This is a genomic window from Stenotrophomonas sp. Ker107b, from assembly GCF_053847245.1.
In genome coordinates this window covers 563,045-618,916 of sequence record NZ_JBSPHX010000001.1, presented here as the reverse complement: position 1 = coordinate 618,916, position 55,872 = coordinate 563,045, and the positions used below count along the sequence as shown (strand labels likewise).

General features: G+C 66.6%; 53 protein-coding genes (2 of these 53 only partly in view). 25 read left to right on the top strand and 28 right to left on the bottom strand.

Annotation, left to right across the window (positions count from 1 at the left end):
- The 6 genes from pilV to grxD form a co-directional block, all read right to left on the bottom strand.
- Positions 1-101 carry the beginning of a type IV pilus modification protein PilV gene (gene pilV / locus ACWV8V_RS02965; RefSeq protein WP_259260235.1) on the bottom strand. 364 nt of this gene lie to the left of the window's left edge, so only the first 101 of its 465 coding nucleotides appear in the window; the start codon lies at positions 99-101; its stop codon lies off the left edge, out of view.
- The gene (locus ACWV8V_RS02960) at positions 98-670 is read right to left on the bottom strand and encodes a GspH/FimT family pseudopilin (protein WP_455898915.1); all 573 of its coding nucleotides are present in this window, start codon (positions 668-670) and stop codon (positions 98-100) included. The genes pilV and ACWV8V_RS02960 overlap by 4 nt, the downstream gene beginning before the upstream one ends.
- A 105-nt stretch (positions 671-775) precedes the next feature.
- The gene (gene ppnN, locus ACWV8V_RS02955; RefSeq protein WP_088433096.1) at positions 776-2,164 is read right to left on the bottom strand and encodes a nucleotide 5'-monophosphate nucleosidase PpnN; all 1,389 of its coding nucleotides are present in this window, start codon (positions 2,162-2,164) and stop codon (positions 776-778) included.
- 285 nt (positions 2,165-2,449) lie between these two features.
- Positions 2,450-5,644 carry a TonB-dependent receptor gene (locus tag ACWV8V_RS02950; RefSeq protein ID WP_455898914.1) on the bottom strand — a complete coding sequence of 1,065 codons (3,195 nt, stop codon included), beginning with the start codon at positions 5,642-5,644 and terminating at the stop codon, positions 2,450-2,452.
- Positions 5,645-6,082: 438 nt separating this feature from the next.
- Positions 6,083-6,823, bottom strand: coding sequence for an SDR family NAD(P)-dependent oxidoreductase (locus tag ACWV8V_RS02945; protein WP_455898913.1), 741 nt, complete (start codon positions 6,821-6,823; stop codon positions 6,083-6,085).
- Positions 6,820-7,140 carry a Grx4 family monothiol glutaredoxin gene (gene grxD / locus ACWV8V_RS02940; protein ID WP_019186185.1) on the bottom strand — a complete coding sequence of 107 codons (321 nt, stop codon included), beginning with the start codon at positions 7,138-7,140 and terminating at the stop codon, positions 6,820-6,822. The genes ACWV8V_RS02945 and grxD overlap by 4 nt, the downstream gene beginning before the upstream one ends.
- Positions 7,141-7,302: 162 nt before the next feature.
- Between grxD and ACWV8V_RS02935 the strand changes: the two genes are divergently transcribed.
- Positions 7,303-7,884: a superoxide dismutase gene (locus tag ACWV8V_RS02935; protein WP_455898912.1), complete on the top strand. Its 582-nt coding sequence runs from the start codon at positions 7,303-7,305 to the stop codon at positions 7,882-7,884.
- Between the two features lie 69 nt (positions 7,885-7,953).
- Here ACWV8V_RS02935 and ACWV8V_RS02930 read toward each other — a convergent pair whose 3' ends face one another.
- Positions 7,954-9,099: a 5-(carboxyamino)imidazole ribonucleotide synthase gene (locus tag ACWV8V_RS02930; protein WP_455898911.1), complete on the bottom strand. Its 1,146-nt coding sequence runs from the start codon at positions 9,097-9,099 to the stop codon at positions 7,954-7,956.
- Positions 9,096-9,599, bottom strand: coding sequence for a 5-(carboxyamino)imidazole ribonucleotide mutase (purE, locus tag ACWV8V_RS02925; protein ID WP_346465464.1), 504 nt, complete (start codon positions 9,597-9,599; stop codon positions 9,096-9,098). Before purE ends, ACWV8V_RS02930 begins: the two co-directional genes overlap by 4 nt.
- A 59-nt stretch (positions 9,600-9,658) precedes the next feature.
- On the opposite strand from purE, the gene ACWV8V_RS02920 reads away from it, so the two are divergent.
- The 4 genes from ACWV8V_RS02920 (at position 9,659) to ACWV8V_RS02905 (ending at position 12,274) form a co-directional block, all read left to right on the top strand.
- Positions 9,659-9,928, top strand: a complete 270-nt coding sequence (locus ACWV8V_RS02920; RefSeq protein WP_455898910.1) for a Trm112 family protein — start codon at positions 9,659-9,661, stop codon at positions 9,926-9,928.
- Entirely contained in the window at positions 9,925-10,785 is an 861-nt protein-coding gene (gene nadC / locus ACWV8V_RS02915) for a carboxylating nicotinate-nucleotide diphosphorylase (RefSeq protein ID WP_455898909.1), read from the top strand. The genes ACWV8V_RS02920 and nadC overlap by 4 nt, the downstream gene beginning before the upstream one ends.
- A gap of 67 nt (positions 10,786-10,852) precedes the next feature.
- The gene (locus ACWV8V_RS02910) at positions 10,853-11,833 is read left to right on the top strand and encodes a DUF2272 domain-containing protein (protein WP_455898908.1); all 981 of its coding nucleotides are present in this window, start codon (positions 10,853-10,855) and stop codon (positions 11,831-11,833) included.
- Positions 11,834-11,917: 84 nt separating this feature from the next.
- Complete coding sequence (locus ACWV8V_RS02905; RefSeq protein WP_019186192.1) at positions 11,918-12,274, top strand: DUF3301 domain-containing protein; 357 nt, start codon at positions 11,918-11,920, stop codon at positions 12,272-12,274.
- A gap of 32 nt (positions 12,275-12,306) precedes the next feature.
- Here ACWV8V_RS02905 and ACWV8V_RS02900 read toward each other — a convergent pair whose 3' ends face one another.
- From ACWV8V_RS02900 to ACWV8V_RS02875, 6 genes are all read right to left on the bottom strand, one after another.
- Positions 12,307-12,750 carry a ClpXP protease specificity-enhancing factor gene (locus ACWV8V_RS02900; protein ID WP_121041657.1) on the bottom strand — a complete coding sequence of 148 codons (444 nt, stop codon included), beginning with the start codon at positions 12,748-12,750 and terminating at the stop codon, positions 12,307-12,309.
- 151 nt (positions 12,751-12,901) lie between these two features.
- Positions 12,902-13,537, bottom strand: a complete 636-nt coding sequence (locus ACWV8V_RS02895) for a glutathione S-transferase N-terminal domain-containing protein (protein ID WP_019186262.1) — start codon at positions 13,535-13,537, stop codon at positions 12,902-12,904.
- 160 nt (positions 13,538-13,697) lie between these two features.
- Positions 13,698-14,399 carry a cytochrome c1 gene (locus ACWV8V_RS02890; protein WP_346470678.1) on the bottom strand — a complete coding sequence of 234 codons (702 nt, stop codon included), beginning with the start codon at positions 14,397-14,399 and terminating at the stop codon, positions 13,698-13,700.
- Positions 14,400-14,436: 37 nt separating this feature from the next.
- Positions 14,437-15,696, bottom strand: a complete 1,260-nt coding sequence (locus ACWV8V_RS02885) for a cytochrome b (protein ID WP_123728838.1) — start codon at positions 15,694-15,696, stop codon at positions 14,437-14,439.
- Between the two features lie 2 nt (positions 15,697-15,698).
- A complete protein-coding gene (gene petA / locus ACWV8V_RS02880; protein WP_070426998.1) occupies positions 15,699-16,319 on the bottom strand; it encodes a ubiquinol-cytochrome c reductase iron-sulfur subunit in 621 nt (206 codons plus the stop codon).
- 171 nt (positions 16,320-16,490) lie between these two features.
- Positions 16,491-17,456, bottom strand: coding sequence for a lytic transglycosylase domain-containing protein (locus ACWV8V_RS02875; protein WP_455898907.1), 966 nt, complete (start codon positions 17,454-17,456; stop codon positions 16,491-16,493).
- Positions 17,457-17,575: 119 nt separating this feature from the next.
- On the opposite strand from ACWV8V_RS02875, the gene miaB reads away from it, so the two are divergent.
- The 8 genes from miaB to ACWV8V_RS02835 all read left to right on the top strand — a co-directional run bounded on the left by miaB (position 17,576) and on the right by ACWV8V_RS02835 (position 25,407).
- Complete coding sequence (gene miaB, locus ACWV8V_RS02870) at positions 17,576-19,039, top strand: tRNA (N6-isopentenyl adenosine(37)-C2)-methylthiotransferase MiaB (protein ID WP_455898906.1); 1,464 nt, start codon at positions 17,576-17,578, stop codon at positions 19,037-19,039.
- 237 nt (positions 19,040-19,276) lie between these two features.
- Positions 19,277-20,263: a PhoH family protein gene (locus ACWV8V_RS02865; protein WP_455898905.1), complete on the top strand. Its 987-nt coding sequence runs from the start codon at positions 19,277-19,279 to the stop codon at positions 20,261-20,263.
- Entirely contained in the window at positions 20,260-20,745 is a 486-nt protein-coding gene (gene ybeY, locus ACWV8V_RS02860; protein ID WP_121041647.1) for an rRNA maturation RNase YbeY, read from the top strand. Before ACWV8V_RS02865 ends, ybeY begins: the two co-directional genes overlap by 4 nt.
- A gap of 55 nt (positions 20,746-20,800) precedes the next feature.
- On the top strand, positions 20,801-21,487 hold the full coding sequence (locus ACWV8V_RS02855; protein ID WP_455898904.1) for a hypothetical protein: 687 nt from the start codon (positions 20,801-20,803) through the stop codon (positions 21,485-21,487).
- An 82-nt stretch (positions 21,488-21,569) separates the two neighbouring features.
- Positions 21,570-22,178, top strand: coding sequence for a hypothetical protein (locus ACWV8V_RS02850; protein WP_455898903.1), 609 nt, complete (start codon positions 21,570-21,572; stop codon positions 22,176-22,178).
- Positions 22,179-22,243: 65 nt separating this feature from the next.
- Positions 22,244-23,125, top strand: coding sequence for an HlyC/CorC family transporter (locus ACWV8V_RS02845; RefSeq protein ID WP_455898902.1), 882 nt, complete (start codon positions 22,244-22,246; stop codon positions 23,123-23,125).
- Positions 23,126-23,133: 8 nt separating this feature from the next.
- Positions 23,134-24,393 carry a lipoprotein N-acyltransferase Lnb domain-containing protein gene (locus ACWV8V_RS02840; protein WP_455898901.1) on the top strand — a complete coding sequence of 420 codons (1,260 nt, stop codon included), beginning with the start codon at positions 23,134-23,136 and terminating at the stop codon, positions 24,391-24,393.
- Positions 24,394-24,408: 15 nt separating this feature from the next.
- Positions 24,409-25,407 (top strand): magnesium and cobalt transport protein CorA, encoded by a 999-nt coding sequence (locus tag ACWV8V_RS02835; RefSeq protein ID WP_455898900.1) that lies wholly within the window; start codon positions 24,409-24,411, stop codon positions 25,405-25,407.
- 168 nt (positions 25,408-25,575) lie between these two features.
- Here ACWV8V_RS02835 and ACWV8V_RS02830 read toward each other — a convergent pair whose 3' ends face one another.
- The 7 genes from ACWV8V_RS02830 to ACWV8V_RS02800 form a co-directional block, all read right to left on the bottom strand.
- Positions 25,576-26,940 carry an NAD-dependent succinate-semialdehyde dehydrogenase gene (locus ACWV8V_RS02830; RefSeq protein ID WP_455898899.1) on the bottom strand — a complete coding sequence of 455 codons (1,365 nt, stop codon included), beginning with the start codon at positions 26,938-26,940 and terminating at the stop codon, positions 25,576-25,578.
- Between the two features lie 75 nt (positions 26,941-27,015).
- On the bottom strand, positions 27,016-27,861 hold the full coding sequence (locus ACWV8V_RS02825; protein ID WP_121041633.1) for an ABC transporter permease subunit: 846 nt from the start codon (positions 27,859-27,861) through the stop codon (positions 27,016-27,018).
- Positions 27,858-28,769, bottom strand: a complete 912-nt coding sequence (locus ACWV8V_RS02820) for an ABC transporter permease subunit (RefSeq protein WP_259260210.1) — start codon at positions 28,767-28,769, stop codon at positions 27,858-27,860. The genes ACWV8V_RS02825 and ACWV8V_RS02820 overlap by 4 nt, the downstream gene beginning before the upstream one ends.
- Positions 28,766-29,899, bottom strand: coding sequence for an ABC transporter ATP-binding protein (locus tag ACWV8V_RS02815; protein WP_070426989.1), 1,134 nt, complete (start codon positions 29,897-29,899; stop codon positions 28,766-28,768). Before ACWV8V_RS02815 ends, ACWV8V_RS02820 begins: the two co-directional genes overlap by 4 nt.
- Before the next feature lie 122 nt (positions 29,900-30,021).
- Entirely contained in the window at positions 30,022-31,128 is a 1,107-nt protein-coding gene (locus ACWV8V_RS02810; protein WP_455898898.1) for a polyamine ABC transporter substrate-binding protein, read from the bottom strand.
- A 130-nt stretch (positions 31,129-31,258) separates the two neighbouring features.
- Positions 31,259-32,656 (bottom strand): glutamine synthetase family protein, encoded by a 1,398-nt coding sequence (locus ACWV8V_RS02805; protein ID WP_121041625.1) that lies wholly within the window; start codon positions 32,654-32,656, stop codon positions 31,259-31,261.
- Complete coding sequence (locus ACWV8V_RS02800) at positions 32,653-33,033, bottom strand: gamma-glutamyl-gamma-aminobutyrate hydrolase family protein (RefSeq protein WP_455898897.1); 381 nt, start codon at positions 33,031-33,033, stop codon at positions 32,653-32,655. Before ACWV8V_RS02800 ends, ACWV8V_RS02805 begins: the two co-directional genes overlap by 4 nt.
- 195 nt (positions 33,034-33,228) lie before the next feature.
- Here ACWV8V_RS02800 and ACWV8V_RS02795 point away from each other — a divergent pair, with 195 nt between their 5' ends.
- Positions 33,229-34,515 (top strand): NAD(P)/FAD-dependent oxidoreductase, encoded by a 1,287-nt coding sequence (locus ACWV8V_RS02795; RefSeq protein ID WP_455898896.1) that lies wholly within the window; start codon positions 33,229-33,231, stop codon positions 34,513-34,515.
- 274 nt (positions 34,516-34,789) lie between these two features.
- The gene (locus ACWV8V_RS02790; RefSeq protein WP_455898895.1) at positions 34,790-36,343 is read left to right on the top strand and encodes an MASE1 domain-containing protein; all 1,554 of its coding nucleotides are present in this window, start codon (positions 34,790-34,792) and stop codon (positions 36,341-36,343) included.
- 125 nt (positions 36,344-36,468) lie between these two features.
- Here the strand turns inward: ACWV8V_RS02790 and ACWV8V_RS02785 are convergent, their stop codons facing one another.
- Positions 36,469-36,915, bottom strand: coding sequence for a hypothetical protein (locus tag ACWV8V_RS02785; protein ID WP_455898894.1), 447 nt, complete (start codon positions 36,913-36,915; stop codon positions 36,469-36,471).
- Between the two features lie 298 nt (positions 36,916-37,213).
- Here ACWV8V_RS02785 and ACWV8V_RS02780 point away from each other — a divergent pair, with 298 nt between their 5' ends.
- A complete protein-coding gene (locus tag ACWV8V_RS02780; RefSeq protein ID WP_455898893.1) occupies positions 37,214-38,560 on the top strand; it encodes a diguanylate cyclase in 1,347 nt (448 codons plus the stop codon).
- A gap of 70 nt (positions 38,561-38,630) precedes the next feature.
- Positions 38,631-39,092 carry a bacteriohemerythrin gene (locus ACWV8V_RS02775; protein ID WP_259260204.1) on the top strand — a complete coding sequence of 154 codons (462 nt, stop codon included), beginning with the start codon at positions 38,631-38,633 and terminating at the stop codon, positions 39,090-39,092.
- Here the strand turns inward: ACWV8V_RS02775 and ACWV8V_RS02770 are convergent, their stop codons facing one another.
- Entirely contained in the window at positions 39,093-40,370 is a 1,278-nt protein-coding gene (locus tag ACWV8V_RS02770) for an MFS transporter (RefSeq protein ID WP_259260203.1), read from the bottom strand.
- Positions 40,371-40,543: 173 nt separating this feature from the next.
- On the opposite strand from ACWV8V_RS02770, the gene ACWV8V_RS02765 reads away from it, so the two are divergent.
- Positions 40,544-41,176 carry a hypothetical protein gene (locus ACWV8V_RS02765; protein ID WP_455898892.1) on the top strand — a complete coding sequence of 211 codons (633 nt, stop codon included), beginning with the start codon at positions 40,544-40,546 and terminating at the stop codon, positions 41,174-41,176.
- Between the two features lie 6 nt (positions 41,177-41,182).
- On the opposite strand, the gene ACWV8V_RS02760 is transcribed toward ACWV8V_RS02765, so the two are convergent.
- Positions 41,183-42,685, bottom strand: coding sequence for an aldehyde dehydrogenase (locus ACWV8V_RS02760; protein ID WP_455898891.1), 1,503 nt, complete (start codon positions 42,683-42,685; stop codon positions 41,183-41,185).
- Positions 42,686-42,798: 113 nt separating this feature from the next.
- Here ACWV8V_RS02760 and ACWV8V_RS02755 point away from each other — a divergent pair, with 113 nt between their 5' ends.
- From ACWV8V_RS02755 to ACWV8V_RS02745, 3 genes are all read left to right on the top strand, one after another.
- The gene (locus ACWV8V_RS02755) at positions 42,799-44,151 is read left to right on the top strand and encodes an aminotransferase class III-fold pyridoxal phosphate-dependent enzyme (RefSeq protein WP_455898890.1); all 1,353 of its coding nucleotides are present in this window, start codon (positions 42,799-42,801) and stop codon (positions 44,149-44,151) included.
- A gap of 79 nt (positions 44,152-44,230) precedes the next feature.
- Positions 44,231-45,121: a plasmid replication/partition related protein gene (locus ACWV8V_RS02750; RefSeq protein ID WP_455898889.1), complete on the top strand. Its 891-nt coding sequence runs from the start codon at positions 44,231-44,233 to the stop codon at positions 45,119-45,121.
- Positions 45,122-45,188: 67 nt separating this feature from the next.
- Positions 45,189-46,481 carry a DUF445 domain-containing protein gene (locus ACWV8V_RS02745; RefSeq protein WP_070426981.1) on the top strand — a complete coding sequence of 431 codons (1,293 nt, stop codon included), beginning with the start codon at positions 45,189-45,191 and terminating at the stop codon, positions 46,479-46,481.
- Between the two features lie 63 nt (positions 46,482-46,544).
- Here ACWV8V_RS02745 and ACWV8V_RS02740 read toward each other — a convergent pair whose 3' ends face one another.
- On the bottom strand, positions 46,545-47,840 hold the full coding sequence (locus ACWV8V_RS02740) for an aminotransferase class V-fold PLP-dependent enzyme (RefSeq protein ID WP_455898888.1): 1,296 nt from the start codon (positions 47,838-47,840) through the stop codon (positions 46,545-46,547).
- The gene (locus ACWV8V_RS02735) at positions 47,840-50,200 is read right to left on the bottom strand and encodes a TonB-dependent receptor plug domain-containing protein (RefSeq protein WP_455898887.1); all 2,361 of its coding nucleotides are present in this window, start codon (positions 50,198-50,200) and stop codon (positions 47,840-47,842) included. The genes ACWV8V_RS02740 and ACWV8V_RS02735 overlap by 1 nt, the downstream gene beginning before the upstream one ends.
- A 393-nt stretch (positions 50,201-50,593) precedes the next feature.
- Between ACWV8V_RS02735 and ACWV8V_RS02730 the strand changes: the two genes are divergently transcribed.
- From ACWV8V_RS02730 to ACWV8V_RS02715, 4 genes are all read left to right on the top strand, one after another.
- Complete coding sequence (locus ACWV8V_RS02730; RefSeq protein WP_455898886.1) at positions 50,594-52,825, top strand: TonB-dependent siderophore receptor; 2,232 nt, start codon at positions 50,594-50,596, stop codon at positions 52,823-52,825.
- 83 nt (positions 52,826-52,908) lie between these two features.
- A complete protein-coding gene (locus ACWV8V_RS02725) occupies positions 52,909-53,268 on the top strand; it encodes a DUF3649 domain-containing protein (RefSeq protein ID WP_259260190.1) in 360 nt (119 codons plus the stop codon).
- Positions 53,265-54,881, top strand: a complete 1,617-nt coding sequence (locus ACWV8V_RS02720; RefSeq protein WP_455898885.1) for a PepSY-associated TM helix domain-containing protein — start codon at positions 53,265-53,267, stop codon at positions 54,879-54,881. The genes ACWV8V_RS02725 and ACWV8V_RS02720 overlap by 4 nt, the downstream gene beginning before the upstream one ends.
- Positions 54,878-55,213 carry a DUF3325 domain-containing protein gene (locus ACWV8V_RS02715; protein ID WP_455898884.1) on the top strand — a complete coding sequence of 112 codons (336 nt, stop codon included), beginning with the start codon at positions 54,878-54,880 and terminating at the stop codon, positions 55,211-55,213. Before ACWV8V_RS02720 ends, ACWV8V_RS02715 begins: the two co-directional genes overlap by 4 nt.
- 36 nt (positions 55,214-55,249) lie before the next feature.
- On the opposite strand, the gene ACWV8V_RS02710 is transcribed toward ACWV8V_RS02715, so the two are convergent.
- Both ACWV8V_RS02710 and rlmKL read right to left on the bottom strand, forming a co-directional pair.
- A complete protein-coding gene (locus ACWV8V_RS02710) occupies positions 55,250-55,786 on the bottom strand; it encodes a GNAT family N-acetyltransferase (RefSeq protein WP_455898883.1) in 537 nt (178 codons plus the stop codon).
- Between the two features lie 16 nt (positions 55,787-55,802).
- Positions 55,803-55,872, bottom strand: partial view of a bifunctional 23S rRNA (guanine(2069)-N(7))-methyltransferase RlmK/23S rRNA (guanine(2445)-N(2))-methyltransferase RlmL gene (rlmKL, locus tag ACWV8V_RS02705; protein WP_455898882.1) — the end only. 2,075 nt of this gene lie beyond the right edge of the window; 70 of the gene's 2,145 nt are visible here — the last part of the coding sequence; the start codon falls outside the window, past its right edge; its stop codon occupies positions 55,803-55,805.

The window sequence follows — 55,872 nt, the reverse complement described above, 5'->3', positions numbered from 1 at the left end:
CCGAGCAGGCCGATGCTCATCACCACGATCGCGATCAACACCTCGATCATGGTGAAACCGCCCTGCCCCGCGCGCGGTGCCCGAAGAAGTCTTCCCGTCACTTGCAACTCTCCCGCTCTACGCGAACCTGCCCGATGGCCGACAGCCGCAGCGTGCGCTGCAGGGGCTGGTCGCCGCATTCGTCGGGCTTGAGGGTGATGTCCAGCGCCGTCGCGGCGCGGTTGCGACCGCGGCCATCGAAGGCCACCGTCAGGTTGTCCTCGCTGCCCAGCATCTTGGGCGAACCGGCTGAATAGCGCAGGACCGGCTCCTCGGCGTCGAAGGTGCCGCTGCCATCGGCATCGGACCAGACCATCCAGCCGGCGCCCCAACTGTCGCCATTGCATGCACTGCCGTCGGAGGAGGCGCATACCCCGGCGCCGCGGGTGTTTTTCAACGCCTCGCTACGCGCCAGCGCCAGCGAAGCCATCAGTTCATTGGTCGTGGTGGCGGCGCGGTTTGAGCGCAGCACCCCCTGGAAGCTCGGCATGCCAAGCGTGATCAGGATGGCAAGCACCGCGATGGTGACCATCAACTCGATCAGTGTGAAGCCGTTGGACCGGCGCAAAGACATGAAACGCTCCCCAGCGTTGATGACACAGACGATGAACGCCCTGCCGCCGGTCAGCAAGCAGCGGCAGGACGAACGGTCGCCCGGAGGCGACAGGCGTCAATCCGTTGACACAGAACACGGCCGGCGGCAGGCCCCCTGCCCGCCGCCAGCCCGGTCAGGGCCTCAGGCCATGACCTTGTAGCAGGGCTGGTACTCGCCCGAGATCTTCATGCGGCGCTGCTCCACGAAGGCGCGCAGCAGCTCATCCAGGGCCTGCATCATGTCCGCATCGCCATGGATCTCGAACGGGCCGAACTGCTCGATGCGGCGCATGCCGTCTTCCTTCACGTTGCCGGCCACGATGCCGGAGAACGCGCGCCGCAGGTCCGCGGCCAGGGCATGCGGCGGACGGCCGTGGTGCAGATCCAACGCGGCCATCGCCTCGTGGGTCGGCACGAACGGCTGCTGGTACTCCCACGGAATCTCGATGGACCAGTTGAAGAAGAACGAGTCCTTCTGCGCCAGGCGGTGCTCGCGCACGCGCTTGATCCCCTGGGCCATCTTGCGGGCGACGTTGACCGGGTCGCCGATGATGATCTCGTAGCGGCTGGCCGCCTCTTCACCCAGCGTGAGCCGGATGAAACGGTCGATCTGCTCGAAGTACGGCGCCGCCACGGTCGGGCCGGTCAGGATCAGCGGGAACGGCAGATCCTTGTTCTCCTCGCGCAGCAGGATGCCCAGCAGATACAGGATCTCCTCGGCGGTGCCGACGCCACCGGCGAACACGATGATGCCGTGGCCGATGCGCACGAACGCTTCGAGACGCTTCTCGATGTCCGGCATGATCACCAGGTGGTTCACGATCGGGTTCGGCGACTCGGCGGCGATGATGCCCGGCTCGGTCAGGCCGATGTAGCGCGTGGTCGTCTTGCGCTGCTTGGCATGGGCGATGGTGGCGCCCTTCATCGGGCCCTTCATCGCGCCCGGGCCGCAGCCGGTGCAGATGTCCAGCCCGCGCAGGCCCAGCTCGTAGCCGACCTGCTTGGTGTACAGATACTCATCGCGGCCGATCGAGTGGCCGCCCCAGCAGACGACCAGGTTCGGGTCGCCCGGGTTGAGGATGCGCGCGTTGCGCAGCAGCCCGAACACCGCGTTGGTGATGCCCTCGGACGACTCCAGCTCCGCCGCGTACGCAGGGCCCATCTCGATGGCCATGTAGGCCAGGTCGCGGACCACCGCGAACAGCAGCTCGGCCACGCCGCGGATGATCTCGCCATCCACGAAGGCCATCGCCGGGGCGTTGACCAGGTCGATGCGGACACCGCGGTCCTGCTGGGCCACCTGGATATCGAAATCCGGATACAGATCGCGCGCCGCGCGCGGATCGTCCGAGGCGCTGCCACTGGTCAGCACGGCCAGCGCGCACCGGCGCAGCAGCTCGTGCATGCCACCACCGGAGGCATCGCGCAGGCGCGCCACTTCCGCGCGCGACAACACATCCAGCCCACCGCGCGGGTAGATCCGCGCGTCCTGCACCGGCAGCGTCCGCGCCGGCTTTTCGTTGATCGTCATGTCCATCTTGTTCGCTTTCCTCAAGGTTACCGACTGTACCGCTGCCCCCTTAAAAAGCAAAACGGCCGGGAAACCCGACCGTTTGGATATGTGGTGCCCCCGGCGCCACATCGGGGCTGCCGCAGTTGCATGTTTTTCGCGCAACCGGCTGATGATAGGCGTATTGCCTGGGTCGAGCAAGCACCCCGTCACAGGTCCCGCCCTGGCGCCGCCGTCTCGCGGACAGCAGAACGGCCAGGTTGCCCTGGCCGTTCCGGGTGTAACGCGGGTCGTTACCTCAGTTCATCAGAACTGGTAACGGAAGCCCAGCTGCAGCGACCACTGCGACACACCGACGTCGAAGCCGTCGGCGTCCGCGTTGGCAACGGTCGGGGCATCGGCGTTGCGGTAGTTGTACACGTACTTGCCCTGGTACATGCCCTGCAGGGTGGCCACACGAGCGTCGGCGAAGAAGCCGTAGTCGTAGATGTTGCCCCACTTCTTGTTCAGCATGTTGCCGACGTTCTGCACGTCCAGCCAGATTTCCGACTTGTGCCCCTTCATGAAGCCCGGCAGCTGCTGGCTGATACGGATGTCGAAGGTGTTGATCCAGCCAGTGCGGAATTCATTGGCACCCGGGGTGCTGCCAGCGTACTTGGCCAGTTCCGGGTTGGCAGCCAGCCAATCGAAGAAGCTCTTCTCCATGGCCGCATCGGCAGTGAACCCACCGGTGGCGGAGAGCGTGCCGAACAGCACATCGCCAGGGCCCTTCGGCACGTAGAACAGGTCGTTGGCGCTGCGGTTGTCGCCGTTGGCGTCGTTGACGTAGACATAGCTGTACGGACGGCCGCTGCGGCCTTCGTACACCAGACCGAGCTTGGTTTCGTAGTCACCGAAGAACTTGTGCTTCCAGTTCAGCGAGCCCGACACGCGGTCGCGGATCTGGTAGCGCGAGGTGTTCTCGACCGGGGTGTTGGCGTCGAAGGCGTACTGGTAACCCCAACCCGAGCTGGCGGTGGAGCTGGTCAGCGAACCGACTTCGGTGGCATCGGTATAGGTGTAGCCGATGTTCCAGGACCAGTCGCTGGCATCGCTCCACGGCTTGGACAGCGACGCGGTGAACTGCGAGGTGCGGCCCTTGTCGGTGTTGTCGATCAGGTAGACGTTGTTGTAAGCCTGGTTGCGCGCGACACGGCTGTCGTTGTCGGTCCAGGCGCCAACCTTGGAGGCGCTGTAGAAAATATCGCGACCATCCGGACCCTGGTACTGGATCGGACCCAGGTTGAGGTTCTGGTAGTACAGGCCATCCTTGACCTTGGTGACCAGCAGCTCGGCCGAAGCCACGATGCCGTACCACGGGGTTTCATGGTCCAGGGCCAGATTGGCCTTGTAGATCGACGGCAGCTTGAAGTCGTTGCCGACGAAGTTGACGTTCTGGACCGCCGAGCCCGGCGCGGTCGGGATCGGCTGGGTGTCCTTGTTCGGGTTGAACTTCAGCGCATCGGTGTAACGAGCGCTGTTGAGGCTGTAGACGTTGGTGTTGAAACCGGTCGCCGAGTAGCTGTTGCTCAGCCACACCTGCGGCGAGTCACCCTGGAACAGGCCCACGCCACCACGCAGCTGGGTCGGGCGGTCGGTGTCGAAGGTGTAGTTGAAGCCGAAGCGCGGCTGGATCAGGAACTTGCTGTCGATCACCTTGCTGTTGTTATAGCCGAAGACGTTCGAGGCAGGTGCGTTGTAAGCCGGCGCCGGGGTGGTGTCCGGACGGTCCGCACGCAGGCCCAGCGTCAGGGTCAGGTTGTTGTTCACATACCAGGTGTCCTGCACGAACAGGGCCAGGTTGCTGTACTTGTAATCAGCGGGGATCGAGCCAGGCGTACGCTCCGGGGCGTAGTTGTAGCTGCTCCAGCGGCCGGCGGCAAAATTTTCCAGGCCGTAGAAGGTGTAGGTGCCAAACGAGTTGGCGCCGAAGTAGTTGTAGATATCGTTGGTATCGTACGACGCACCGAACTTGACGTCGTGGTCACCCAGGGTCCAGGTGCCGGCGGCGTAGTAGTTCCACGCCTTGGTCTGCAGGACGTTGTTCTGCGAGTTGGCTTCGGTACCCAGGTACAGCGAGTCGCCGGACGGCGCGCCCACGTTGCCACCGAAGTAGATGCGCACGCTCGGGGCATTGGTGCTCACGTTACGGATGGCCGAGTACTCGCGGTACGACGCCTTCAGTTCGGTGGAGAAGTTGTCCGACCAGTCGCTGAACAGCTGGGCGACGTAGCTCTCGTTGGTCTTGTCGTGCTGGTACCAGTACGAGCTCAGCGATGCAGCGCTGGTGGTCATGCCGTTGATGCGCAGCTTGCTCTGGTCGATCTTGCTGTAGCGGATGCTGGCACGCTGGTTGTCGCTGATGTTCCAGTCCAGCTTCAGCGCGTACTCTTCCATCGAGGTGTCGCCGTTGCTTTCCATGCCACCGGCTTCGATGCCGTAGCCCTGCGCGATCTGCTGGGCGCGGGTCACGTCCGCCAGGTTGAACTGGCCGTTGGCCTTGCCCAGCGGGGTGGTCGCCAGGTCGGCGCCCGGGGCGGCCTGCTTGAACTTTTCGTAGTTGGCGAAGAAGAACAGCTTGTCCTTGATGATCGGACCGCCCACGGTCACGCCGTAGGTTTCTTCCTTGGTGAAGCCGTTGAACGGCTGGCCTTCCGGGTTGTCGCCGAACCAGTCGCCGTCACGGTAGGTGCCGTAGACCGAACCGTGGAATTCATTGGTACCGGACTTGGTCACCGCGTTGACGGTGGCACCGGCGGCGGCAGCGATGCTGACGTCGTAGTTGGACAGGTTGATGTCCAGTGCTTCGATGGCCTCCATGGCGACCGGCTGGCGACGGGTCGGCATGTTGTTGCCTTCCAGGCCGAACGTATCGCTGGCGGACACGCCGTCGATGCTGATCGAGTTGTAGCGCGGATTCTGGCCACCGGCCGAGATCGAGCCGGAGGCGCGATCGATGAAGGTCACGCGCGGATCCAGACGCATCAGATCCTGGATGTTGCCGCCGATGGACGGCGCAATTTCGATCTGCTGCTGGCTGATGTTGGTGCCCGAGCCCATCTTGGTGGTGCTGAACACTTCCGAGCCGCCGGCGACGGCCACGACCTGCACTGCCTCCAGGTTGGTCGCCGCCAGGTCACCGGTCAGTGCCGCGTTGACGGTACCGGTCTGGTTGACGCCCAGGTACACACCCTCTTCCGTCTTGGTGCCTTCACCGGACTTGTTGATGGTGATGGTGTACGGACCACCCACGCGCAGGCCGCGCGCGTTGTAACGACCCGCCGCATCGGTGGTCGCACGGCTGACCGTGCCCGACTCGGTGTGCGTGATGGTGACTTCGGCACCGGCAACAGGCGAGCCTGAGGCGGACGTGACCTGACCGCCGACACCGGCAGAGGTGCTCTGGGCGAAGGCGGGAGCGGCGGCAAGTGCAGCCACGAGACCAAGCGTCAGCTTGGACATCCGGAGACAACGGGAGTGGGTCATTGGGGAGTAGCCTCGATGCGAGATTGGCGATGGCGGAGAAAAAAACGCGCCCAAGCAGCCTTGCTGGCGGCTGACTGGACTTTTATCTGGGTTCCCTAGCCGCGAGCTGGTTTCAGCCGCAACGGTTAACACTAGATTAACACGGTAACCTCGGATTGTGACGGTTTGGCGACAAAACACACGCCATCACAACGGGATCGTGACGCTATCTTCACATTTGATTGTGACCGGCTGAATGCGGGCCATTTGACGCCGCCAGCGGCTTCGGGAGGGTCCCCGCGGGGTTTTCAAGGTGCACTGGGGAGCCGGCCAGCGGCCGGCACTACCTGACAGCCGTGGGACGGCCCTGGGCACGGTCGCCCTGGGCACGGTCGCCCTGGGCACGGTCACCCAACGGTGACGCCCTTCCCGCCCTCAGGCCTCGAGAATCTGGCCGCGATGGGCAGCGCCGGCAGCGGACAGCAGCAGCACCGCCGCCGCGGCGCACTCGGCCGGGTCACGGGCGCTGCGGTCCTCATCCAGCGAAAAGGCACGGGCGCGCAGCGCGGTACGCATCGGGCCCGGCTGCAGGCCACTGACCCGGACCGGGCTGCGGCCGAGTTCGTCGTGCAGGGAGGCGATCAGGCCGCGCAGGCCGTGCTGGGCTGCACCGTAGCCGCCCCAATATGCCTGCCCCACCCGCGCCGGGTCATCCACGGTGAACACCAGGGCGGCATCCTCGGATTGGCGCAGCAGCGGGAGGCAGGCTTGGGCCAGCCAGGCCGGGGCGGTCAGGTTCACGTGGACTGCGCGGGCGAAGGCGGCCGGGTCGGCCAGTTCGAACGGGGTCAGCCCGGCGAAATCAGCTGCGCAATAGAGAACACCATCGAGATGGCCGAGCTCGGAGTGCAGGCGCTCGGCCAGGGTGGCGTAGTCGTCGGGGGTGGCCCCCTCCAGATCCAGCGGATACAGCAGCGGCTCGGGGCCGGCAGCCTCGACGGCAGCGTAGACCCGGTCCAGCCGGCGGGGTTTGCGCCCCAGCAGGACCACGGTTGCCCCGGCCTGTGCGCAGGCGACAGCGGCGGCGCTGCCAAAGCCTCCCCCGGCTCCGGCGATGAGAATGACGCGATCGGCGAGCGATCCGGTCCCGGCCACCACGGACGGGACCGCACTCACGGCTGGGACGCCTCTTCGACGATGCGCTTGAGCTCGCCCGATTCGAACAGCTCCAGCACGATATCGCAGCCGCCGATCAGCTCGCCGTGGATGAACAGCTGCGGGAACGTCGGCAGGTTGGAGAAGCGCGGCAGATTGGCGCGGATCTCGGGTTCTTCCAGCACGTTGACCGTGCGCAGCGCGATCGCGCCGGCGGCCATCAATGCCTGGATGGCACGGCTTGAAAAGCCGCACATGGGGTATTGCGGGGTGCCCTTCATGAACAACACGAGGGGGTAACGTTCGACTTCGGACTGGATCTGCTGCATCACCGCCACAACGACTCTCCCTCCAATGGGACAACCCGGCCTCACCGGTCGGATAGACTTCCCTGGCCGCCATTGTATGCCCTACCTTCGCGTGGTGGGCACCCTGCCATCCGCCACACTGATGACAATCCGCCATGGATCGGCGCTCTTCCTTCCCAATCTGTCGTGCCCATGCCCCTCGAACTGCCTCGCCTTCCCTACGACCGCGCCGCCCTTCAGCCTCACCTCTCTGCGGAGACGCTGGACCTGCACCACGGGAGGCACTTGCGTGGCTACCTGGACACGGTCAACGCGCGTATTGAAGGCACGGAGCTGGCCGAGCTGCCACTGGAGGAGATCGTCCGCCAAAGCCAGGGCAGCCTGTTCGACGCGGCCGCGCAGGCGTGGAACCACCAGTTCTATTTCCAGTGCCTGCACCCGCGCGCCGGGGGCGATCCGCAGGGCCGGCTGGGTGAACTGGTCACCCGTCACTTCGGCGATGCCAAGCGCCTGCGTGACACCTTCGACCGTGCGGCGCTGAGCCTGTTCGGCTCGGGCTGGGTGTGGCTGGTACAGCACCCCAATGGCGCGCTGGCGATCCAGGTCACGCGCAACGCGGGCACGCCGTTGACCGGCGAGAGCACCCCGCTGCTGGCCTGCGATGTGTGGGAACACGCGTATTACATCGACCACCAGAACGAGCGCGCGCGCTATCTGGAGGCGTTCTGGAAGCTGGTGAACTGGGACTTCGTTACCGCGCAATTGCGCGATTGAGGTCCGGTAGCGCACGACCGTTGGTCGTGCATCCAGGGAGTGCCGGCCGCTGGCCGGCACTCCTCGCCGTCAACCGCGCAGGATCTTGATGACCGGCGCGACCTGGTCGGCGCGATCCAGCTGCGCACCGACGTTTTCCAATGCACCGGCAAGCGCCGCCGCATCATCATCGCGCAGCGTGGCATGGCCGACCTTGCGGCCGTCCCGCGCCTGCTTGCCGTAATCGTGCCAGTGGCCACTGGCCTGGCCGAGCACGGCGCTGGCATCGGGCATCTGGCCGATCCAGTTGAGCATGCAGGCATGGCCCAGCATGCGCGTGTCGCCCAGCGGCAGGCCAAGCACGGCACGCAGATGATTCTCGAACTGCGAGGTCTCGCTGCCTTCGATGGTCCAGTGGCCGGAGTTGTGCACGCGCGGCGCCATCTCGTTGGCCAGCAGCTCATCGCCGCGGCAGAACAGTTCGAGCGCGAACACGCCGACATAGTCCAGACGCTCGGCCAGCGTCCGTGCATAGCCGATGGCCGCCTCGTGCTGGGCCGCCGGCAGCTGCGCCGGGGCCAGGCTGGCCGAGAGCACGCCGTCGACGTGCCAGTTGCCGGTGATCGGCCAGGCGCGGAACTCGCCATCCTGCCCGCGGACCGCCACCACGCTGACTTCGCGATCAAAGGCGACGAAGCCTTCCAGAATCAGCCCGGTCTTGTCGACCTGGCTGCCGAGGGTGTCCCAGGCCGCGTCGATGTCGGTCGCGCTGCGGATCCGGAACTGGCCCTTGCCGTCATAGCCCAGCCGGCGGGTCTTGACGATGCAGGGCATGCCGAACTCGGCGGCCCTGGCCGCCAGTTCGTCGCGGCTGCGGATATCGGCGAAGGCCGGCAGCGGAATGCCCAGCGACTGGAACAGAGCCTTCTCGCTGAGCCGATCCTGGGCCACGGCCAGCGCATCCGGATTGGGATACACCGGCACGCGCTCGGCCAGGAACTTCGCGCTGCGTGCCGGCACGTTCTCGAAGTCGAAGGTCACCACATCCACGCGCGCGGCGAAGGCCGCCAGGGCCGCCTCGTCCTCGAATGCGGCCACCTGCAGCGGTGCCACCTGGGCACCACAGGCATCGGCAGCCGGGTCGAACAGCTCGAAGCGCAGCCCCATCGGCGCACCGGCCAGGACCATCATGCGGGCGAGCTGACCGCCGCCCAGAATGCCAACGGTCCTGGTCATTGACGCGGGTCGTCGTGGGCCATGACATCTTCGGTCTGGCGGGCGCGGAAGGCGTCCAGCGCTTCACCGATCGCCGGCTGGTCGGAGGCCAGCATGGCGGCTGCGAACAACGCCGCGTTGGAGGCGCCGGCGTTGCCGATGGCGAAGGTGGCGACCGGAATCCCGGCCGGCATCTGCACGATGGAGAGCAGCGAATCCATGCCGTTCAGCGCCTTGGACTGCACCGGCACGCCCAGCACCGGCACGGCGGTCTTGGCGGCGATCATGCCCGGCAGGTGCGCTGCCCCGCCGGCACCGGCGATGATCGCGCGCAGGCCACGCTGGCCCGCCTGCTCGGCGTAGGTGAACAGCACGTCCGGCGTGCGATGCGCCGAAACCACTTTCACTTCATAGGGAACGCCCAGCGAATCCAGCTTCTGGGCGGCGTGCTGCATGGTTTCCCAATCCGAGCGGGATCCCATGACGATGCCGACGAGCGGCGCGGTTTGGTTGAGGGTCATTGGCCGTCACCTGCCTTAAAGACGTATTCTAGCCGTCTTCCACGCAAGACGAAGAATCCATGGATCGCAAGCTGCTCGACCTCCTGTGCTCGCCCGATACGCGCCAGCCCCTGTCCCTGCTCGACGCCACCGGCCTGGACGCGCTCAACCGCGCGATCGGTGCCGGTGCCGTGCTCAAGGCCGATGGCAGCCCGCAGGCACAGACGCTGCGCGAGGCCCTGCTGACCCGCGACCGCAAGCAGGTGTTCCGCGTGGACGACGGCATCCCGGTGCTGCTGGCCGAAGAGGCCATCGCCACCGCCCAGATCGCCGATTTCCCGGAAAAATGAGCCACCTCCCCGTGCCGGCCCCCGAGGCCGCCCTGGTGGCCGCCGATGTGGCCCGTGCACTGGCCGAGGACATCGGCAGCGGTGATGTCACCGCCGCCCTGCTCCCCGACCGCCCCGACAGCGCCTACCTGCTGTGCAAGCAGGACGCGGTGATCGCCGGTCGCCCCTGGTTCGATGCGACCCATCGGGCGCTCGATCCGGACGTCCGGATCGAGTGGCGGGTAGCCGAGGGCGACCGCGTCGCCGCCGGCACCGTGCTGGCGCTGCTGCAGGGCCGCAACCGCAGCCTGGTGAGCGCGGAACGGACCTCGTTGAACTTCCTGCAGACACTGTCCGGCACGGCCACCACCACCGCGCAGTACGTCGCGGCGGTGGCCGGTACCGGCGCGCGGATCCTGGACACCCGCAAGACCCTGCCCGGGCTGCGTGTCGCGCAGAAGTACGCGGTGCGCTGCGGCGGCGGCGACAACCATCGCCTGGGCTTGTTCGACACGGTGATGCTCAAGGAAAACCACATCCGTGCGGCCGGCTCGCTGACCGCTGCGGTGCTGGCGGCGCGTGCGCAGTGGCCGGCGTTGCCGCTGGTGGTCGAGGTCGAAGACCTGGACCAGCTGCGCGAGGCGCTGGCGGTGCGCTGCACCCGCATCCTCATCGACGATTTCGACGCCGCCACGCGGCGCGAGGCCGTGCGCATCGCGGCCGGGCGGATTCCGCTGGAAGTGTCCGGCAGTGTCGGTCTGGACGGCCTGCGCGCGATCGCCGAGGACGGCGTGGACTGCATCTCCATCGGCGGGCTGACCAAGCATGTGCAGGCAATCGACCTGTCATTGAAACTGGGCCCGCCGCCACAGGGCTGATGCCGCTTTCACGGTATGGGCAGATGCGGTCTGCGAGGCTGCGTCTGCCCCCACCTGGAATGCACGCATGCGCTGCCTGCCGCTTCTCGCCTGCCTGTCTCCCCTGCTCGCGCTGCTGCCGCTGCAGGCGTCCGCCGCCGAGGTCTGCGATGTACCCCCGCGGTTCGGGCTGAGCCCGCTGGCCGTGGCCATCGTGCAGACCGCCTGCAACGAACACCGCCTCTGGTATCGGCCCTTCATCGATCGTGATGGCCGCGCAGCCAGCCTGAGTGTCACCGAAGCCGAGGACGTCCACCTGGCCGACAACGGCCTGGTCGCCTGGCAGCGCGTGGTCGGCTACTGGCGGCAGAGCGGCACCTTGTCGCCGATGGGCAGCCAGCCCGGCGCATCGAGCTGCATGGCCCCGCCGGGCACGCGCTACACCGACACCGACTGCCGCGCGTTCCTGGTGGACAACCCGTGGTCAGCCGCCTTCATTTCCTGGGTGATGACCCGTGCCTCGGTGCCCGGCTTTACCCGGTCGCCCCGGCACATCGACTACATCCGCGCCGCGTACCAGAACAGCGGGCCGTACCGGATGACCGATCCGGCGCAGGAGAAACCCGCGCCCGGCGACCTGCTGTGCTACCTGCGCGACCGCCGCGAGACTCTGAGCTACAGCGGGCTGATGCAGTCGCTGGGCAGCGGCGCGGTGACGCATTGGAAATCGCACTGCGAAGTGGTGATCGCGGCCAACATGGGCGGCGACCGCACGCTGTATCTGATCGGCGGCAACGTCATGAACACCGTGGCGTTGCGCAAGCTGTCGCTGGACCGCAGCGGTCGCATCGAGCTGCCGCCCGCAAAGGCCAGCGCGGGCGATGGGGTGGATCTGGGCTGCACCCCGGGCCGCGAAGAGGAATGCAGCTTCAATCGCCAGGACTGGGCCGCACTGCTGAAGCTGGCGGCCACCGCGCCGGCCACGGTGCCGATGGACGCGCCCGCTCCGAACGGCATGCCGGGGCCCGGCACGGAGACACCGCCCCCACCGCCACCGCGCACGCCCTGATCGCGATCGCGCGGATGGCTTGATCCGCGCCGCATTCGTCGCCATCTTGGAGAGACCGACCTCCCTGACCGCGCCGAGTCACCGATGCCCAGTTTGATCCTGTTGATGATTGCCGGCGCGTTCGCCTACGCCTTCTGGAATTCCTCGCGTGCCGCCGCCGAGCGTGCCGGCGTGCTCGGGCGCAATGCCTGCCGCGCTGCCGATGTGCAGTGGCTGGACCAGAGCGTGCACGCCACCGGCCTGCGCGTGTGCCGCAAGGACAACGGCTGGCTGGGCTGGGAGCGCACCTTCAAGTTCGAGTACTCGCACGATGGCGTGGACCGGCACAGCGGGCGCATGGTGCTGCGCGGTGATCAGCTGATCACGTTCGTGGGACCGTCGGCGGCGCGGATCAGTGAGATCCGCCGCGATATCGATACGCGCGATGCCGAGGACGTCTGATGAAATGGCCGCCTTGCGGCGGCCATTGAGTCTTACTTGACCACCCGCAGATGCGGGCGACCGCTGGGCTTGGGCGGTGCATCGTCCGGCGGGGTCGGTGAATCGTCCGGCGGCAGCTCGTCGTCCGGACCCGGCTCATGGCCCGGGATGTCATCCGGCAGCGCCATGCCCTGCCCGGTCTCGCGGGCATACACGGCCAGCACGGCCGAGATCGGCACCTGCACCGGGTAGCTGGTGCCGGAGAAGCGGGCCGAGAAGCTCACGCTGTCATTATCGATATGCAGGCGCACCACGGCGCGCTCGGCGATGTTCAGGACGACGCGGCCGTCCTTGACCGCGCTCTGCGGCACCTGCACGCCAGGCAGACCGGCGTCGACCAGGATATGCGGCGTCAGGTCGTTGTCATTGATCCATTCCACCAGGGCCCGCAACAGGTACGGACGGTGGCTGGTCATGCGAAAAGTGTCTTCAGTCATGTGGTAGAGCCGAGCCGTGCTCGGCTGCTCTTGATCCGGATTGCCTGGTGCAAGTGTACGCGCCCGCCTACCCGCAGGTCAGCCATGGCGCGTACCGGCACCGCGATTTCGTTCAGTCCACCGGTGCCGCACGCGGCACACCTCCCGCCGATCAGACCGGCAGATCGCGCAGCTTCTTTTCCTGGTCGGTCAGGCTGCGGATGAAGCCGGGGTGCCGGAAAATGCGGTTGCCATAATCCTCGATCGACTTGCCATCCTTCGGCAGCGGCACGTCCAGCGCCTGCAGCCGCCAGATGATCGGCGCCATCGCGCAATCGGCCAGGCTCATTTCCGGGTTGAGGAAGAATTTGCTGGCCTTGAACAGCGGCACCGCGCTGGTCAGCAGTTCCTTGAGCCGCTTGCGGCCCGCCTCGGCCTGGGTCTTGTTGCCCAGCTGGATGGCCTGCACCTGCGGTACCCAATCGTGTTCGATGCGCAGCATCGCCAGACGGATGCGGGCCCGCGAGAGCGGATCGACCGGCATCAATGGCGGGTGCGGATAGCGCTCGTCCAGATACTCACTGACCACCGATGCCGCGTACAGCACCAGCTCGCGCTCCACCAGGGTGGGCACGGAGTGGTACGGGTTGAGATCGATGAGATCTTCGGGCGGGTTCTGCGGATCGACCGGCACCGAGTCATAGGTGACGCCCTTGGCCGCCAGTACCAGCCGCACGCGATGGCACAGCACATCGTCGTTCGAGGAAAACAGCGTCAGGGTATTCCGCATGCGTACGCTCGCCGCCATCAAAGGCTCTCCAACGTCCGGTAACCGCCGGTCGTATCGGCGCCGCCAGCCCATTGCCGACGGTCGTCACAGTACCCGAGTGTGCAACCGCACATCACAAAAGCCAATAGGGCGATGGTCCCACGCGTGGAACGATCGCCACTGGACGGCGCCCGACGGCTCAGTGGACGTCCTTCCAGTATTCCTTCTTGAGCAGATAGGCCAGGAAGGTCAGCAGCGCCAGGAACAGGATCACCCACACGCCCAGCTTCTGGCGTTTGAGCGCAGCCGGCTCGCCGGCGTACTCCAGGAAATTGGTGATGTCGCGCACCGCCTGATCGTACTGGCCGGGATCCATGTTGCCCGGCTGCTCGATCTTCAGGCCGACCACCGGCGGATCTTCACCCGGGTTCTCCGGCTTGCCGTGCACCGCATGCTGCAGCCCCTGCATCTCCCACAGGGGATTGGGCATGGAGGCATTGGGGAACACGGTGTTGTTCCAGCCCAGCGGCCGCGTGGGATCCAGGTAGAACGACTTGAGATAGGTGTAGACCCAGTCGCTGCCCCGCACGCGCGAAATCAGGCTCAGGTCCGGCGGCATCTTGCCGAACCACTTCTCGGCCTGCGCCTTGGGCATCGTCACCGGGATCGGCTCACCCACCGGGGTGCCGGTGAAGTTGAGGTTGTTCATGACCTCCTCTTCGCTCAGCCCAAGATCGGCGGCCATGCGCGAGTAGCGCAGGTATTTCAGCGCGTGGCAGCCGGAGCAGTAGTTCATGTAGAGCTGTGCGCCACGCTGCAGCGAAGCACGATCGCTCAGGTCATTACCGGCCTGCAGGGTCTTGGCACCTTCGGCGGCATCGGCCACCGCTACGCCAAACATCAGGGCCGCTGCGCAGGCCAGCCGGACAATCCAGTGGTCAGTCATGCGTGGTCACCCGGTCCGGTACCGGCTTGGTCCTGTCCAGCTTGGTCCATAGCGGCATGGTGATGAAGAAGGCGAAATACAGGAAGGTCAGCACGCGCCCGATGTAAGTCTCGTGCGCATCCGTACCCGGGCCGGAGCCGATCACGCCCAGCCACACGAAGCACACCGCGAACATGCCCAGCAGGCCGCGCGAGAGCAGGCCACGGTAGCGATAGGACTTCACGCGCGCCCGGTCCAGCCACGGCACCAGGAACAGGATGGCGATCGCCGAGAACATCACGATCACGCCGCCGAGCTTGTTGGGCACCACGCGCAACATCGCGTAGTACGGGGTGTAGTACCAGACCGGCTTGATGTGCTCGGGTGTGACCAGGCGGTTGGCCTCGGTGAAGTTGTCGTGTTCGAGGAACAGCCCGCCGAAGGCCGGGGCGAAGAAGATGATGAAGGCAGCGATGATCAGCAGGAAGCCGGCGCCCACCGCATCCTTGAGCGTGTAGTACGGATGGAAGGGAATGCCGTCGGTAGGCGCGGTGGCCGACCAGCGGTTGCCCTTCGGGCCCTTCTTGATCTCCACGCCGTCCGGGTTGTTGGAGCCCACTTCATGCAGCGCGCCCAGGTGCAGCACCACCAGCAGCAACAGCACCAGCGGCAGCGCGATCACATGCAGCGCGAAGAAGCGGTTGAGGGTGGCGTCGCTGGGCAGGTAATCGCCCATGATCCATTCGGTCAGGCCGGTGCCGATCACCGGGATCGCGCCGAACAGCGAGATGATCACCTTGGCGCCCCAGAACGACATCTGGCCCCATGGCAGCACGTAGCCCATGAAGGCTTCGGCCATCAGTACCAGGTAGATCAGCATGCCCAGGATCCAGACCAGTTCGCGCGGCTTCTGGTAACTGCCGTAGAGCAGGCCGCGGAACATGTGCAGGTAGACCACGATGAAGAACAGCGAGGCACCGGTGGAGTGCATGTAGCGGATCAGCCAGCCCCACTCCACGTCCCGCATGATGTATTCGATGGAAGCGAACGCTTCGGCCGCGTTCGTCTTGTAGTGCATCGTCAGGAAGATGCCGGTGACGATCTGGTTGACCAGGATCAGCAGCGCCAGCGAACCGAAGTAGTACCAGATGTTGAAGTTCTTCGGCGCGTAATACTCGCTGACGTGCTTGCGGTAGACCGGCATCAGCCCGGGCGCGCGCGCGTTGACCCAGTCGGCCAGGCCGGTGGCGGTGCGGGAAAGGATATTGGCCATGATCAAGCCGCCCCCTGCGGATCAACGCCGATGATGATGGTGTTGTCGTCCTGGTAATGGTGCGGCGGCACCAGCAGGTTGATCGGTGCCGGAACATCCTTGAACACGCGACCGGACATATCGAAGCGCGACTTGTGGCAGGGGCAGAAATAGCCGCCTTTCCACTGCGGGTCGTAGGGCTCGGGGCGGATCTCGGCGACCATTTCCGGCGAACAGCCCAGATGGGTGCACAGCCCGACCAGCACCGAGACCTCGGCCTTGATCGAACGGAATTCGGGATTCTGCTTGAGCACGTACTCAGGCTGCTGTTCTTTCTCGCCCGAGCCGGGATCCTTGAGGCGGCCGTCCAGCCCGTGCAGCGCATCGAGGATGGCCTTGGAGCGCTTGACGATCCAGATCGGCTGTCCACGCCACTCCATGACCAGACGCTGGCCTTCCTGGAGCGCACTGATGTCGGCAATCACCGGGGCACCGGCCAATTTGGCGCGGGCGCTGGGATTCCAGGACTTGATGAACGGTACCGCTGCAAATCCGACGCCGACCGCTCCGACCACCGCAGTGGTTGCTGAGAGAAACCGTCGACGTCCAGTATTGACTGGATCGTTTACCCCATCGTTGGCCATCCGGCACTCCGATATTGATTTAGGTAGCTTGAGGCTGCCAGCAGACCGGTGGGGGCCAGTCCACATTGAATCAGCCGCGAGTGTAGCTGAACCGAAGTCGGCCACACAACGCGGTACTACGGAACGACATTACCCCGACAGTACGGCATCAGGTACTCCCGGCGCCATCGGTTATTGCTGGGTGGCGACCGCACTTCGATAGCGGTCGGCCAATACGGCCACCCGCTTCACGTAATACTGGGTCTCGCTGTAAGGGGGCACGCCGCCATGGCGGGCTACCGCACCCTCGCCCGCGTTGTAGCCCGCGGCGGCGAGGGTCAGGTCGCCATTGAAGCGCTTGAGCAGCCAGGACAGGTATTGCACGCCGCCGCGGATGTTCTGCGAAGCATCATAGGAATCACTGACCCCGAAGCGACGCGCGGTGGGCGGCATCAGCTGCATCAGGCCCTGCGCGCCGGCCCGGCTCAGCGCCAGCGGGTTGTAGGCGGACTCGGCATGGATGATCGCGCGCACGATCGCTTCTTCCACCCCGAACTCCCGGGCGGCGGCGGCGATCTCGCTCTGATAGGCCGTGGTGTTGAGGCGGACCGAGCCGAAGTTGACCGAGGGGTTCGCGCCACAGGCATAGCAGCGTTCGATGAAGGTGTAATGGATGGTGCGGACCTGCCCGAGGCTGGCCATCTGGGCCGGACGTGCGCTGGTGTAATGGCGCACGCCGTCCTTCATATACGAATAGAGCTGACCGCTGCGGACCTGCCCAGCCTTGCCCGCTGAAGGCGCCCGGGTGGGCGGCGCGGTCAGCACGGTGGCCGGAACCGGAACCGGAGCGGGCGTGATCGCGGTGGCGACCGTGGCGGTATCGGCCCGGGCCGGCGCGGCGGTGCCCCCCGCTGCAGGTGTGGCGCTGGCGATCTGGGCGACCGGGGGCGGCGCGGGCGGCGCAGTCGGGGCCCGGCGGGGCGCGCTGCGGTCGGGCCGGTAGCTGCTGATCACGCTGCAGCTGGCCCCGCCCACGCGCTTGCTCACATAGCTGGGAATGCCGTCGGCACCAACGCACTTGTACAGCGTGCCCGCACTGGCCGGCATAGCGGTCAGCGCAGCCAAGGCCAGCGCAGCGATCCCCAACATCCCCTTCATGAGCGGGAGTGTCCCCAATTCGCCGGGGATTGCCAAGGGGGGAGCCCGACCCGGCTACAATGGCCTGCTCACCGCAGCCATCCGGCTGCCTGCCCGCCCACCCGACTGGAATAAGCGCCATGACCGGGACGCCAGCTTCGACCGCGCCGACTTCGGCCGGTTCTGCCTTGCCTGCCTCTGCTCCGCCCAGCTCCGCCCCCCGCCCCGATCTGCTCCCCCTGCCCGGCGCCAAGCCGCAGGTGACCGGTCCGGTGCGCGGCAAGCTGTACATCAAGACCCACGGTTGCCAGATGAACGAGTATGACTCGACCAAGATGGCCGCCGTGCTCGCCGCCTCGGAAGGGCTGGAACTCACCGACGACCCGGCCGAGGCCGACGTGTTGTTGATGAACACCTGCTCGATCCGCGAGAAGGCCCAGGAGAAGGTGTTCAGCCAGCTGGGCTACTGGAAGGCGCTGAAGAACAACGGCCGCGGGGTCATCATCGGCGTCGGCGGCTGCGTGGCCTCACAGGAAGGTGAGGCGATCATCAAGCGCGCGCCGCACGTGGATCTGGTGTTCGGCCCACAGACCCTGCACCGCCTGCCGGAGCTGATCCGCCAGCGCCGTGAATCGGGCAAATCGCAGGTGGACATCAGCTTCCCGGAAATCGAGAAGTTCGACGCCCTGCCCGAGCCGCGCGCCGAGGGTGCCTCCGCGTTCGTCTCGATCATGGAAGGCTGCTCGAAGTACTGCTCGTTCTGCGTGGTGCCCTACACCCGCGGCACCGAAGTCAGCCGCCCGTTCGAGGACGTGGTGGTGGAGGTGGCGCAGCTGGCCGCCCAGGGCGTGCTGGAGATCAACCTGCTCGGCCAGAACGTCAACGCCTACCGCGGCCCGTATGGCGACGGCGAGTTCGCCGACCTCGGGCTGCTGATCCGGACCATCGCCGAGATCGACGGCGTCGGCCGGATCCGCTTCACCACCTCGCACCCGCTGGAGTTCAGCGATTCGCTGATCGATGCCTACCGCGATGTGCCGCAGCTGGCCAACTTCCTGCACCTGCCCGTGCAGGCGGGCAGCGACCGCGTGCTCTCGGCGATGAAGCGTGGCTACACCGCGTTGGAATTCAAATCCAAGATCCGCAAGCTGCGTGCGGTGCGCCCGGACATCTCGATCAGCTCGGATTTCATCGTCGGTTTTCCCGGCGAGACCGACGCCGAGTTCGAGAAGACCATGAAGCTGATCGAGGACGTAGGCTTCGACCAGAGCTTCTCCTTCATCTATTCACGGCGCCCGGGCACGCCCGCCGCCGATCTGGAAGACACCACCCCCGATGCGGAAAAGCACGCGCGCCTGTCGCGCCTGCAGGCCCGGATCAACGAGCAGGCTGCAGCCATCTCGGAAAAGATGGTCGGCACCGTCCAGACCGTGCTGGTGGAAGGCCCGTCCAAGCGCAACCCGAACGAGCTGACCGGCAAGAGCGAGAACATGCGCTCGGTGAATTTCCCGGGGCACCCGCGCCTGGTCGGCCAGTTCGTGGATGTGGTGATCACCGAGGCGTACAGCAACTCGCTGCGCGCGCGGATGGTGACGGCAGACTGAGCGGGATGGCCGGACCACGGTGCGGCCATCGTTGACGCTTTTTTGACCACGCAATTGAACCCTTTGCCGCAGTAGGGCTGGCGCCACCTATCCACAGGTTGCTGCACCGGCGCTGCACAGCCCCTGTGGAAAACCACTTTCCGCCGGTGCTGTAGCGGCGACCCCGCACCCGCGCTACCCTGTTCTCCCTTTCCCTGCTTGCGGCCCGGTCGGCTGGACCGGCGGCCGCCGGACGCAATGACCGCACTCGCACAACGCGACTTCACCCTCACCCCGGAAGACAACGAGCGCCTGGCCAACATGGCCGGTCCGTTCGATGAACATCTCCGCCAGGTGGAACTCAACCTCGGCGTGGAAATCGCCAACCGTGGCCACGTGTTCCGCGTGACCGGCCCCAAGGCCGTGGTGGCCGATGCGCAGGCCCTGATCGAAGCGCTGTACGCCGAAGCCGGCGACGTGGTGTTCGACAGCCATGCCATCCACCTGCGGCTGAACCAGGCCAACGTGGAGCATGTGGTCGAGCGCGCCTACGAGGCCCAGGAAGTGGCGATCAAGGTCAAGCGCGGCACCGTGCGCGGCCGCGGCGCCAACCAGGCCCGCTACCTGCACCAGATCACCACCCACGACATCAACTTCGGCATCGGCCCGGCCGGTACCGGCAAGACCTTCCTGGCCGTGGCCAGCGCCGTGGAAGCACTCAATGAAGCGCGCGTGCAGCGCCTGATCCTGGTGCGCCCGGCGGTGGAGGCCGGCGAGAAGCTGGGCTTCCTGCCCGGCGATCTGAGCCAGAAGGTGGACCCGTACCTGCGCCCGCTGTACGACGCGCTGTACGAAATGCTCGGCGTGGAGAAGGTGCTCAAGCTGCTGGAAAAGAACGTCATCGAGATCGCGCCGCTGGCCTACATGCGCGGCCGCACGCTCAACGATGCGTACGTGATCCTGGACGAAGCGCAGAACACCACGGTCGAGCAGATGAAAATGTTCCTGACCCGCCTGGGCTTCGGCTCCACGGCCGTGGTCACCGGCGACCTCACCCAGACCGATCTGCCCAAGCACGTGAAGTCCGGCCTGCGCGATGCGATCGATGTGCTGCGTGATGTCGAGGGCGTGAGCTTCACCTTCTTCGAAGCACGCGACGTGGTCCGTCACCCGCTGGTGGCCCGCATCGTCAGCGCCTACGACCGCCGCGATCTGCAGCAGGTCCAACCCGGAGCGACCCCATGACCCGTGGTCCCGTGCGACTGGACGTCGCGATCAGCTACGCTCTGCCCCGCGCCGGGCTGCCCTCGGCGGTGAGCTTCCGCAAGTGGGTGGCCGCCGCCCTGAAGGGCCGCATCCGCGAGGCCGACCTGGCGATCCGTCTGGTCGATGCCAAGGAAGGCCAGTCGTTGAACCGGCATTACCGCGGCAAGGATTACGCGACCAACGTGCTCAGCTTCCCGGCCGAACTGCCGGAGGGCCTGCCCAAGGGCGTGAAGTTCCCGCTGCTGGGCGATCTGGTGATCTGCGCCCCGGTGGTCGCCCGCGAGGCGGACGAACAGGGCAAGGCACTCAACGCCCACTACGCGCACCTGACCGTGCACGGCGTGCTGCACCTGCTCGGCTGGGACCATGAAGACGAGAAGGAAGCCGATGCCATGGAACAGCTCGAGCGTGACATCCTGGCCGAACTGGGCATTGCCGATCCGTATGCCGGCGAGCGCTGAGCGCTACTCTCGCAACCTGTGTTGATTGCCCTGCCATACAAGGACGTATGCCGCCATGCCGATTCCTGATCGTCGTTCCGCACTGGGCCCCGTGCTGCTTGCAGTGTCCTGGGTGGGGTTTTTGTACACCGCGATCGGAGCCCCCGGCCTCACCGCGCTGACGCCGGCCGGCGGTGACCCCGGCGCACTGCAGCTGGGCATGCTCGGGCTGTCTGCCGTCATCGCAGCGCTCTCGTTGGCGCCCGCGCGAAGCTGGTGGGCGGCGCGGCAGCAGCGCGCGCCCCTGTCTGCGGCGTGGGCCGGGCGGCTGTCCGGCCTGGCCGCCGGGGTGTTCGTAGTGGGCATCCTGACCTGCGTGCTGGCGGGCCTGATCCTGCCTCGTCTGCTGGCCGGTTCTGGCGAAGCGACCCTCAGCGCGGCCGGCTTGAGCGTGGTGATCTGGTCGGGACTTGCGGCCGCGCTGGCGGCCCCGCTGGGCTGGCGCACGCTGTACCGCTGGTCACGTCGCGATGGGGCCTCGCCGGCACAGTCATCGACCTTCCACGCACGGCCGGTGCAGGTCGCGCTGCTGTTCGTCCTTGCCGCGGCGTTTGCCTTGGTATTCGGGCGCGCGCTGCTGGTGGCCTCCGCCGACGGACCGGGCGCGCTGCATCTGGGCGCCGCTGCACTGGTGCTGTGGGCGGCCGGAATCGCCGTGGTCACCTTCACCACCACCCTGCGCTGGCTGTTCCGCCGCCGGTGACACCCTGCCACGGCCGACCGGCGCCCGCTATGATCGTCACCGTGTCCGTGCGCTGCACGCCCCCGTTGATGGATCTGCTTCGATGACCCCGTTGCGACTTGCCTGCCTTGGCCTGCTGGGCCTGCTGGGCCTGCTGCCCGCCCCTGCCTTTGCCGACGCCCCTGCACGTCCGCTGGATCTGACCGCCCTGATCGAATGCCGCCAGAGCGTTGGTGACTACGATGCGGTCGCCCCGGTGGTGGCCGACCCGCTCAAGGCGGTCGCCAACGGCCTGCAACCGCTGCCGCAGATCAACCCGTTCATGACCGAGTTCCGCCTGGCCGCCCCGATCACGGTGTTCGGCGAGCGCGCCGAGTACATCACGGTGGCCGGGGCCAGCATCATGGCCATCCTGGACTTGGCCGACCCGCGTCCGCTGGCCAAGCGCCTGGCGCTGGAGGACGGCGTGGATACGCCGGAGAAATTCATGGCCGGGCGCGAGCTGGTCAGCCGCGACGTCACCGACCCGCGTACCGGCGAGGCCCTGATCGAATCGGTGATCCTGAGCCTGTCCACGGTCAAGACCCACCCCGGCAAGACCCTGGCCGGCTGTACCTACAGCCTGGACCTGCCGCCGGAGGAAGACACCCCGCCGCCGGGCGCCGCCCCCACCCCCTTGCCGGGCGTGAATCCGCCCTCGGCAGGGCGCTGACAGGCGCCCGCATCCTGATAGACTAAATCCAACGCCCGGCACGCCGGGTGCCTTTTTTTCCAGAGATGTCTGAAGACGACAGTAGTAGCTCCACCCAGGAGCACAATGAAAAGAAGCGCAGCTGGCTCGAACGCCTGACCGCTGCCTTCTCCGGCGAACCCCACACCCGCGACGAGCTGGTGGCGGTCCTGCACACCGCGCACGAAGACGGCCTCATTGCCGCTGACACGCTGCGGATGATGGAAGGCGCCATTTCGGTGGCCGAGCTCACCGTCGGCGACGTGATGATCTCGCGCTCGCAGATGGTCTCCCTGCCGGTCGAAGCCGCCTTCCTTGAACTGATGAAGCAGGTGGTCGAATCCGGCCATTCGCGCTTCCCGGTGCACGGCGACAACAAAGACGACATCCTCGGCATCCTGCTGGCCAAGGACCTGCTGCGCGGCGTGGTCGCCGACAACGGGCCGGCCAACATCCGTGAGCTGCTGCGCCCGGCGGTACTGATCCCCGAAGCCAAGAAGCTCAACGTGCTGCTGAAGGAGTTCCGGCTCTCGCGCAACCACATGGCCATCGTGGTCGATGAGTACGGCGGTGTCGCCGGCCTGGTCACCATCGAAGACGTGCTGGAACAGATCGTCGGCGAGATCGACGACGAGCACGACGAGGCCGAGGACCACACCTCGCAGATCGCGATCCAGGCCGACGGCCAGTACGTGGTCGATGCGTTGACCGCGATCGAGGATTTCAACGAGCGCTTCGGCGCGACGTTCCCCGACGACGATTACGACACCATCGGTGGCCTGGTCACCGAAGCGATCGGGCACCTGCCGGAAACCGGCGACGAACTCACCCTGGACCGCTTCGTGTTCCGGGTGGCGCGTGCCGATGCCCGCCGTGTGCAGGCGTTCCATGTGACCGTGCTGCCGCCCGACACCCACAACGAGGATTGACCCACGCCATGCGGCCCCCTTTGAATCGGTGGTCGCTGTGCCGCCTGTTGTTCGTGTTGTCGCTGCTTGCGATGGCCAGCCTGCCCTTCGGGGCGCTGGCCGCGCAGGATGCCGCGCCCGCTGTTGATGCGCCCACGTCCACCGTCGCCGATGCACCGCGCATCGGCGTCGTCACCATGCAGCCGGGCGAGATCTTCTTCGAGCGCTTCGGGCATGACGCGCTGGTGGTGGTTGATCCGGTCACCGGCGACGCCACCTCCTACAACTTCGGTTACTTCGACCCGAGCGAGTCCGATTTCATCGGCAACTTCGTGCGCGGCGACATGATGTATTACCTGGTCGCGCTGCCGCTCGGGCAGGACCTGTCGTACTACCAGGAGAGCGGCCGCGGTGCGAGCGTGCAGTGGCTGGACCTGACGCCCGCGCAGGCGCGCACCCTGGCCGCGTCACTGGCCGAGCGCGCCAAGCCCGAGAACGCGCGTTATCACTACGATTACTACACCGCCAACTGCGCCACCATGGTCCGCGATGCGATCGATGGCGCGTTGGGCGGCGGGCTGCATTCGCAGCTCTCCGGGCGCTCGCGCGGCAACACCTACCGCAGTGAATCGGTGCGCCTGGCCTCGCCTTCGCCGTGGATGTGGCTGGGCTTCGATATCGGTCTGGGCCCGTTCGCCGACCAGCCGCTGTCGCGCTGGCAGGAAGCGTTCGTGCCGATGCGCCTGGCCGATGCGCTGCGCCAGGTGCGCAACAGCGAAGGCCGCCCGCTGGTGCAGGCCGAGCAGGAACTGCTGCCGCACCGGATCGCCCCGGAGCCGACCGAGTCCCCGCGCAGCTGGTGGCCGTGGCTGCTGTGCGGCCTGATCGCCGCTGCGGGTGTGGTTGCACTGCGCCGCCGACGCCGCCTGCTGGGTGGCCTGGCACTGCCGTTCTGGCTGTTCTGCGGCATGGGTGGCGCCCTGCTGACCTACCTGTGGGGCTTCAGTGCGCACCAGGCTGCCTGGGCCAACCGCAACCTGCTGCAGCTCTCGCCGCTGTGCCTGCTGCTCGTTCCCGCTGCGATCACCCTGCTGCGCGGCCGCGCGCCGCGCGCGTGGTTCCGGATCGTGCTGTGGGCGGTCGTCGGCGTGTCGCTGCTCGGGCTGGTGCTGCATTGGCTGACCTTGCAGGCGCAGTACAACCTGCAGTGGATCGTGCTGTTGCTGCCCATCCACGTAGCGCTGGCATGGGTGCTGGGCCGCCGTGACCTGCCCGTCACGGGCCGCTGACGCACGATGCCCGCCATGGAGACCGTCACACCTGAAAACCCCGCCTGCGTCATCAACTGCGTTCACTACGATGACCAGGGCAAACGCCACGACATCAGCCTGGATGCGATCAGCGATGTGATCGCCAGCGACAACGGCTTCGTGTGGGTGGGGCTGTACGAACCCCAGGACAGCGTGCTGCTGAAGCTGCAGGAAGAATTCGGCCTGCATTCGCTGGCCATCGAAGACGCGCGCAACGCCCATCAACGGCCCAAGGTCGAGGCCTACGGCAACTCGCTGTTCGTGGTGGTGACCACCGCGCAGATGGTGGACGAGCGCATCCAGTACGGCGAGACGCACGCCTTCCTCGGGCCGCGCTTCCTGGTCACGGTGCGCCATGGCGCCTCGTTGTCCTACGCCGCGCCGCGCGCCCGCGTGGAGCGCGAGCCGGAGCTGCTGCGCACGATGGGCCCGTCGTACTGCCTGTATGCGGTGCTGGATTTCGTGGTCGACAACTACCTGCCGATCACCCAGCGCTACCGCGACACGCTGGAGCTGCTGGAGAAGGACATCTTCTCCGACAACTACAAGCGCCACACCGTGGTGCGGCTGTACGAGCTCAAGCGCGAACTCAACAAAATGCGCATGGCGGTCGCGCCGCTGCAGGACATGCTCTCGCAGATCAAGCGTTACCAGGGTGACCTGGTGCCGGACGAAGTGAAGCTGTATCTGCGCGACGTGCATGACCACGCGGTGCGGATCAGCGATGTGATCGATACCCTGCGCGAGATGCTGGGGACCGCGCTGAGCGTGAACCTGTCGCTGGTGACCCTGGCCCAGGGTGAGACGGTGAAGCGCCTGGGCGCCTGGGCGGCGCTGCTGGCCGCCCCGACCTTGATCACCAGCTGGTACGGCATGAACTTCACCCACATGCCCGAGCTGGACAAGCCGTGGGCTTACCCGGCGATGATCATCGGCGTGGGTGCGGTGTGCGTGGGGCTGTACCGCTTGTTCAAGCGCGCGCGCTGGTTGTAGGTGTAGGTAGGACCGTTGCTCGCTACGGCGGGCGACGGCTGGCCACGACGGTGGGTAGTGCCGGCCGCTGGCCGGCTCCTCCGGTGGCATGACCCTCATCTGATGTTCGCGGCCGTCCGGGGCATGGGCGTGAGCCGGCCAGCGGCCGGCACTACCCGGTTCATGGCATCAGGCCACGTAAACGGTCTTGATGTTCATGAACTCATGGATGCCATGCTCGGCCAGCTCACGACCGAAGCCGGAGCGCTTGCTGCCGCCGAAGGGGAGGCGTACGTCGCTTTTGACGATGGCGTTGACGAAGGCGGCACCGCACTCAAGCTGCTGGGCGATGGCTTCGCCGCGCGCCGCATCGCTCGTCCACACGCTGCCCCCCAGGCCGAAGGTGGTGTCATTGGCCACGCGCAGCGCTTCGGCGTCGTCGCTGACGCGCAGGATCGCGGCGGCCGGGCCGAACAGTTCTTCGTCATAGGCCGGCATGCCGGGCGTCACGTTGTCCAGGATGGTGGCCGGGTAACCCGCGTGCGAGCCGGCCACCGGCTCACCGCCGAGCAGCAGCGTGGCGCCCTTGGCGATGCTGTCCTGCACCTGCTTGTGCAGCTCGTCGCGCAGGTCCGCGCGCGCCATCGGCGCGAGCGTGGTCTTCTCGTCCTGCGGATCGCCGTAGACGCGCTTGCCGGCGGCGGCGACGAACTTCTCCACGAACGCATCGGCGATCGCATCGACCACGATGAAACGCTTGGCCGCGATGCACGTCTGGCCACTGTTGTCGAAGCGCGACTTCACCGCTGCGGCCACCGTCTTGTCGAGATCGGCATCGTCCAGCACGACGAAGGCATCGCTGCCGCCCAGTTCCATCACGCACTTCTTGAGCTGGTCACCGGCATTGGCCGCAATCGACCGCCCGGCGCGCTCGCTGCCGGTCAGCGTGACCGCCTTGACCCGCTTGTCGCGCAGCACCTCGGCGGCCTGGTCGTTGTCGATGTGCAGCACATCGAACACGCCCTCGGGCAGGCCGCCATCGCGGCACACCGCCAGGATCAGGTCAGCGCATTGCGGCACGTTGCTGGCGTGCTTGAGCAGGGCCACATTGCCGGCCATGAACGCGGGCGCGAGGAAACGGAACACCTGCCAGATCGGGAAGTTCCATGGCATCACCGCAAACACGCAGCCGATCGGCTCGTAGCGCACGTAGCTGCGCTGGGCCTCGGTGTCGATCAGCTGCGGCTTCAGATAATCGGCCGCGTGGTCGGCATAGAACTCGCAGGCCTCGGCGCATTTGTCGATCTCGCCCAGCGCTTCCCCCTTGAGCTTGCCCATCTCGGTGGTCATCGCCTGCTGGATGTCACCCCTGCGCTGGCGCAGTTGGGCCGCGATGGCGCGCAGGATCGCCCCGCGCTCCTGCAGCGAACGCGCTGACCAGGCCGGGAACGCCTCGGCGGCAGCGGCCAGGCGCTGCTCGACCTCCGTGGCGGTGAGCAGTTCATGGCGATACGTGACCTGGCCGGTCGCGGGATTGATGATGTCAGCGGTCATCGCGGGTCTCCAAAAGTCAGACCCGCAGTGTGCGCCCGGCCCCGTGATCCGGATGTTGCCGGATCGGGATGACGTTCAGCTGGGGTCCTGCAGCGCCATCTGCATGTCGCGCTGGCGGCGTTTCTCGGCGCGGGAGGTGATGTACCAGCCCACCACCGCCGCGATAGACACCGCCAGCACCATCAAGGTGGCCAAGGCATTGATCTCCGGCTTGATGCCCATCCGCACGGAGGAGAACACCTTCATCGGCAGGGTGGTCGAGTTCGGGCCGGCCACGAAGCTGGCGATCACCACGTCATCCAGCGACAGCGTGAACGCCAGCAGCCAGCCGGCCACCAGCGCCGGGGCGATGATCGGCAGGGTGATCTGGAAGAACACCTTCAATCGGCTCGCGCCGAGGTCCATCGCGGCCTCTTCCAGCGAGCGGTCCAGCTCCTGCAGGCGCGAGGACACCACCACCGTCACGAAGGACAGGGTGAAAGTGACATGCGCGATCCAGATGCTGGTCACGCCGCGGCTGGGGAAACCGGGAATGCCGCCCATCGCCACCAGCAGGGTCATCAGCGAGAAGCCCAGGATCACTTCGGGCATCACCAGCGGCGCGGTGATCAACGCACCGAACACGGTCTTGCCCGGGAAGCGGCGCATGCGGGTCATCACCATCGCCGCCATCGTGCCGAGCACGGTGGCCGCGCAGGCCGTCCAGAACGCGACCTTGAGGCTGATCCACAGCGCATCCAGGATCTGCCGGTTGTTGAACAGCTCGCCGTACCAGCGCGTGGAGAAGCCCGACCATACCGTGGCCAGCTTGGAGGCGTTGAACGAGTACACCATCAACAACAGGATCGGCAGGTACAGGAAGGCGAAGCCCAGCCCGAGCAGGCTCCAGCCCAGCCAGCGGTTGCTGCGCACCATGCTCATGCCAGCTTTCCTTCCAGCTCGCGCTGCTGCATGCGGTTGAACAGCAGGATCGGCACCAGCAGCAGGGCCAGCATCACGATCGCCACCGCCGAGGCCGTGGGCCAGTCACGGTTGTTGAAGAACTCGCCCCACAGCACGCGGCCGATCATCAACGTATCCGGCCCGCCGAGCATTTCCGGAATCACGAACTCACCCACGGCCGGGATCATCACGAGCATGCAGCCGGCGATGATGCCGGTGCGCGAGAGCGGCAGTGTGATCCGCACGAAGGCCTGCCACGGCTTGGCGCCGAGGTCGTAGGCGGCTTCGAGCAGGCGGTTGTCCAGCTTGACCAGATTGGCGTACAGCGGCAGCACCATGAACGGCAGGTAGCAGTACACGATGCCGATGTAGGCGGCGGTCGGGGTGTACAGGATCTGCAGCGGCGCATCGATCAGGCCGAGCTTGAGCAGCAGCTGGTTGAGCAGGCCGTTGCGGTCCAGGATGCCGATCCAGGCATACACGCGGATCAGGAAGGAGGTCCACGAGGGCAGCACCACCAGCATCATCGCCACGTTGCGCGCGGCCGGGCTCATCCGCGAGATCACGTAGGCCATCGGGTAGCCGATCAGCAGCGTGAGCAGGGTCGAGATGACCGCGATCTTGATCGAGCTCAGGTACGCCAGCGCGTACTGGTTGTCCTTGACCAGGGCCGCGTAGCTGCCGAGGTTGAGCTTGAGCGAGAAGGCGCCATCCACGTACTCCAGCAGCCAGGTGTACGGCGGCGAGCCGACCTGGGTGCGCGCGAAGGAGATCATCAGGATGATCACGAACGGCACCGCGAAGAACAGCAGCAGCCACAGGTACGGCGCGGCGATCACGCCGGCGCGCGTGCCCGGGAGCCAGCGCTTCCAGCCGGTCGCGGTCATGAGGTCAGCACCACGCCATCGTTGTCGCGCCAGTGCACCCAGACGGTGTCACCCCAGGTCAGGCCATCGCTGGCCCAGCGCTGCGAATTGGCGAAGTTGGACAGCACCTTGGCCCCGCTCGGCAGGCGCACATGGAATACCGAGTGGCTGCCGAAGTAGGCGATCTCCTCGATCACGCCCTGGGCCTTGTTGGTGTCCCCGGCCGGCTCGTCCTTGCCGATCATCACCTTCTCCGGGCGCAGCGCGAACGCCACCGGTTGGCCTTCGTAACCGGTGATGCCGTGGGCGACGTAGATCGGTGCGGGGAACAGTGGCGTGCGCACGGTGACGTACTCGGGCAGGTCCTCATCGAGCACGCCATCGAACAGGTTCACCGAGCCGATGAACTCGGCCACGAAGCGGTTGGCCGGCTGCTCGTAGATTTCATCCGGCTTGCCGACCTGCTGGATCCAGCCAGCATCCATGACCGCGATCCGGGTCGCCATGGTCATGGCTTCTTCCTGATCGTGGGTGACCATCACGCAGGTCACCCCGGTGGTCTCGATGATATTGACCAACTCCAGCTGCATCTGCGAGCGCAGCTTCTTGTCCAGCGCGCCCATCGGCTCGTCCAGCAACAGCAGTTTCGGCCCCTTGGCCAGCGACCGCGCCAGCGCGACGCGCTGCTGCTGGCCACCAGAGAGCTGATGCGGCTTGCGCTTGGCCAGCTTGCCCAGCTGCACCAGCTCCAGCATTTCGCCGACCCGGCGGTTGATCGCATCGCGCGCCATGCCGTCCTGCTTGAGGCCGAAGGCGATGTTCTGCTCCACCGTCATGTGCGGGAACAGCGCATAGGACTGGAACATCATGTTGATCGGGCGCTGGTACGGGGGCAGTGCGTTGATGCGCTGGCCGTCCAGATCGATGGTGCCCTGGGTGGGGGTCTCGAAGCCGCCCAGGCAGCGCAGCAGCGTCGATTTGCCGCTGCCCGAGCCACCGAGCAGGGCGAAGATCTCGCCCTTGCGCACGTCCAGGGTGACGTCGTCGAGCGCGACGAAGCCGTCGAACTCCTTGCGCAGCGCGCGGATGGACAGGTAGCCCGGTTCCAGGACCGGGAGCACCGCGCCTTCCGGCTTGGCTTCAAATGGCATGGTCAGCGGCTCCGGGAGCGGCGGCGGGACGGGGGGAGAATGCCATTTTACCGGTGGTGGCCGCGTCATGTCCTACCCCCTGAAACGACGACGCCGGCACGAGGCCGGCGTCGCAGAGGCGGTCAGCGCCCGGTTTTCACCTCGGTCCACAGCCGGGTGTAGAGCTTGTCCACCTCGGGCGTGTTGATCGAGTAAGTGAACATCTTCGCCGCCACATCGGTCGGCGGGTAGATGGTCGGGTCGGTGCGGATCGCCTCGTCCACCAGCGGCGTGGCCGTGGTCACCGGGTTGGCGTAGTGGATGAAGTTGGTGTTGGCCGCGGCGACCTTCGGCTCCAGCAGGTAGTTGATGAAGGCGTAGGCCGCCTCCGGGTGCTTGGCATCCTTGGGGATGGCCAGCATGTCGAACCACTGCGGGGCGCCTTCGCGCGGGATCGAGTACGCCACGGTCACGCCGTTGGACGCCTCGGCCGCGCGGTCGCGGGCCTGGATGATGTCACCGGACCAGCCCACCACCAGGCAGGTACCGCCGTTGGCCAGCGAGCCTACGTACTGCGAGGAGTGGAAGTTCTGCACGTACGGGCGGATGGTCTTGAGCAGCGCGGCGGCCTTCTCCAGCGTGGCCGGGTCCTGGCTGTGCGGATCTTCGCCCAGGTAATGCAGCGCGATCGGGATCATGTCCGAAGGCGTATCCAGGATCGTGATCCCGCAGTCCTTCATCTTGGCGATGTTTTCGGGCTTGAAGATCAGATCCCAGCTGTTGGCGATGTCGGTGCTGCCACCAAAGCGCTGCTTGAGCAGCTCCACGTTGTAGCCGATGCCGGTGGTGCCGATCATGTACGGCACACCGTATTCGTTGCCCGGGTCCTGCTGTGCGATGCGCTGCATCACGCTCGGGTCGAGATTGGCCAGGTTCGGGATCTTGCTCTTGTCCAGCGGCAGGAACACACCGGCCTTGATCTGGCGCCCGAAGAAGTTCAGCGTCGGCACGACCACGTCGTAGCCGCTGTTGCCGGCCAGCAGCTTTGTCTCCACCATCTCATCGCTGTCGAACACGTCGTAGGTCACCTTGGTGCCGGTGGCCTTTTCGAAGTTCGGGAGGGTGTCTTCGGCGATGTAATCGCTGTAGTTGTAGACGTTCAGCACCTTGGCGTCGTCCTGCTTGTCACCGCCGCCACAGGCGGTCAGCACGGATACGGCAATGCCGAGGGTGAGGATTCGCAGCTTCATCGGACTCTCCACAGGTCAGGTGCGAGTTGGGGGAACCGGCCGGACCGGCACAACGGGTGCCAGCCTACCGGGCATGCCCTCATTTTCCCACACATGGCCCTCACGGCCACGCCGGGCGTGGCGCCCGGGGTCAGACGTTGAGCAGCAGGAACTCGCGCTCCCAGGAGCTGATCACCCGGAAGAAGGTCTCGTATTCCTTGCGCTTGACCGACACATAGGCACGGCAGAAGCGCTCGCCCAGCATCTCGCGCAGTTCCGGGCAGGCTTCCAGCCCGTCCAGCGCCTCACCGAGCGAGCGTGGCAGGTCATAACCGAGCTCCTTGGCGCTGCCGCTGATCGGCGCAGTCGGGGAGCCCTGCTCGCGGATGCCGAGCAGCCCGGCCGCCAGGGTCGCGGCGATCGCCAGATAGGGATTGGCATCGGAGCCGGCGAACCGGCTTTCCACCCGCATGTTCTCCGGCGTATCCAGCGGCACGCGCAGGCCGCAGGTGCGGTTGTCGAAGCCCCAGTGCACGTTGCTCGGGGAGACCTCGCCGAACATCAGCCGGCGGTAGGAGTTCACGTTCGGCGCAAAGAACGCCATCGCCGCCGGCACGTACTTCTGCAGACCGGCCAGGTAATGCCCGAACAACGGGCTGAAATCCTCGCCGCCGTGCTCACCGGTGAACACATTGCTGCCGTCGCTGATCCGCAGCAGGCTCTGGTGGATGTGCATCGCACTGCCCGGCTCGTTCTCCATCGGCTTGGCCAGGAAGGTGGCGTAGATGCCGTGGCGCATCGCCGACTCACGCATGGTGCGCTTGAACAGGAACACCTGGTCGGCCAGATCCATCGCATTGGCGTGGGTGAAGTTGACCTCCAGCTGCGCCGCGCCGGATTCATGGATCAGCGTATCCACGTCCAGCTTCATCGCATCGCAGTAGTCGTACATCAGATCGAGGATCGGATCGAACTCGTTGACCGCATCGATCGAGTACGACTGGCGCGCGGTTTCAGGACGCCCGGAGCGGCCGGCCGGGGGCAGCAGCGGGAAGTCCGGATCCGTGTTCTTCTGGACCAGGAAGAACTCCAGCTCCGGTGCCACCACCGGGCGCAGGCCCAGTTCGGCGTAGGCATTGAGGACGCGCCGCAGCACATTGCGCGGGGCCAGCTCATGCGGCTCGCCGGTTTTGGTGAAACAGTCATGGATGACCTGCGCGGTCGGATCGGTCGCCCAGGGCACCATGCGGACGGTGTCGGCATCCGGGCGCAGGATCATGTCCGAATCCGACGGTGAGGTCAGCTCGTAGTAGTCGTCCGGGAATTCGCCGGTGACCGTGGTGGCGAATATCCCCTCTGGCAGGCGCGTGCCGTAATCGTGCGAGAACTTGTCGGCCGGAATGATCTTGCCGCGCGCGTTGCCGGTGATGTCCGGCACCAGGCACTCCACCTCGGTAATGCGCCGGTCCTTGAGCCAGCGCAGCAGCGTGCTCTCCTGGGGAACAGGCTTGGGGGCGGCGGCTTTGCGCGAACGCGTTCGGGTGGTCATGACCGGTCTGCTGTAAGAGAGTTGCGGCGACAAGCATCGCCGAAAGCGTGAAAAATGCTGTGATAGAACGGATTGTCGGCCACCCGCCACTCCGGATGCCACTGCACGCCGAGCACGAAACGATGCGCGGTGCTGCGGGCGGCTTCGATCAGGCCATGCGGTTCGATGTTGCTCACCGCCCCGGTCAGCAGGAGGCCCTGCAGGCGGTCCAACCAAGGCGCTGCCGGCAACGGCGGCGGCAGACTGGGCAGCAGCACCGGGGTGACACCGGCCGCCTCGACCAGCGCATGAATGTACTTTTCACCCGCCGCCGCAAAGCGGTGATGGCCCAGCATCGTGCTGTCGGTGGGCAGACCGACCCAAGGGGGCGGGACCATGCGTCATGCTCGGATGACCTGCAGCCACGTTACCCCTCCGCGCAGACGTCGCGCAACACGGCGCCACATCGGCCGCGCGTGCCCCTCACACGCAGGCGGCAGTCGCTGCGACAGACTGCCCCCTGTCCCGCGCGCCGGTTGCTGGCATGCTCTGTCCATGATTGTTGTCCTCCCCTCCCTCTGCCGGTGCCCGGCATGACCGCTGCCGGCGAAGCGCATGCGCCCAGCTGGTATGCCGACAGCGTGCCAGCGGTCGCTCTGCGCCAGCCACTGACCGGTGACACGACCGCCGACATCTGCGTGCTCGGCGCCGGGTACACCGGCCTTTCCGCCGCACTGCCCCTGGCCGAGCGTGGCTATCGCGTCGTGCTGCTGGAGGCCAACCGGGTCGGCTGGGGCGCCTCCGGTCGCAACGGGGGCCAGGCCATCGTCGGCTATGGCTGCGAAGTGGACACGCTCGAACATCTGGTCGGCGCCGAGGACGCGAGGGCGCTGTTCGAGTTTTCGCGCGACGGCATGCGCCTGCTGCGCGACCGCATCGCCCGGCATCAGATCGACTGCGATTGGCGCGACGGCCACGCCAGCGTGCCGATCAAACCGCGCCAGGAGCGCATGCTGCGCGCCGGGCTGATCGATCTGGCCCAGCGCTACGACTATCCGCTGCAATGGTGGGACCGCACGCAGCTGCGCGGGCAGCTGGACAGCCCCCGCTATCGCGGGGCGATGTTCGATCCCCACAGCGGCCATCTGCATCCGCTGGCCTACGCGCAGGGGCTGGCCCGTGCCGCGGAGGCGGCCGGCGCGGTGATCCACGAGCAGTCGCCGGTCCTGCAGCTGATCCGCGGGCCCCGGCCGCAGCTGCGTACCGCACACGGCACGGTCAGCGCCGACCACGTGGTGATCGCCGGCAATGCCTGGCTGGAGGGCATCGCGCCGGAGCTGGAATCGCGGATCATGCCGGTCGGCACCTATATCGGTGCCAGTGCGGTCCTTGGGCAAGCACGGGCGCAATCGCTGATCCGTAACGACATGGCCGTGGCCGACGTCAGTTGGGCACTGGACTACTTCCGCCTCAGCCGCGACCACCGCCTGCTCTTCGGCGGCCAAGCCAGCTACTCCGCCCTGCCCCCGCCTGGCCTGCGCGGTGTGATGACCCGGCGCATGCGCGCGGTGTTCCCGCAGCTGGCCGATGTGGAGCTGGAGTACGTCTGGGGCGGCTACGTGGACATTACCCGCAATCGCGCCCCGCACTGGGGCCGGCTGACCCCGAATGTCTATTTCGCGCAGGGCTTCTCGGGCCACGGTGTTGCCGCGGCGGGCCTGGCGGGCCAAGTGCTGGCCGAAGCCATCGCCGGCCAGGCGGAGCGCCTGGATGTATTCGAACGCATTCCGCACCGGCCGTTCCCCGGCGGGCGCATGCTGCGGACCCCGCTGCTGGTGGCGGCGATGTCCTGGTACAAACTGCGGGACGCGTTGTGGTAACTCGCGCTGCAACAACCATCCCGACGACCGAAAGCAGGTAGTGGGCCAAGGTCAGCCACAAAAACGAGATGAACATCACTATTTCACAGTGATGGCTGGCGCGTCGCTCATTTGACGGTTGGCGTGGGAGCAAACCACCTCGTTACCCGTGCGATTGCATACGCCGGAGTCTGCGGATACTGTCCCAGCTGACGGGGTCCCTGGCCTGGGGATGCCGCCTAACGACCCAAAGCAGGGGGACGTGCATTTGGATTGGTGGAGAAATGGACTTCAGGTGAATCTGCGGATCCGGCCGATCGGACTTGTCATCGCGGCGGTGTATGCCATCGTCTGCTGGGCCGGGCGCCAAGTGTCGCTGGATCAGTTCTACCTGCCGGCTGGTGTCCGTGTTGCCGCATTGCTGCTGTGCCCGCCACGCCTGTGGCCGTACTTGATTCTTGGCGAGTATGCGTACTTTGCCCAGATGCGCTACCCGATGGTGGAAAAGTACGGGCTGGCATGGGTCGTTCTGGGTTCGGCCTGCCTGATGCCTGCCGTTGCCATGGTCGTGCGCCTGCATCGAAAAGTGATGTCCGCCACGACAGACTTATGGCTTCTTTCCGTCGCAGCAACCTCTGCCATCGTCGCCACCGTGTTGAAGCTGGGCCTGTCTCACCTGCTGTGGCCAACGCCCCCCACGACACCGGTAGTGTCGAGCGCGGCACGATTCCTGCTTGGCGATTACATCGGCATATTGAGCATTGCGCCCCTCGCGCTGCTCTGGCTGAAGCGGAACGCCCACTACGATTGGCGTGCCTGGTGCCTGCCCCCGACGGTTGCATCGCTGGTATCTCTGCTGCTCCTGGGCGTGACCACCCTGCTGATGCCCGACGAATCCGCAACGGTTACAAACAGCCTGCAACTGTTGATGGTCCTCCCGGTCACGGTACTGACCTGCTTGCACGGCTGGCGGGGTGCGGCTGTCGGGGTGCCACTGCTTACCTTGCTCATCAGCGTAGCGATACCTGCCACGGGACTCCCCGGTTCGTTCGATCCGCGCGCATTTACTACACAGCAGCTCATTGCGCTGGCGGGGACGGCTTTGCTTGCACTGGGGTCGCGGATAACCCATTTTTACCATCAGTACGCCAGCCGGGACCGTGACCGGACGCAGGCTGTCACCTTGTCCCGAGCTGCGCATATCGCCAGCGAGATGGATCTGCGGGAACGCGCATTGGACCTTCGCCGGATCGCCGATGGCATCGAGTATTCCATCATCGATGCCGTTGAGCTGATGAAGGCAAGCGGCCATCACGAAGCAGCGAACAGACTGTTGCATTCGTCGATGACCCATTCCCGCCAGTTCCGCGAGCAGGCCAGCATGGTGTATCCCACCGCCTTGGAACAGGTCGGCCTCTACCTCGCCCTGCAACTGGGCGGTGTGCGTGATGCGTGGGATGCCACCAATCGGATGGGCCACCCACGCTTGGAGGGCGACCCCTGCCAGCTGAGCGTGGGTCTCCAGCTGGCCGCCTATCGGACGCTCACCGAGGCGGCATCGCTGCTGCTGAAGAACGAGCACGGACAAGTTCGTACGCGTGCACGATGCGGGCTGTTCCGCCAGCAGCGTGGCATCGTGGTGATCGTGGCGTTGCTCGACCGCGACCGCCAGCTCTCCGAACAGACCATGACACTGGCAGTGGAGCGACTGACCGCGCGAACCCTGACCTATGGCGGCACAGTGCAGTGCCGGCGCAATCGCATCAGGATGCTGCTTGTAGAAATGCCCGGAAGCACCGCTCATTGCGCCCTGCCGGCCCCTCTGGAACTGAGTACGACGCCCCGTTGAGCACGGATCTGCAGGTGGCCGAGGCCACCTGCAGAAAGTCCAGCACACGTCAGTGAGAGCACGGAAAACACGCAGACCTCAATGCATCTGCGCGTGGCGTAGTGAGAGACGTCACTCCGTTCTCCTCACCCTCCATTCCCAGGCAGTTCCACAGACCAGATCGCGTCGGCGCCGTCGCCGTACACCACGAGCGAGAACTCTGGTCGCCGGTAGACCTCGTGCCGGACTGCGTTGGCAGGCAGTGCCAACCGCTGTGATGGCAACGAGGTCCTTACGGCTGCCTTGCCCGCTGGCAAGGTGAAGAACTGATCTTCGATTCGGCCCAGAATCACGCGCACCTGTCCGGTCAGATCATTTACCTGGTAATACCGGATTCCATCACGCTCGAATCCAAAGACGAGCCAGTTCGGGTCTTGGCTGAGATTGGCTGCAACGGGGTTGGAATCCCCCATGCCGCTTTTTGCCATGGTCACCCCGTTACCGTCACTGGGACAGCAACCCGCAGCTGCCACCAGCGGCATCGATGATAAAGCCACGACCAACACCACACCTCGAACGCGGGAAATTCGCACAGGCACCTCCAGAGTGGAAAGAATGGACTGCTTCCAAGCGATTCAACCTTCGGTGCACCTGCCCATACTGAAGGGTTCTGCTGCATCAGCACAGAAAATGCATCAACACGCAGCAACGTTCACATGCCCCCGGAGATGAATCGCCGGACCAGCATATTGGCCGATATTGATCGGCGCCACGTGCCGAGCGATAGGGGCGACTCTGCGCCCCTCCGTTCAAACGGCGATAGCCCCCCTAAAGTTGCGTGTGAAACCGCCGCTATCTGTCCCGACCCCCTCGGAACCGAGCGTACGCCTCATGCCGGCACTGTTGCAGGGCGCTGTTCTCAGCGACCCCGGTGATGCCCTGCCCCAGCGGATCCTGCTGGTGGAAAACTCGCGGACGTTCACCAGCATGCTGCGCGAGGCGATCGAGCAACGGCTGGAGCTGCCGGTCTCGGTGGCGACCAGCCTGGCCGAGGCGGGTCGCCTGCTGGATGAGGAACAGGGCTGGTTCCTGGTCCTGACCGGGCTGGTGCTGGCCGATGGCGACCGCGATACCGTGGTGGACTACTTCCTCTCGCGCGGGCTGCCCACCGTGGTGGTCAGCGGCGTGTATGACGAGGATCTGCGCAAGCGCGTGCTGCAGCAGCAGATCATCGATTACGTGCTCAAGAACACCCCTGGCAGCATCGACTATCTGGTGTGGCTGGTGCAGCGACTGGAGCGCAACCGGCGCATCGCCGCGCTGGTCGTGGATGATTCGATGTCGGCGCGGATGTACGCAGCCTCGCTGCTGCGCATGTACGGCCATGATGTCTACGAGGCCGCCGACGGCGCCGAGGGACTCAAGGCGATCGAAGCGCACCCGGCCATCCGGCTGGCGGTGGTCGACCAGGAAATGCCCGGCATGGAGGGCGTGGAGTTCACCCGTCGCCTGCGTACGATGCGGTCGCGCGACAAACTCGCCGTGATCGGGATTTCCGGCAACTCCGATCCGTCGCTGATCCCGCGCTTCCTCAAGAACGGTGCCAATGACTTCCTGCGCAAGCCCTTCTCACGCGAGGAGTTCTTCTGCCGGGTATCGCAGAACGTGGACCAGCTGGAGCTGATCGGTACGCTGCAGGACCTGGCCACACGCGATTTCCTGACCGGCCTGCCCAACCGGCGCTGCTTCCTGGAGCAGAGCCAGCGCCAGCTGCCGCAGCTGCAGCTGGACGGCGAGCTGGTGGCGGTGGCGATGATCGACATCGACCACTTCAAGCACATCAACGATACCCACGGCCACGAAGCCGGCGACGATGCGCTGCGTGCGGTGGCCGCTGCCGTGGCTGCGCATGCGCGCCATGAGGATCTGATCGCGCGCTTCGGCGGCGAGGAGTTCTGCCTGTTGGTGCCCGGCCTGGACGAGGGCCGCGCAGTGGCGTACTTCGAACAACTGCGCCAGGCCATCGCGGCGCTGGAGGTCGACGTGGGCCATGCCACACTGCGCATGACGGTCAGCATCGGGCTGTGTTGCCTGCGCCCGCAGCACGACTCGCTGCACCGCCTGATCTCCGAAGCCGACCGTCAGCTGTATCTTGCCAAGGCTGGCGGCCGCAACCGGGTCCACTGCGCGACCGTCGCTACGAGCGCGCTCACCCGCGAGCCCGAACCGGTGCTTTGATCCAGATCAACGCGGCTGCCGGATCGAGTGCCTAGAGTCGCCCCCAGTTGAACAGCGCGGGGAACGCACCATGGCACTTCTGGTCTGGCAGGACGATCTGAACATCGGTATCGATGTCATCGATCACCAGCACATGCGCATCGTGGAGATGCTCAACCACCTGCACGTCGCCCAGAAGAGCCTGGAGCGCCTGGCGGTGGCCGAAGTGATCGACGAGCTGGTGGACTACACCATGTCCCATTTCGCCTTCGAAGAAGAGCTGATGGAGGAGGCTGGCTATCCATTCTGCTCGGCGCACAAGCGCGTGCACGAGATTTTCGGCAAGCGCGTAAGCGAGTACCGGCTGCGCTTCCAGGCGGGCGAAGACATCACCGAAGAGCTGCGCACGATGCTGTCGCGCTGGCTGTTCAACCATATCCGGGGCGATGACAAGGCGTACGCGCCGCAGGTCAAACAGCACCTCAACCAGTTCGCGCGCGAGCATCAGCAGGGGAGCTGGCTGGGCCGCACGCTCAAGCGCTTCTTCCGCTGATCAGCGTCCGCGCCGCCCCATCGCCAGCAAAGCGACGATGGTGACCAGTGCGGTCACGCACAGGTAGTAGCCGACCGCGACCAGGCCGTAGCGTTCGGCCAGCCAGGTCGCCACATAGGGCGCCGGTGCGGCACCGAGAATGCCGGCCAGGTTGAACGACAAGGAGGCGCCGGTATAGCGCACCTGCACCGGGTAGATCTCGGCCAGGAAGGTACCGCACGGGCCGTAGGTCAGGCCCATCAGGAACAGCCCCAGCGCCAGGAACCCGAGCACCAGCCACGGGCTGCCGGCCTGGAACAGCGGCGCGAACACCACGCCGAAGGCGAGGATCAGGCCGCTGGCCACGATCATCGTGCGGCGCGTGCCCCAGCGGTCGCCGTACAGCGCGGAAATGGGAATGCCGGCGGCGAAGAACAGAATGCCGACCATCTGCAGCAGCAGGAACTGCTCGCGCGAATAGCCCAGCACGGTGGTGCCATGGCCGAGCGTGAACACGGTCATCAAGTAGAACAGCACGAAGGTGGCGAAGGCCCCCAAGGTGCCCAGCACCAGGGTCAGCGGGTGCTCGCGCAGCACCGTCCACATCGGCAGCTTGACCCGCTCGTTGCGGTCCAGCGCTGCCTGGAACTGCGGGGTCTCGTGGATGTTCAAACGCACCCACAGCCCGATACCGACCAGCAGCGAACTGGCCAGGAACGGCACGCGCCAGCCCCACTGCAGGAAATCGGCCTCACTCATCGCGCGGCCCAGCAGCAGGAAGATGCCGGCCGAAAGCAGGAAGCCCAGCGGTGCGCCCAACTGCGGGAACATGCCGTACCAGGCGCGCTTGCCGGGGGGCGCATTCTCGGTGGCCAGCAGCACAGCGCCGCCCCACTCCCCACCCAGCCCCAGGCCTTGGCCGAAGCGGCACAGCGCCAACAGGGCCGGCGCCACCAGCCCGATGCTGGCATGCGTGGGCAGCAGACCGATCGCCACGGTGGAGATGCCCATCGTGAGCAGCGCAGCAACCAGCGTCGCCTTGCGCCCGATGCGGTCACCGTAGTGACCGAACACCGCCGAGCCGACCGGCCGCGCGATGAAGGCCACCGCGAAGGTCGCCAGTGACTGCAGCATCGCCGCCCCATCGCTGCTCTCCGGGAAGAACAGGTGCGGGAACACCAGCACCGCCGCGGTGGCGTAGATGTAGAAATCGAAGAACTCGATGGTGGTGCCGATCAGGCTCGCCAGCAGGATACGGCGGGGAGAGTTCACGACAGGGGCGACAGCAGGTCTGGACATCGGGTACGCAGAAAAGGGCAGCTGCCGGATTCTGCCATGCCCACCCCATGGCTGCCGCGATGGTTGCAGACGAGACTGTCAGCCTGTGATCCGGTCGGGGGCCTGCGCATCCGACACGAACTTCCTCTGCACCGCAAGGTCTCAACGCGGTCACCCCACCAGGACGGTCCCGGATGTCAGCCTCATGGAAGAGTGCCACCGCCTCGCGCTGGGCGCAGCCCGCCGCCGTCGCCGTGGTGATCGTTGTACACGGGCTGATGCTGGGCGTGCTGCTGCGTTCACCGGCCCCCAACGGCACCGCCGAGGAAACCCGCTTGGCGGTGTACTGGCTGCCGCGGCCGCTGCCTGCGCCGGCTCCCCCACCCTCGGTGACTCTCTCGCTACCCGCACCGCAGCCCCCGGCGTCGCCGCGCCTGCCTGCGCCACGCGTGGCAACGCCCACCATCGCATCGACTGCTGCGGCGGTGGATCCGCAGGCACCACGCGCCGCACTGGATCTGAGCGTGCCGGGCTCGCTGGCGGGCAGCGGTATCGATGCCGCCTCGCTGGTTCCGCGCGTGCTGGGCGACCGCGAGGTGCACCCGGCATTCCAGCCCAGACCCAAGCGCTTCCGCATGAAGGCCGGGATGACCCCGGAGCAGATCGTGCACGGCATCTTCCAGCTGATCGGCGCATGGCCACCGGGCTATACGGTGGACCAGTGCCGCCTGACCCGGCAGCAGATCGACTACCTGCGCAACGCCGTGGATGAGATGGACCGCGACCTGCTGCGCGAGTCACTGATCCGTCAAGACCAGGACTGCTGACCGGCGTTACCCGCCCAGATGGATCCAGGTCGCCTTGAGCTCGGTGTACTTGTCGAAGGCATGCAGGGATTTGTCGCGGCCGATACCGGACTGCTTGTAGCCCCCGAACGGCGCGGTCATGTCGCCACCATCCCATTGATTGACCCATACACTGCCCGCGCGCAGCCCGCGTGCCACGCGATGTGCGCGACCCAGATCGCGTGTCCACACCCCGGCGGCCAAGCCGTAGATGGAATCGTTGGCCATGCGCAGTGCGTCGTCTTCGTGATCGAAGGTGAGCACCGACAGCACCGGCCCGAAGATTTCCTCGCGGGCGATGGTGTGCTGCGGATCGACCTCGTCGAACACCGTCGGCTCCACGTAGCTGCCGCCGGGCACCACTTCCAGCCGCTTGCCGCCCAGCAGCAGGCGCGCACCATCGGCCTCGCCGCGTGCCACGTAATCCAGCACGCGGCCTGCATGCACCTCATCGACCAGTGCGCCCATCGCGGCGTCCGGCTCGAACGGGTGCTGCGGCTGCATACGCCGGCCATGCGCCAGCACCCGGGCCACGAAGGCGTCCTTGATCGAGCGCTGCACCAGTAAACGCGAGCCAGCCGTACACACCTCGCCCTGGTTGTAGAAGATCGCGGTGGCTGCCGCCTGCGCAGCCTTGTCCAGATCGGGCGCGTCCGCGAACACCAGGTTCGGGCTCTTGCCGCCGCACTCCAACCAGGTGCGCTTGAGATTCGATTTCCCGGCGCATTGCAGCAACCGGCGGCCCACGGCGGTAGACCCGGTGAACGCCAGCGCATCCACATCCATGTGCAGCGCCAACGGTTCGCCGGTGCGCTCACCATGGCCCGGCAGCACGTTGAACACACCATCAGGCACCCCCGCCTCCGCCACCAGCGCAGCCAGACGAATCGCGCTCAGTGGCGAGCGCTCGGAGGGTTTGAGCACCACCGAATTGCCCGCCGCCAAGGCCGGCGCGATCTTCCACGAGGCCATCAGCAGCGGGAAGTTCCACGGCACGATCACCGCCACCACGCCCACCGGCTCGCGGGTGATCAGGCCCAACGTGTCGAGCGCGGTCGGGGCGACTTCGCCATACACCTTGTCCACCGCCTCGGCGGTCCAGCGCAGGCAACGCAGAACGCCGGCCAGATCACCTTGGCGTGCGTCCCGCACCGGCTTGCCCATGTCCAGGGTTTCCAGCAACGCAAGCTCATCGGCATGCTGTTCAACCAGATCGGCCAGCCGCAGCAGCACCTGCTTGCGGTGCGAGGGTGCGGCCCGCGACCAGTGGCCCGCGTCGAAGCTGCGCCGCGCCGCCGCGACCGCACGGTCGACGTCCGCCATATCGGCATCGGCCACCTGCACCAGCACGCGTCCGTCGATCGGGCTGATGCAGTCGTAGCGTGCGCCGCTGGCCGCATCGACGTAGCGCCCATCGATGAACGCCTGGCCTTGGAAGGTCAGTGCATCGGTCTGGCGCTGCCAGTCGTCACGGGTGCGTGCGGTGGTCATCGGCGTCGTCCTCATCCACTCAGTGGGTAAGGCGGTTATACCCGTCGCCGTCACGGGATGACGTGAGGCGAGTGCGATAAAGTCGTGACCATCGCGCCCTTGCGGAGTGCCTCATGCCTCGTCCCGAACCGTCGTTGTCGACCCTGGCCAGCCAGGTACCCGCAGACCTGGATGCCTACTGGATGCCGTTCACCGCCAACCGCCAGTTCAAGGCTGCCCCGCGCCTGCTGGTGCGCGCCGAGGGCATGTACTACCACGACGTCGACGACCGCCCGATCCTGGATGGCGCGGCGGGCCTATGGTGCTGCAACGCCGGCCATGCGCGGCCGCGGATCGTGCAGGCGATCCAGCAGCAGGCGGCCACGCTGGATTTCGCGCCGCCCTTCCAGATGGGCTCGCCATTGCCGTTCGTGCTGGCCCAGCGCCTCGCTGCGCTGGCACCGGCGAGCTTGAACCACGTGTTCTTCACCAACTCCGGCTCCGAAGCGGTCGACACCGCCATGAAGATCGCCCTGGCCTACCACCGCCTGCGGGGCGAGGGCCAGCGCACCCGCTTCATCGGCCGCGAAAAGGCCTATCACGGCGTCGGCTTCGGCGGCCTGTCGATCGGCGGCCTGCCCAACAACCGCAAGACGTTCGGGCCGTTGTTGGCCGGCAGCGATTTCCTTCGCCACACGCTCGATCTGGAGCGCAATGCCTTCAGCCCCGGCCTGCCGCGCCACGGCGCCGAACTCGCAGACGACCTGGAACGCCTGATCGCGCTGCACGATGCGTCCACGATCGCGGCGGTGTTCGTCGAGCCGATCGCGGGCTCGGCGGGGGTGATCCTGCCTGCACCGGGCTATCTGCAGCGCCTGCGCGAGATCTGCGACCAGCACGGCATCCTGCTGGTGTTCGATGAGGTGATCACTGGTTTCGGCCGGGTCGGCAACGCCTTCGCCGCGCAGCGCTTCGGCGTCACCCCGGACCTGATGACCCTGGCCAAGGGGCTGACCAACGGCGCGGTGCCGATGGGCGCGGTGCTGGCCAGCGACGCGCTCCACGGCGCCTTCATGCAGGGACCACCAGCCGCGATCGAGTTCTTCCACGGCTATACCTATTCCGGCCACCCGCTGGCCTGCGCAGCGGCCCTGGCGGCGCTGGATACCTACGCCGAGGAGCATCTGTTCGAGCGCGCCCTCGAGCTGGGCGACTACTGGCAGGAGCGGCTGCACAGCCTGCGCGGGCTGCCGCATGTGGTCGACATCCGCAATTTCGGGCTGATCGGCGCGGTCGAGCTGATGCCGCGCAAGGACGCCCCCGGCGCGCGTGGCTACGAGGTGTTCGAGCGCTGCTTCCGCGATGGCCAGTTGCTGGTGCGCTGCACCGGCGATGTGATCGCCCTGTCGCCCCCGCTGATCCTGGCGCGCAGCCACATCGACCGGATCGTGGACGTGCTGGGCGAGATGATCCGCGCCACCGGCTGAGCCTGAATCCACCGGCGACGACGGCGACCGCCGCGATCCTTACAATGGTCGATCACGTTTTGCTCGCGTACCGGATTGCATGGACATTGTCGTCAAAGAAGAACTCAAGGCCTACATCGACCCGCTGACGCAGGACGAGCACGACGCGCTGGAGCGCAGCATCCTGGCCGAAGGCTGCCGCGATGCGCTGGTGCTGTGGGGCGAGGTGCTGGTGGACGGTCACAACCGCTACGGCATCTGCCAGAAGCACGGCCTGCCGTTCCAGACGATCCAGAACACCCGCTTCCAGTCGATGGACGACGTCCACCTGTGGATGATCGAACAGCACCTGGGCCGCCGCAGCGTCTCCGATTTCCAGCGAGGCGTGCTGGCGCTGCGCAAGCGCGACATCCTGGCCGAGCGCCACCGCGCCGATCAGGCCCAGCTGCAGAAAGAAAGCGACGGCGAGATCAGCGGCCCGGCCGATGCCGGTGACGAGGACAGCCCGCCGTGGGCGGCCGCGCCGAAGGTCAGCCGCGCCGACATGGCCCGCGAAGCCCGCTTGAGCAGCAGCCAGGTGACGATGATCGAGCGCATCCACAAGCAGGCCGCGCCCGAACTGGTGGAAGCGGTCAAGACCGGGGTGATCTCGATCAGCGCCGCGGCCGCCGTGGCCGACCTGCCCGAAGACGAACAGCGCGCCGCGGCCGCCGCCGGCAAGGACGAGCTCAAGCAGGCCGCCAAGCGCGTGCGCGAGTCCAAGCGCAAGCCGCGCAAGCCGGTCCAGGAGGTGCTGCACAGTGCCGATGGCGACGCCGAGATCGACCCCAGCCGCGCCGCCGAGATCGCCGATGCGCTCAGCGCACTGGGCGAAGGGCCGGCCGAGCTGCGCCAGCGCATCATCGCGCTGACCCTGGAAAACGACACCCTGCGCCAGCAGCTGGCCGCGCTGCGCAAGCAGGTGGCGGACAGCGGGATGGCCGACGCCTGATCCGCTGTAGTGCCGGCCGCTGGCCGGCACTACCTGTTGCTCATGCCGGGGTCGTTAAACTGCCGCAATGACGCCCACCTCCCCTCCCGACCCGCGCCGCGCCCAGCTGCGTCGGCTCAAACTGATCGCCCTGGCCATGCTGGTGGCGATGCTGGCCGGCTTCGCGGTCAGCCACTGGCACGGCGAACGCGGCATCTGGGCCTGGGTCTCGGCCTTCTGCGAGGCTGCCGCAGTCGGCGCGCTGGCCGACTGGTTCGCGGTGGTGGCCCTGTTCCGTCGGCCGCTCGGCCTGCCCATCCCGCATACCGCGATCATCCCGCGCAGCAAGGACCGCATTGCCGACAGCCTGGCGCTGTTCGTGCGCGACCAGTTCCTGGAACCGCAGGCGCTGCTGGCCCGGCTGCAGGTGTTCGATCCGGCCAGCCGCCTGGGCAGCTGGCTGGCTGAACCCGCCCGGGCCCGCATGCTGGCCGACATGGCGCGCGGTTGGGCGCTGCAGGCGCTGGACTTCCTGGATGAGGCTGCCGTCCGGCGCAGCATCCAGGGCTTTGTGATCCAGCAGCTGCGGCAGTGGAATGCGGCGGCCACCGCGGGGGAATTGCTCGGCCTGCTCACCGCCGACAACCGCCACCAGCGCGTGCTGGACGAAGGCCTGACCCGGATCAGCGAATGGCTGGGCAACGAGAAGGTCAAAGATCGCGCGTCCACGTTGATCGTGGGCTACATCCAGCGCGAGTGGCCCAAGCTGGCCAGCACGGTCAACTGGGTCAAACCGATCGATGAGATCGGCGACACCCTCGCCGAGCGCCTGGCGCATGCGGTGCTGGAGGAACTGCAGCAGATCCTCGCCCAGCCCGAGCATCCGCTGCGGCGCGATTACGAAACCTGGCTGAGCGATTACATCCAGCGGCTGCGCGAAGACCCGGCCCTGGCCGAGAAGGTGGAACAGCTCAAGCAGCAGGTGATCGACCACCCGGCCGTGCAGGAGTACGTGCAGGGCTTGTGGGCACGCATCCACGCCAGCCTGCGTGCCGACCTGGCCAGTGAGGACTCCGCGCTGGCCGGCCATCTGCGCCGCAGTCTCGCCTCCGTAGGCGAGGCGCTGCAGGCCGACCCGTCACTGCGCGAAGCGCTCAACCAGCACCTGATGGACGGTGCCGAGCGCCTGACCACGCGGCTGCGCAGCGGCGTGACCGAGCACATCGCACAGACCGTCAAAAGCTGGGACGAACGCCATCTGGTCGAGCAGCTGGAACTGAGCGTTGGCCGCGACCTGCAGTTCATCCGCTTCAACGGCACGCTGGTCGGTGGCCTGATCGGCGTGATCCTGCACGCGCTGACGGTGTGGTTCCACTGGTAGCGCGATAACCGCTGGCATCGACTGGCGACGCTGGCGGAAACACCGCCAGCGTCGTTGGGTACGTCAGCCGGCGACCGCGCGTACCGCCGCCACCAGTGCGTCCATCTGCGCCGGCGTGCTGAAGATGCCCGGCGTCACCCGCAGGCAGGCGCCCGAGGCCAGCCCTTCGCGCGGCACCACGAACACGCCGGACTGCTTCACCATCCGCTGCGAGGTGGCGGTGTTGTCGCGCATCGTGGTCTGCCCACGCAGCCGGAACGAGGTGATCGCACTGGACAGGCGCGGGTCGTCCGAGCCGAGCAGCTGGATGCGCGCGTCGCCGCGCAACGCGTCCATCCATTGATTGCGCAGGCGCAGCAGGCGCGCCCGCTTGTTGGCCACGCCGATACGCTCGTGCAGCTCCAGTGCGGCCGGCAGCGCCATGTAAGCGGCGAAATTGACCGTGCCGGTGTGCACGCGGGTGCGGATGTCGTCGTGGTCCTGCTCACCCATGTACGGATCCAGGTCACGCACCCGCCCGCGGCGGACATATACCGCCCCGACACCGACCGGCGCGCCGATCCACTTGTGCAGGTTGATCCCGATGAAATCCACGCCCAACGCGCGCAGCGGCGTGTCCACCTGGCCGATGCCGTGCGCGGCGTCGAGTACCACCTCCACGCCGGCCGCCCTGGCCAGCGCGGCGATCTCGGCCACCGGCAGCAGCATGCCGTTGCGGTGGTTGACGTGGGTCAGCAGGAGCAGGCGTACGCGCGGGTTGGCCGCCAGCGCGCGGCGGTACGTCTCCACGATGCTGTCATGGTCGAATGGCTCAGGCAGCGTGATCGCCACCGGCTGCACACCGCGCCGCGCCTGCAGCCACTGCATCGCGCTGATCATGCTGTCGTAGTCGGTGTCGGCGTACATCACCGCATCGCCCGGCGACAGCCCGCGGTAGCTGCCGATCAGCACCTGCATCGCCTCGGTGGCACCGCGGGTGAGCACGATCTCGTCGGTCTCCACGCCCAGCACCTGCGCCAGACGGACGCGGGCCTGTTCAAACAGCGGTGGAAACGCGAGCCGCCCGAACCAGGCGTTGCCGGCATTCACCGTGGCGGTGGCCCGCTGGTAGGCCTGCAGCACCGGGCGCGCCATCGCGCCCCAGTAGCCGTTGTCCAGCATCACGACCTCGTCGGTGAGGTCGTACAGCGCGCGGATTTGTGCCCACCAGCCTTCGTCGGCCGCAAGCTCGGCCGGCGTGCGCGTGCCCACTGCCGGCAGCGTCATCGGCTCAGCGCCCATGGCAGTCGCACCGGACAGTGCCGCGGCGACTGGCAGGGCCAGTGCGCCACGCAGAAGAGAGCGTCGTTGCCGGTCCATCAGTAACGGATCCGGTATTCGGCGTAGAGGTTGCGCCCGTCGGTGTCATACGGCGCGTTCCGCGAATAGATCAGGCCACGGCTGGCCTGGAAGCTGGCCTCGTCCGGATAGCGGTTGAACAGGTTGTCCGAGCCGATCCGCAGCGTCTGCTGCTCGGTGACGTTCCAGCTCACCGCCAGATCGACGAAGCTCATCGCCCCGAAGCGCTGGAAGATATCGCCGGTGGCATTGCCCGAAGAGTCTGTCCATGCCCCGTAGTATCGCAGCTTGCCGAGTACGCTGAAGCGACCCCACGCATACGTGCTGCTCAGCGTCGCCTTCTGCCGCGGCAGGCGCTCTTCGAAGATGCGGCGCTGGCTGTCATTGGTGGCCACACCGGTCGCGCCACTGTCCACCTGGGTCTGGTTGTAGTTGTAGCCCAGCGTGGTGCTCAGGCGGCCCGCGCCGAGTGCGGTGGTGTGGCTGGCCACCACATCCACACCGCGCGTGGTGGTGTCGAAATCGTTGGTGTAGAAGCTCACCGAGGTATACGCCAGCGGATTGGGCACGCCGGCCGGCACCGCGAACGAGGCCGACTGGCTGAAGCGGTCGGTGACCTTGATGTCGTACAGGTCCACCGAGCCGGAGAAGCCCAGGTCGTTCTTCCAGGTCAGGCCGAGCGAGGCGGTGCGCGATTGCTCCGGCTTGAGCGGTTGGGCGCCGAGCTGGATCGCCAGCGGATCGCTGGGCGCGAGGCGGCCAGTGGTGAACACCTGCAAGGTCACGGTATCCAGGCCCTGCTGGGTGCTCTGCGTGTACAGCTGACCCGGCGTGGGCGCACGGAAGCCGGTGGAAAGCGAACCGCGCACGGCTAGGTCCGGAGTGAACTCGAAGCGGCTGGAGAGCTTGCCGTCCACGCTCTCGCCGAAGGCAGAGAAGTGCTCGTAGCGGGTGGCCGCACCGACGGTCCAGCGGGCGGTCAACGGCGCTTCGACATCGATGTACGCCGCGCGGCTGCGCTGGCTCCAGCGACCGGCATTGGCCGCACTGAAGCCCGGCGCACCGTTGGCGCCCCCGGCCAGGCCGGTCACCGCCCCCGGGCCGATCGCATACGACGCCGGATCGCCGGCATCCACGCCGTAGGTTTCCTCGCGCGTTTCCGCACCGAAGGCGATGTTGATCGGTGCGGCCAGCGCGCTGACCGGCAGCGAGTAGACGATATCCGCGTTGAGGTTCTTCTCTTCCTGCGAGAGGCGGCCGAGGTAGAACGAGGTGGGGCTGTCCGGGCCGAGCGAGGCATTGATCGAGTTGCCCAGCGTGTAGTCGATGCGGTTGCGCCCGTAGGAGCCGCTCACATCCCAGCGCCAGCGTTCGCCCCAGTAGCCGCGCAGACCGAGTACGCCCTGCAGGTCGTCCTGTTCGTTGCCGTATTTCGGGCTGAAACCGGTCGGGTACAGGCCGCGCGCGTCCCAGCCGGGGAACACACGGCTGCGGTTGTAGACCGAGGCCGTGCCATCGGGATTACGCCAGTTGAAATCACTGACGCCCTCGCTGTGACCGTACAGACCGAAACCGTAGAGATCGACGCTGTCGTTCAAGGCCAGGTTGAGGTTGAAGCCGAAATGGCGGTTTTCCAGGTCCGGCTGGCCCCAGCGCTGCACCGGATCGGGCACGACCAGATCCGGGTGGGCGTTCTGGAAGGCGATCGCATCGGCGCGCTGGCGGCTGCGCGAGGTCGCATCGGATCTGTCCCAGTCGGCGAACAGCGACAGACTGCCCTTGTCACCCAGCGCGAAGCCGTGGCGGCCGCCGATCTTGCGACCGGTCCCATCGCCTTCGCTGTATTCGGACAGGCCCAGCGACAGTTCCCCGCCGACGCGGTCATCCAGAATGATGTTGATCACCCCGGCGATGGCGTCCGAGCCGTACTGCGCCGACGCGCCATCGCGCAGCACTTCGATGCGCTGGATCGCATGCACCGGAATCTGCGCCAGGTCCGGGCCCTGCGCACCGCGCGCGCCCAACAGGGCCGAACGATGGAAGCGGCGGCCGTTGACCAGGACCAGGGTCTGGTCCGGCGAAAGGCCGCGCAGCGTGGCCGGCCGCACGAACACCAGCCCGTCGTTCATGGGCATGCGCTGGACCACGAAGGAAGGCACCAGCTGGGCCAGCACGTCGTTGAGGTCGGAGGATTCGATCGCCTGGATCTCTTCCTGCGAGAACACGTCCACCGGGGCCAGCGTGTCGAACTGCGTGCGGTTGCTGCCGCGCGTGCCGGTGACGATCATCGTGTCCAGGGTGGCGGGGGCCGCGGCAGTCCCTGCCGGGGCGGCCTCGGCACGCGCATCGGCGGCCGTGGCGAAGGTAAGGACGGACAACACCGCTACAGCAAGCACACAACGATTCACTGACGACTCCGCAAACGAACAGATGGGGGATGCCGTGACGGCGTGTCACGACATCCTCACAGTTTGTTGACGCGATATTGCCCGGCAGTGACACGCAGGCGACGGTCTTATCGCCCGCCCCACATACGCCAGCGCACGGCGTTTACCCGCTGCGGACACCGACCTGACGCTTGTCTAACGAAATGATAATGACTATCATTCACTGATCGGCTGTACGCCTAGCCAACCGGCGCCCGGATGCACCACGCCTTCCCCGCGCAACGCCCCGTGTACACCCCCTGATCCGCTCCGCTTTGCCTGCCCTGCTGCCTCTGGCAGCGTCGCTGCGCGTGCGTGCTGCCGTTATCTCACACTGGAAGTGTTGCCATGTCCCGTTCGTCCGCGTCACCGTTGTCCCGGCCATCGTTGTTGGCCATCGCGCTTGTCGCCGCCCTCGCCGGGCCAGCACTGCCCGCCTTCGCCGAGGCCGCGCCGAATGATGCGACCACGCTGGACACGATCAAGGTGACCGCCGATGGCGAGATTCCCAACTCGTATACCGTCAAGCAGGCCAGCACCGCCACCAAGTTGAACCTGTCGCTGCGCCACACCCCGCAGTCGGTCACCGTGCTGACCCGCCAGCGCCTGGACGATATGGGGCTGTACGCGTTGTCCGATGTGATGGGCCAGGTCACCGGCGTGCATGTATCGGTCACCGATTCGGAGCGCATCAACTACATCTCACGCGGCTACAGCATCACCAATTTCCAGATCGACGGGATGCTCAACACGTTTGGTGGCTCGCTCAAGACCAACACCGACAGCGCGATCTACGAGCGCATCGAAGTGGTCCGCGGCGCGACCGGCCTGACCACCGGTGCCGGTGACCCGTCGGGCACCATCAACATGGTCCGCAAGCGCCCGACCCAGGAGATGGCGATGAGCGCCGGCCTGACCGTGGGCCGCTGGGGCAACCAGCGCCTGGAAGCGGACATCGGCGGCCCGGTCGCACTGGATGGCCGCGTGCGCGCGCGCTTCGTCGCCGCCAAACAGCAGAGCGATTCCTTCCGCGATGTGTACCGTCTGGACAAGGATGTGTTCTACGGCATCGTGCAGGCCGACCTGACCGACAGCACCCTGTTCGAAGTCGGCTATGACTACCAGTCACCGGAAACCAAGGGCGTGACCTGGGGCGTCGTGCCGTACTGGGGCCCGGACGGCACGCCGGCCAACCTGCCGCGCTCGACCAACCTGTCGGCAAGCTGGAGCAGCTGGCCGATCGTGGAAAAGACCACCTTCATGCGTCTGGAGCAGCAGCTCGGCAATGGCTGGTCGTTGAAGGCCAGCGCGACCCAAGCCAAGCGCAACACCGATGGTGACGTCTGGTACGGCGCGCAGGGCTATCCGGCGCCGGATGGTACCGGTGTGCGCGCCTACCTCTCGCATTTCGCCGAACGCAGCGAAATGAACGTGTTCGACCTCAACGCCAGCGGCTCGTTCCAGCTGTTCGGCCGCGAGCATGAACTGGTATTCGGCCTCGGTCAGTCGGTTCGCAAGGGCGAATCGCCTGCCTCGGAGTTCACGCAGCCGCCGGGCTACGACGTGGTACCGGACTGGCGCACCTGGACCGGTGACGTCGCCCCGTTGCCGCTCACCCGGCATGATTGGCTGGCCTCGGAGAACGAGCTGACGCAGAAAGCCGCCTACGTGGCCGCCCGCCTGCAGCTGGCCGATCCGTTGCTGGCCGTGCTCGGCGCGCGCTATGGCAGCTGGGAGACCCGCAGCTGGCGCTACACCAACGATGCGGCCGGCAACCGCACCGGCACCACCCGCGGCGGCTACAAGCCGGACGATTCGCTGACGCCCTATTTCGGCCTGGTCTACGACTTCAGCAGGCAGTTCAGCGCCTACGCCAGCTACACCGACATCTTCCAGCCGCAGGACTACCGCGACAAGAACAACGACTACCTGGAGCCGGTGGTCGGCGACATGTGGGAGGCCGGTCTGAAGGGTGAATTCTTCGGTGGCCGCCTGAACACCTCCGCCGCCGTGTTCAAGGGCGAGAAGGACAATGTCGCCGAGCTCGACGATTCAGTGCCGGCCGCCTCGCTGCCCGATGGCGGCAGCGCCTACCGGTCCACCGGCAAGGGCAACAAGGTCAAGGGCTGGGAACTGGAAGCCCAGGGCAGCCTGACCGAGAACTGGAACCTGTCGGCCGGGTTCGCGCACACCACCATCCGCAACCAGGCTGGCGTGGTGCAGAACACCGCCAACCCGGTGGACACGTTCCGCCTCAACACCAGCTGGCGCCCGAGCGGTGAGTGGAACCGCCTCTCGCTGGGCGGCGGCGTGACCTGGCAGAGCCGGATCTACCGCAACAGCACCAAGCCGCGCGCCGATTACGCGACCAGCGGCCGTACCGAATCGGCGGTGATGAGCCAAGACGCGTTCTACCTGGTCAATGTGTTCGCCGGTTACCGCTTCAATGACAATTTCTCCGCGCAGCTCAACGTCAACAACCTGCTCGACAAGAAGTACTTCAGCAACGTCGGTTTCTACAACGGCGTGTATTGGGGTGAACCGCGCAATGTGATGTTGAACCTGCGCTGGAAGCTCTGACACCGGCTCCAAGGGACCACTGCGACGCGCAGTGAACACGGCCAGGGATGGCCACTATCCTTCATCACCGGCTGCGGCCGGTGATGCCCGTTTCCCCGATCGATCAGCAGGTTTCCGTGGACAGCACGCCGCACGCCAGCGCCAGGTTCAACCGTCTTGGTTCCTTCTTCACCCGCCCCTGGCTGGGTGTCCTGTCACGCTCGCTCGCCGCGATCTTCGGCGGCTACGCGCTGGCCGCGACCTGCTCGATGTTCTTCGCGGTCGCGCTGCCGATCGCGCGCGGGCAAGCGGTGCTGACCGGCATGCTGGTGGCGATCGTGCTGTGCGCCTGCGCGGCGCTGTGGGCGTTCGCTACCCGTACCGCGCTGCGCGCGTGGGTCGGCATCCTGATCCCGACCGCGCTGTTCTGGATCGGCACCCGCCTGCTGCAGGGGGTCGCATGAAGAACGGATTCCGCCAGTCGATGGCCTGGCTGCACACCTGGACCGGCCTGCTGGTCGGCTGGCTGCTGCTGCTGATTTTCATGGCCGGCACGGCCAGCTATTACCGCGAGGAAATCAGCCGCTGGATGCGCCCGGAGCTGCCGCGCAGCAGCGTGACCGCCGACGTGGCGGCCGAGCGCGCCCTGACCTTCCTGCAGCACAAGGCGCCGCAGGCCGAGAGCTGGAACGTCACCCTGCCCGACCCGCGCAACCCGGCGATGCGCATGTTCTGGCGCAACCCCGAATCGATGGTCAAGCCGCCGGTGGAAGGCGAGCGCCGTCGGCGCGGCGGTGGCCGCTTCGGCGATGCCACCGTCGATCCGAACACCGGCGAGGAAATCGCCGCGCGCGAAACCCGCGGCGGTGACTTCTTCTATCGCCTGCATTTCGACCTGCACTACATCCCGGTGTACTGGGCGCGCTATCTGGTCGGCTTCTGCGCGATGTTCATGCTGGTGGCGATCATCACCGGCGTGATCACGCACAAGAAGATCTTCAAGGACTTCTTCACCTTCCGCCCGGAGAAGGGCCTGAGGTCGTGGCTGGACTTCCACAACGTCAGCGCGGTGATGGCACTGCCGTACCACGCGATGATCACCTACACCGGCATCGTCACGTTGATGTTCATGTACCTGCCATGGGGCGTGAGCGTGGCCTATCCCAAGGATGAGGAGGCGTTCTTCAGCGAGGCCTTCGCTCGCCTGGCCGAGATCGAGACCCCGGCTGAAGGACGCGCCACGCCGCTGCCGATCCAGCAGTTGCTCGACAGCGCGCGCGCCGAATGGAAGGGTGCGGATGTGGCTGGCTTCACCCTGTACCACCCGGGCGCGGCGAACGCGATCGTGGACATCACCCAGCGCGATGGAAAGCGCCTGTCGGTGGATACCCCGTCGCTGCGCTTCAACGCCATCACCGGCCAGTTGCTCGAGGCCAGCCCGGCCTCGGGCGGCGCCACCCAGACCCGCGGCGTGATGTACGGCCTGCACCTGGCGCGGTTCGCCGATTGGGGCCTGCGTGCGCTGTTCTTCCTGTCCGGCCTGATCGGCTGCCTGATGGTCGCCAGCGGCGTGGTGCTGTGGGCGGTGAAGGAACGGCCCAAGCACGCCAAGTCCGGCAAGACCGGCTTCGGCCTGCGCTTGGTCGACGCGCTCAACATCGGCGCGGTGGCTGGCCTGCCGATCGCCTTCGCCACCTACTTCCTGGCCAATCGTCTGCTGCCGGTACAGATGGCCGAGCGCTCCAACGCCGAGGTCAATGCGTTCTTCTATGCATGGGCCGCCGCATTGCTGGCCGGTTTCCTCTGGCCCAAGCGGATCATGTGGACGTGGCAGCTGTACCTGGGCGGCGCGCTGTTTGCGTTGATTCCCGTGGTCAATGCAGTCACCACGCATGCGCATCTGGGCGTCACCCTGCGCACCGGTGACTGGGTGCTGGCCGGGTTCGATCTGACCATGCTCGCCTTCGGCGCGATGCTGGCCTACTGCGGTCATCGCATGCAGCGCTGGCAGCCACCGCTGAGTGCGGCCGAGAAGAAGCGCCGCCAGCAGGCCGCTGCTGCGGGGGCGACGGCATGATGCTGCTCGCAATCACGCTGACCTTCTCCGCGTTCACGGCGTTGTCGCTGGCCATGGACAAGCACCAGCTGGACCTGCACGGCAAAGCCGGCGCCAGCGCATCGCGCATGCGGGTGTGGCGCTGGGTGGGGTGGACGTTGCTGACCGTCACGTTCGCGCTGTGCGTGATGGACCACGGCTGGGCGATCGGCCCGGTGCTGTGGCTGGGCGCGCTGACGATCAGCGGGGTGGTGATCGCGTTTGGGCTGTACCCGTACCGCCCGCGCTGGATCGCGCCGCTGGCGTGGGCGTTGCCGGTGATGGGGATGGCGGTGGCGCTGGTCGCGCGCTGAGGGAGCAGCCACGCGCAGCCGCACCGCGATCGCCGATCAGGGCACCAGTGAAAACATATGCGCGGCGACAGGACGGCCGTCGATGACCAATCGGTTGCGCGCCACGCCTTCACGCAGGGCGCCGGCCTTCACCGCCACCCGTTCGCTGGCCTCATTGCCCACGGCCACGACGATCTCCACCCGATGCAGGCCCAGCGGCCCGAATGCCTGGGCAGCCAGCGCCCGGACGACGCGGGGCGCCACGCCTTGGCCACGGCACGACGGCCGCACCCAGTAGCCCAGGTTGCAGAACCGGGGGTCGTGATGGATCTTGTTCAATCCCGCGCCGCCGACGAAGGCGGCCGTGTCCTGGTCGAAGATTCCGTATTCGCAGGCCGTGCCTGCCGCCCAGCCGTCCCGGCAGGCCTGGAACCATTGCAGCGCCTGCTCGACGCGGTAGTCGACCGAGCTCCAGGGCATCCAGCGCCGCATGCCCTCGGCCGATTCACGCACCGCCGCCGCAAAGGAGGCGGCGTCGACATCCTCGAACGGCCGCAGCAGCAGCCCGTCGGCGTGGAGCGGGCTGTCGTCCATGTCAGCCCCCGTCCGGTCAGGCGCCGTAGCGGCGCAGTTCCCACGCGCGGTGGATGCGCGGGTTGCGTTCGAAGTCCGCCCCGATG

What these genes read in the sequence shown, in the direction of transcription:
- ppnN (WP_088433096.1), bottom strand. Translation starts at nt 2,164, where the DNA reads ATGACGATCAACGAAAAGCCGGCGCGGACGCTGCCGGTGCAGGACGCG.
- ACWV8V_RS02950 (WP_455898914.1), bottom strand. Translation starts at nt 5,644, where the DNA reads ATGTCCAAGCTGACGCTTGGTCTCGTGGCTGCACTTGCCGCCGCTCCC.
- ACWV8V_RS02935 (WP_455898912.1), top strand. Translation starts at nt 7,303, where the DNA reads ATGCCCCTCGAACTGCCTCGCCTTCCCTACGACCGCGCCGCCCTTCAG.
- ACWV8V_RS02930 (WP_455898911.1), bottom strand. Translation starts at nt 9,099, where the DNA reads ATGACCAGGACCGTTGGCATTCTGGGCGGCGGTCAGCTCGCCCGCATG.
- purE (WP_346465464.1), bottom strand. Translation starts at nt 9,599, where the DNA reads ATGACCCTCAACCAAACCGCGCCGCTCGTCGGCATCGTCATGGGATCC.
- ACWV8V_RS02920 (WP_455898910.1), top strand. Translation starts at nt 9,659, where the DNA reads ATGGATCGCAAGCTGCTCGACCTCCTGTGCTCGCCCGATACGCGCCAG.
- nadC (WP_455898909.1), top strand. Translation starts at nt 9,925, where the DNA reads ATGAGCCACCTCCCCGTGCCGGCCCCCGAGGCCGCCCTGGTGGCCGCC.
- ACWV8V_RS02910 (WP_455898908.1), top strand. Translation starts at nt 10,853, where the DNA reads ATGCGCTGCCTGCCGCTTCTCGCCTGCCTGTCTCCCCTGCTCGCGCTG.
- ACWV8V_RS02905 (WP_019186192.1), top strand. Translation starts at nt 11,918, where the DNA reads ATGCCCAGTTTGATCCTGTTGATGATTGCCGGCGCGTTCGCCTACGCC.
- ACWV8V_RS02900 (WP_121041657.1), bottom strand. Translation starts at nt 12,750, where the DNA reads ATGACTGAAGACACTTTTCGCATGACCAGCCACCGTCCGTACCTGTTG.
- ACWV8V_RS02895 (WP_019186262.1), bottom strand. Translation starts at nt 13,537, where the DNA reads ATGGCGGCGAGCGTACGCATGCGGAATACCCTGACGCTGTTTTCCTCG.
- ACWV8V_RS02890 (WP_346470678.1), bottom strand. Translation starts at nt 14,399, where the DNA reads ATGTTTGGCGTAGCGGTGGCCGATGCCGCCGAAGGTGCCAAGACCCTG.
- ACWV8V_RS02885 (WP_123728838.1), bottom strand. Translation starts at nt 15,696, where the DNA reads ATGGCCAATATCCTTTCCCGCACCGCCACCGGCCTGGCCGACTGGGTC.
- petA (WP_070426998.1), bottom strand. Translation starts at nt 16,319, where the DNA reads ATGGCCAACGATGGGGTAAACGATCCAGTCAATACTGGACGTCGACGG.
- ACWV8V_RS02875 (WP_455898907.1), bottom strand. Translation starts at nt 17,456, where the DNA reads ATGAAGGGGATGTTGGGGATCGCTGCGCTGGCCTTGGCTGCGCTGACC.
- miaB (WP_455898906.1), top strand. Translation starts at nt 17,576, where the DNA reads ATGACCGGGACGCCAGCTTCGACCGCGCCGACTTCGGCCGGTTCTGCC.
- ACWV8V_RS02865 (WP_455898905.1), top strand. Translation starts at nt 19,277, where the DNA reads ATGACCGCACTCGCACAACGCGACTTCACCCTCACCCCGGAAGACAAC.
- ybeY (WP_121041647.1), top strand. Translation starts at nt 20,260, where the DNA reads ATGACCCGTGGTCCCGTGCGACTGGACGTCGCGATCAGCTACGCTCTG.
- ACWV8V_RS02855 (WP_455898904.1), top strand. Translation starts at nt 20,801, where the DNA reads ATGCCGATTCCTGATCGTCGTTCCGCACTGGGCCCCGTGCTGCTTGCA.
- ACWV8V_RS02850 (WP_455898903.1), top strand. Translation starts at nt 21,570, where the DNA reads ATGACCCCGTTGCGACTTGCCTGCCTTGGCCTGCTGGGCCTGCTGGGC.
- ACWV8V_RS02845 (WP_455898902.1), top strand. Translation starts at nt 22,244, where the DNA reads ATGTCTGAAGACGACAGTAGTAGCTCCACCCAGGAGCACAATGAAAAG.
- ACWV8V_RS02840 (WP_455898901.1), top strand. Translation starts at nt 23,134, where the DNA reads ATGCGGCCCCCTTTGAATCGGTGGTCGCTGTGCCGCCTGTTGTTCGTG.
- ACWV8V_RS02835 (WP_455898900.1), top strand. Translation starts at nt 24,409, where the DNA reads ATGGAGACCGTCACACCTGAAAACCCCGCCTGCGTCATCAACTGCGTT.
- ACWV8V_RS02830 (WP_455898899.1), bottom strand. Translation starts at nt 26,940, where the DNA reads ATGACCGCTGACATCATCAATCCCGCGACCGGCCAGGTCACGTATCGC.
- ACWV8V_RS02825 (WP_121041633.1), bottom strand. Translation starts at nt 27,861, where the DNA reads ATGAGCATGGTGCGCAGCAACCGCTGGCTGGGCTGGAGCCTGCTCGGG.
- ACWV8V_RS02820 (WP_259260210.1), bottom strand. Translation starts at nt 28,769, where the DNA reads ATGACCGCGACCGGCTGGAAGCGCTGGCTCCCGGGCACGCGCGCCGGC.
- ACWV8V_RS02815 (WP_070426989.1), bottom strand. Translation starts at nt 29,899, where the DNA reads ATGCCATTTGAAGCCAAGCCGGAAGGCGCGGTGCTCCCGGTCCTGGAA.
- ACWV8V_RS02810 (WP_455898898.1), bottom strand. Translation starts at nt 31,128, where the DNA reads ATGAAGCTGCGAATCCTCACCCTCGGCATTGCCGTATCCGTGCTGACC.
- ACWV8V_RS02805 (WP_121041625.1), bottom strand. Translation starts at nt 32,656, where the DNA reads ATGACCACCCGAACGCGTTCGCGCAAAGCCGCCGCCCCCAAGCCTGTT.
- ACWV8V_RS02800 (WP_455898897.1), bottom strand. Translation starts at nt 33,033, where the DNA reads ATGGTCCCGCCCCCTTGGGTCGGTCTGCCCACCGACAGCACGATGCTG.
- ACWV8V_RS02795 (WP_455898896.1), top strand. Translation starts at nt 33,229, where the DNA reads ATGACCGCTGCCGGCGAAGCGCATGCGCCCAGCTGGTATGCCGACAGC.
- ACWV8V_RS02780 (WP_455898893.1), top strand. Translation starts at nt 37,214, where the DNA reads ATGCCGGCACTGTTGCAGGGCGCTGTTCTCAGCGACCCCGGTGATGCC.
- ACWV8V_RS02775 (WP_259260204.1), top strand. Translation starts at nt 38,631, where the DNA reads ATGGCACTTCTGGTCTGGCAGGACGATCTGAACATCGGTATCGATGTC.
- ACWV8V_RS02770 (WP_259260203.1), bottom strand. Translation starts at nt 40,370, where the DNA reads ATGTCCAGACCTGCTGTCGCCCCTGTCGTGAACTCTCCCCGCCGTATC.
- ACWV8V_RS02765 (WP_455898892.1), top strand. Translation starts at nt 40,544, where the DNA reads ATGTCAGCCTCATGGAAGAGTGCCACCGCCTCGCGCTGGGCGCAGCCC.
- ACWV8V_RS02760 (WP_455898891.1), bottom strand. Translation starts at nt 42,685, where the DNA reads ATGACCACCGCACGCACCCGTGACGACTGGCAGCGCCAGACCGATGCA.
- ACWV8V_RS02755 (WP_455898890.1), top strand. Translation starts at nt 42,799, where the DNA reads ATGCCTCGTCCCGAACCGTCGTTGTCGACCCTGGCCAGCCAGGTACCC.
- ACWV8V_RS02750 (WP_455898889.1), top strand. Translation starts at nt 44,231, where the DNA reads ATGGACATTGTCGTCAAAGAAGAACTCAAGGCCTACATCGACCCGCTG.
- ACWV8V_RS02745 (WP_070426981.1), top strand. Translation starts at nt 45,189, where the DNA reads ATGACGCCCACCTCCCCTCCCGACCCGCGCCGCGCCCAGCTGCGTCGG.
- ACWV8V_RS02740 (WP_455898888.1), bottom strand. Translation starts at nt 47,840, where the DNA reads ATGGACCGGCAACGACGCTCTCTTCTGCGTGGCGCACTGGCCCTGCCA.
- ACWV8V_RS02730 (WP_455898886.1), top strand. Translation starts at nt 50,594, where the DNA reads ATGTCCCGTTCGTCCGCGTCACCGTTGTCCCGGCCATCGTTGTTGGCC.
- ACWV8V_RS02725 (WP_259260190.1), top strand. Translation starts at nt 52,909, where the DNA reads ATGCCCGTTTCCCCGATCGATCAGCAGGTTTCCGTGGACAGCACGCCG.
- ACWV8V_RS02720 (WP_455898885.1), top strand. Translation starts at nt 53,265, where the DNA reads ATGAAGAACGGATTCCGCCAGTCGATGGCCTGGCTGCACACCTGGACC.
- ACWV8V_RS02715 (WP_455898884.1), top strand. Translation starts at nt 54,878, where the DNA reads ATGATGCTGCTCGCAATCACGCTGACCTTCTCCGCGTTCACGGCGTTG.
- ACWV8V_RS02710 (WP_455898883.1), bottom strand. Translation starts at nt 55,786, where the DNA reads ATGGACGACAGCCCGCTCCACGCCGACGGGCTGCTGCTGCGGCCGTTC.